Source organism: Rhizobium sp. WW_1, assembly GCF_003610155.1.
In the GTDB taxonomy this organism is placed as follows: Bacteria; Pseudomonadota; Alphaproteobacteria; order Rhizobiales; family Rhizobiaceae; genus Rhizobium; species Rhizobium tropici_A.
In genome coordinates this window covers 1-56,457 of record NZ_RAIN01000001.1, presented here as the reverse complement: position 1 = coordinate 56,457, position 56,457 = coordinate 1, and the positions used below count along the sequence as shown (strand labels likewise).

The following is a 56,457-nucleotide window of genomic DNA, read 5'->3' as shown; positions in this document are numbered from 1 at the left end:
AAGGAAGACTTGCCGAAAGGCGTCGCCTTGCCGTGCTCACCAGAGTGCGAGCCTGTTTTGTTATGGCCGAATACAGAATCGCCGAGGCGGAGCGGTCAAACTCTGCTTCGGCGATGGCTGAAATCTAGGCCCTTGAGGGATCAGCGGATGCTGGAGGCTACCCAGTTGTGCCAGTCCTGTTCGCTGCCATGGAAGGCATTGAGATCGATCCTGCCGTCGACGCCATGGGAGACGCCGGAGCCGGAATACTGCCAGAATAGCCACTTGCGGCCGGGATAGACCTTGGACGGATGCGCGGCGACGGAGCGCAGCCAGAAGGGATAGTTGAGCAATTCGCCGCTCAGATTGTCGCGGTAGAAATCCGGCGCGGTGTAGATGATCGGACGCTGGCCGTAGTGCTTTTCCAGCTTGTCCATGAACACCTGCATCTTGGCGAGCACCTGCTCGCGCGAGGGGCGCCGCTTGCAGCTCGATTCGCCGTTCCATTCGACGTCGATGACGGGCGGCAGCGCTCCTGCTTCCCTCGGCACGTTGCGGATGAACCAGTCGGCCTGCTCTCCGGCGGTCCGGCACCAATAGAAGAAATGATAGGCGCCGTGCTTCAGGCCGGCCTGCTGCGCAGCTCGCCAGTTCTTCTTGAACATGGGGTCGAGATGATCGCCGCCATCCGTCGCCTTGATATACACGAAGTTCGCACCCTGGGTGCGCAGCGTGTCCCAGTCGATCTCGCCCTGCCAGCGCGAGACGTCGACGCCATGGACGGCAAGCTTCCGCGGCGAGGTGGACGTGCCGAAGTTGATCGGCTTTGCGTCGCGGAAACGATGGCTATAGATCTGCATCGGCTGCTGTCGCAGGGAGCGAGGCACCGGGTTTGACGGCGCGAGCATGGCGAGCGGCCGCTGAAGCGGGACGGGCGTGTCACCGTCACTCTGGTCGGAGGGCATGAGCCCTTCCGGACGGAGGTTCGTCGGCATCGCCACCGCCAGAGCCTGTTGCCGCTCGACGCGCGAAACCGTTTCGCCGATTTCGACCGACGGCATGGGCCTGCTGGTCTTGGCGATGGAACTGGTCAGTTCTTTCGAAGGCGGAGCGGCTTGCGCGGCTTCGCGCTCGCCTCGGGCAGCGCAGCCTGAGATCGTCAGACACGCAAGAAAAATGGTCGATACAGCCGATAGACGCATAGGAACCCGTACGCAAAACACAATCGACGACGAATTCACGCCGCCCGGAAGTTACAGAATCCAAGTCCTAATGGAAATTTACCAAAAAAGTTTGAATCCGAGCTTTCTCGCGCGAAAGAATCGCGCGCAGGACGCGGTTATCCGCGGCGCACCCGGAAGTCACCTGTCGATGACATATTTATAAGCTGTTGTTATTTATTGCGTTTATCGCCGAATGTGTAACCGGTCTCGACTGTTTTGGTGCCGAATTTTTCTCGCAGCTTGTCCATGGCCGCTTCGGCGGCGGCACGCCGCGTCGCCTGCACGTCGATCAGATCGGGCGGATCGGCACGCCCGGCATCGCCAAGATCGGTGACGCCGATGCCGATGAGCCGAAACTTCGTGCCATCCGTTTCAGGTTCGAGCAACCGCAGACCGGTACGGAAGATCCGATCCGCGAGCTGGGTCGGGTCCTCCAGACGGCGGTTGCGCGTGCGGATCTTGAAGTCCGAGGTTTTCAGCTTCAGCACCACGGTCTGGCCGGCAATGCCGCTGCGCTTCAGGCGCCGGGAAACCTTCTCGGAGAGATCGCGCAGGATCGGCACGAGATCCTCATGGCGCCAGATATCTTCGAAGAAGGTCGTTTCTGAAGACACGCTCTTTGCCGCATCATTCAGATGCACGGTCCGGTCATCGATGCCGCGCGAGAGGCGGAAAAGCCGCTGTCCGATGATGCCATAGCGGCGCATGAGATCGCCTTCCTCCATGGTCTGCAGCTGGCCGATGGTGCGGATGCCATCGCTTTCGAGTGTTGCGGCAAAGGCCTTGCCGACCCCCCAGATGGTCGTGACCGATCGTGGCTCGAGGAAGGAGAGAGCCTCTTGGCGGCCGATCACGGAGAAGCCGCGCGGCTTCTGCAGATCCGAGGCCACTTTGGCGAGGAATTTGCAGTAGGAAAGGCCGACCGAGATGGTGATGCCTATTTCCTGCTCCACCCGCTTGGCAAACTTGGCGAGGATTCGGGCCGGCGGATCGTGATGGAGCCGCTGCGTGCCGTCGAGCTCGAGAAAGGCTTCGTCGATCGAAAGCGGCTGCACCAGCGGCGTCAGCTCCTGCATCATGGCGCGGACCTCGCGGCCGACGCGGACGTATTTCTCCATGTTCGGATGAATGACGACCGCCTGCGGACAGGCTTCCAGCGCCTTGAACATCGGCATGGCGGATCGCACGCCATGGATGCGGGCGATGTAGCAGGCGGTGGAGACCACACCGCGCTTGCCACCGCCGACGATGAGCGGCTTGTCGGCGAGTTCCGGGTTGTCACGTTTCTCGATCGAGGCATAGAAGGCGTCGCAATCGATATGCGCCAAGGTCAGCGCGTAAAGCTCCCGGTGGTAGACGAGGCGGGGGCTGCCGCAACTCCGGCAACGCGTTCGCGTCGCCGATTGCTCGCTCAAGCAATCGCGACAGAAGCCGGAGATCTTGTCGGGCGCATGGGTCATCGAATGAGAACAAAAATTGAACATCGTCACTTTATGTTCTAAGCTCGCGAGTCTCAAGCCAGAAACTGTCGGGGAGGCGGGAGTGCAGAATTTAAGTGTGCAGCCATTGACGCCGGATCGATGGGGCGATTTCGAAACGCTGTTCGGGCCGAGCGGCGCCTGTTATGGTTGCTGGTGCACCTACTTCCGTGTCCCGACCTCAACGCGCAAGACGATGGGTGCGGCGGCTAAGAAGAAATTCATCAAAGAACGCATTGCTGCCGGGCCGCCGCCCGGCCTTCTGGGTTACATGGATGGCCAGCCGGTCGCCTGGGTGCAAGTTGGCCCGCGCACCGAACTGCCGCAGTGGAATTCGCCGAAAACCGTATCGCGCCCGCTCGATCCGGCCGATGCGGAAGACAGTTCTGTTTGGGCGGTCAGCTGTTTCTTCATGAATTCCAGGGATCGCGGCAAGGGGTACAGCCACCGCATGCTGTCGGAGGCCGTGAATTTCGCCCGCGCCTCGGGTGCCCGGCTTTTGGAGGGCTGTCCGATCGAGCGGACGAAGCAATCGAAATCCGTTGGCCTCTATGTTGGCTCGCAGCGCATATTCGAGGCGGCCGGATTTTCGGAAGTGGCGAGGCGCAAGGATGGCAGGCCTTTGATGCGCCTCGTCCTTTGAAGGCGGGCTGGGCGACGTCAGCGCCCGATATGGGCCTGGATCAACGGCGCTGCCTGGCTCCATTCATTGGCCTCGGGGATACCCGCGGTCGCTGCCGGCGCCATGCGGTGAACGATGGAATCAGGCTTCAGATTGATGAGGAGGCATTCCGGAACATGCTCGCTGACCGAATGCAGATTATGGGCCATGTCGTCGACGAAGGCGACCGGCATCGCGCGCTGCCTGTGGAGCGAACGAACGATCGGCCCCTTCGGCTGCAGCGACGCCAGCAGCGGGTAGGCAAGCTCGAGCCTATCGAGAAGCCGCCGTCTCTGTTCCCAGAATTGCGGCGGCATGGCCGTCAGGAAGACGATATCGGCATCTTTCGAGAATTCGCCGAGTGTATCGACGACGCGATCGAGAGGCGTCTGCCACTGCTCCTGCGCCTCGAAGAAGGCCTCGATCAGCCGGTGGACATCCTTTTCTTCCAGCGCCGATCCGTTGGCCTTGGAGACGATGTTACCCGTCAGCCGGAAGGAGCGCGGCAGGAATTCATGGCCTTCTGCGTCGATGAAAGTCAGGAAAGGCGCAAAGAAATGCAAGACGACGTCGTCGACATCGCAGACGATCAGCGGCCGCTCCTGCAGCCGGATATGCGAGACGTCGAATTCGAGCGGGGCATCCATGGTCAATATTCTCCAGAGGCGAGGCCGGGCGGCGAGAAATGCGCCGATGCGGCGGCGACAGTCTCCGGCGGAATGTTGCTGGCCGCGCAAAAGGCCAGCAATGTCGGTTCGTGGGCCATCAGGAAATCGAGCATGCCTGCGAGAAAGGCGGGATCGTTGATGGCGTTGCGCACCTGCGCGGGTTCGACGCCAGTCAGCGCCAAGAAGCGGCCGAACATATCCGGTTCGTTGGCCAGCCAGCCGAGTACGGCAATGGCTGTCTCTTGCGGGTCGGCCGCACTCTTCTTCGGGTTCTTGAAGTTACTTTGCATTTTGAAGGGTGAGTTACCTATTTTTCAACCAAATGCCGGTAGTTTGCGATTCAAGTATTTCTGGAATCGGTTCCTCGCGACCCTATATTTCGAGAGAATGGATGCAATACCGGATGCAGGGACAGCTTTCCATGCCTAAGCAGGTAATGATTGTAGAAGACAACGAGCTGAATATGAAGCTCTTTCGCGATCTGATCGAGGCTTCCGGCTATACGACGATCCAGACCCGCAACGGCATGGAGGCGCTCGATCTCGCGCGCAAGCATCGCCCGGATCTGATCCTCATGGATATCCAGCTTCCGGAGGTTTCCGGCCTGGAGGTCACCAAATGGCTGAAGGAAGACGACGATCTGCATGTCATCCCGGTGATCGCGGTCACGGCATTCGCCATGAAGGGTGACGAGGAGCGCATTCGCCAGGGCGGTTGCGAAGCCTACGTCTCCAAGCCGATCTCGGTGCCGAAATTCATTGAGACCATCAAGACCTATCTGGGCGACGCCTGATGATGGGGAAGAGCTTATGACCGCACGCATTCTGGTAGTCGACGATATTCCGGCCAACGTGAAGCTTCTCGAAGCGCGGCTGCTGGCCGAGTATTTCGAAGTGCTGACGGCCGAGGACGGACTGAAGGCGCTCGCCATCTGTGCGAATACGCAGGTCGATCTCATCCTTCTCGATATTATGATGCCCGGCATGGACGGTTTTGAGGTGTGCGAGCGCCTGAAATCCGATCCTCGCACCACGCATATCCCTGTGGTCATGGTGACGGCGCTCGACCAGCCGGCCGACCGCGTGCGCGGCCTGAAGGCTGGCGCCGACGATTTCCTGACCAAGCCGGTCAATGATCTGCAGCTCATCTCGCGCGTCAAGAGCCTGCTCCGCCTGAAGACCCTGAGCGACGAACTGCATATGCGCAACGAGACTGCGCGCACTTTCGGTATCGACGATCTGATGCGGGCGGGTGAGGGGCGTGCCGATGAAACCGGCCAGGTGCTCTTGGTCGATGGGCGTGCCAATTCGCAGGAACGCATCATCCGCACACTGAAGCCGATTGCTCAGGTCATCGCGATGTCCGATCCGCAGGCGGCCCTGTTCGAGGCGGCCGAGCGACCGTTCGAACTCGTCATCGTCAATTCGAACTTCGATGATTACGATCCGTTGCGGCTTTGCTCGCAGCTTCGCTCGCTGGAGCGTACGCGCTTCCTGCCGGTGCTGCTGATAACGGAGCAGGGTGCCGACGACATGATCGTCCGGGCGCTGGATCTCGGCGTCAACGACTATATCATTAGACCGATCGATCCGAACGAACTCGTGGCACGTTGCCTCACGCAAATACGCCGCAAACGCTATAACGACCGTCTGCGCGCCAGCGTGCAGCAGACGATCGAGCTTGCCGTCACCGATGCGCTGACGGGCTTGCATAACAGGCGCTACCTCGACAATCACCTCAAGGTGCTGTTCGACCGCTCTCTGGCGCGGGGCCGGCCGCTTTCGGTATTGATCACCGACATAGATCGCTTCAAGACTGTCAACGACACTTATGGCCATGATGCCGGCGACGAAGTGCTGAAGGAGTTTGCCGCGAGAATCCGCTCGACGGTGCGCGGAGCCGACCTCGCCTGCCGTTATGGAGGCGAGGAGTTCGTTGTGGTCATGCCTGATACGCCCGCCGATATCGCTGCTGCCGTCGCGGAACGCCTGCGCGCTGCGGTAGAAAATATGCCGGTGAAATTGCGTGATGGCGGTACCTCGCTTAACATCACCGCATCCTTCGGGATTTCGTGCCGTTTGGAGACAATCGACACGCCGGAGCAGTTGATGAAACAGGCCGATCTTGCGCTTTACGAAGCCAAAAGGGCGGGCCGCAACAGGGTTGTGGCTTCAGCGGCATAAGGGTGAATGGCTGGAAAAATTCACTACCCGTCAATATTCAGGGTATTTTTCAGGTTTTGAACAACGAATAAAATTTTTTTGTTCTTTATCTTGCCGGCATCGCCTTTCTGATTTCGTCTAAAGAAACAGTGCGTAATTATACTTTTGATTTCTAAAAATACCTCAGACTTTGGGCGGACTTCGAAATATTCCTGTTGTTTTATTATATAGTTTTGTTTTGTTTGCGGTTTGTTGACGAGGCGCAGGTTGGAGGATGGGAGATTAACTGAAAGTAATTTGTATATTCAAATGTTCTTTAATATATGTATTATAATTTTTCTACCAAAGCTGGAGTTATCACTTTAATCTTGATGATTTCTTGACTTTGTTTCGTTAAGACTATCGGTCATTCCCTTCAGCCAAAGTCATGAATTTTAACCATTCGAGCAGACAAGTATTTTTTATCATTAAGAATTTGTTGATTTCCTTCCGATTTCGCGCGAATTTAGTCCCGTACACAGACAACCCGTCAGGGTTCCAGGATACCCCATGATGCTCAGGTCCGCCGCATCTCCTGGGTCGTGGGGTCGGTCGGCTGGCAGGCAGAAAGATAACGGTTCCTCGTGCCGTTTTGCAGGCTAGCCGGCCCCCAATTTAAAACGCCGCTCTTCGTTCGTCGAAGGCGGCGTTTTTTCTTTTCCGCGAGGTGAGGGCATCGTCTGAAGCCGCGTTGCAAAATCGGACGCCAAACAAGAAAACGCCTGCAAAAACAAAAAAAGGCGCGAACCCGTGGGTTGCGCCTTTTTGTAACCTGAAGTTTAGGAAACTTACTTGATCTTCGTTTCCTTGAACTCGACGTGCTTCTTAGCAACCGGGTCGTACTTCGTCTTCGTCATCTTGTCCGTCATCGTACGGCTGTTCTTCGTCGTGACATAGAAGAAACCGGTGTCGGCCGTCGACAGCAGCTTGATCTTGATGGTGGTAGCCTTAGCCATGGTCGTTCTGCCTTTAATAAAAATGAACGCCGTGGACGGCCAGTGCGGAGGTCCACGGCGAATTCTGGCGCGAAAATACAAATCGCGCCCGAAAAGTCAACCTCTGTTGCCCATGAAAAGCAGCCGTATCCCCGAAAGCAAGACATAAAGGCCGAAGAAAAACGCTACAGCCCAGGCAAAGCCGCTGGGATTGACCAAATCCATGGCCGTGCCGATCGTCGGCGGCCCGAGGACCATGCCGATGGCATAACAGAAAACGAAGGCCGCATTGGCCGCCACCAGATCAACGCCGGTGAGCCGCGTGCCGAGATGGCTGAGACCGACTGTGTACATGCCTGATACGCAGCCTCCCCAGAAGAGCAGGATGGTGGCGAGAATGATCCAGTTCGAGGCCAGCAACGGCAACAGCAGCGCGCCGACAAGGCCGATGGTGGCCATGATTGAGAGCAGGGGCCGTTTGTCGCGCATCCGGTCGGCGAGCAGCCCGAGCGGGATCTGGAAGACGAAATTGCCGACGCCCATGACGGTCAGCAGCAGCGCTGCCTGTGATTCGTTGAAGCCGAGGCGCGTCGCATAGCTGGTGAAGAGCGATCCACCACCGACGGTCACCGCGCCGAAGACGAAAACCGCAGCCGTCGCGGTCGGCACCAGGAAGATGTAGCGCACGAAATGCAGCTCCGGCTTCTCGTCGACGATCGGGCTTTCATTGCGAGCGATGAAGATGGGAATGGCTGCCGCCAGGATGATGCAGGCGCCGATGAGGAAGGGCATCAGGCCCTCGCTGCCGACGACGGAAAAGAGCAGGGGGCCTGCCGCAAAGCCGAGCGAGAAGACCGTGGAATAGAGGCCGAGCACGAAACCGCGTTTGGAAGGCGGCGAGGCGGCATTGATCCAGAATTCCGACAGGATGAACAGGGTGGTCGTCGACCCGTGAAACAAGATGCGCAACGGGAACCACAGAAGCAGGTTTTCGGCATAATAGAAGCCAAGGGAGCTCACTGCCGAAAGGAAGACCGCCCAGATCATCGTCTGTATCACGCCAAAGCGATGCGCAAGCTTGGTGGTGACGACCGCCGCCAGCATCGAGGCGATGCCCATCATCGCGGTATTGAGCCCGATGAGGCTTGAAGGAATGCCGCGTTTTTCGAGGATGATGCTCAGAAGCGGCAGACCAAGCCCGATGGCAATACCGACGGCGGATACGGAAGCAATGGCTGCGACGAGCGAAGGCCAGTGAATTTCTTCGACATGGCCGGCCTTGTCGTTCGTCGGTTCAAGCATAAACAAATCCCTGGGGCATGAGGCGGGCGAATCGATCCGGACGCGGAACACAGGAAGGCACGGCTCGGCCAAATTTAGGTGACGGGTCGGCTTTCATGTGATCGGTCACACCCTCCGGAATAGTCCCTATGACGCGCGGCATGTTCAGACAAGAAATGTTGCCGCTGTCAAGCGGTTGCCGGTGGAGCAACCGGCTTGAACCAAGAATAAGCAACAAATCGTCGGCAGTTCCCGATATAAGGGAGCAATACGCGGAAACAATCTCTGCCATCGATAGAGATTGGCGGCGTGAACCGGACAGCATGTTCACGACTGGCCGTTTCCTTGATCCCATTCCTCCGGGCTGTCGTCATGCCCGCCGAAGCCGTGCATGCGAAGCGCCCACTGTAGGCCGATGACGCCGCCCTTGATCGGCTGGATGATGGCAAGTGCCGCGATGATGGTGATGGGCGTCCAGATGGAGAGGTGTGCCCAGAGCGGCAGCTTGAAGGTCATGTCGGTCAGCATGTAGCCACCGACGATAAGGTGGCCGAGAACCAGGATCACCAGATAGGGCGGCAGGTCGTCGGCGCGCTGATGGGACATGTCCTCCCCGCAGACGGCGCAATGGTCCACGGGCTTCAGGAAGGCACGAAACAGCTTGCCGGTGCCGCAGCGCGGGCAGCGGTTCAACATGCCGCGGCTGATCGACCGCCCGAGTGGTCGCTCGCTCTCGTCCGAGCCACCGAAGCGGATGGGGGAATCGGTTGGGCTGCCCGTCATGAATGCGCTTCCTCCGTGCCGGCAGCCGCTTTTTATCTGCGGCCGCGCGGCGGTCTCGTGCCCGGTGCCTTGCGGGCCTGGTTCTTGTTGCGGCGGGTCGTCTTGTGGAAGGAACGCACCGCCGTCGGCATAGGCTTACCGTCGCTCAGCATTTCGAAGCGCAGCGCTCCGGCAAGCGGCACGGCTTCCGCCAGCCTCACCGTCACATCGTCGCCGAGCCGGTAGCCGAGCCCCGTCCTTTCACCCGTCAGCGCCTGATGCGCTTCATCGTAGATGAAGTAATCGGTGCCGAGCGTAGATATGGGGATGAAACCATCGGCGCCATAGTCCGGCAGGGTAACGAAAAGTCCCGACTTTGTGACACCGCCGACGCGTGCCTCGAATTCCGCGCCGACCTTGCCTGCCAGGTGATGGGCGATCAGCCGGTCCACCGTCTCGCGTTCGGCCGCCATGGCGCGGCGCTCGAAGGTCGAGATTTCGGCGGCGATATCGTCAAGCGAGGCTTCCTCGTCCGGCGTGATCCCGCCTTCGCCGAGGCCGAGCGAGCTCACAAGCGCGCGATGCACGATCAGGTCTGCGTAGCGGCGGATCGGCGAGGTGAAGTGGGCGTACTTCATCAGATTGAGGCCGAAATGCCCAATATTGTCGGGGCTGTAGATCGCCTGGCTTTGCGAGCGCAGCACCATCTCATTGACCATGGTCTGATGTGCGGTGCCCTCGGCTTTCGCGAGAATGCCGTTGAAGCTGTTGGCGCGTACATTGCCGCCCTTGGCGAGCGATATGCCGAGGGTCGCCAGGAATTCGCGCAGGATCTCCTGCTTTGCGAGCGTCGGTCCGTCATGGATGCGGTAGATCAGCACCTGCTTACGCTTTTCCAGCGTCTCGGCAGCGGCGACGTTCGCCTGGATCATCATCTCTTCGATGAGCTTGTGCGCATCAAGCCGTGGCGGCACGAAGACGCGGTCGACCGTACCATCAGGCTTCAGCAGGATCTTGCGCTCGGGCATGTCGAGCTCGAGCGGCTGGCGCCGGTCGCGACCTTTCTTCAAGATCTCGTATGCGTGCCAGAGCGGCTTGAGGATCGGCTCCAGCATTGGCCCGGTCTTGTCGTCGGGCTGGCCGTCGATCGCCGCCTGCGCCTGCTGGTATGAAAGCTTGGCCGCGCTCTTCATCATGATGCGATGGAAGGTGTGACCGGCCTTGCGGCCTTCCTTGGAGAAGATCATCCGCACAGCAAGGGCAGGCCGGTCGACGCCTTCCTTTAGCGAGCAGAGATCGTTGGAGATGCGCTCGGGCAGCATCGGCACGACGCGGTCGGGGAAGTAGACCGAATTGCCGCGCTTCAGCGCTTCGCGGTCGAGCGACGAGTTCGGCCGCACATACCAGGAAACGTCGGCAATCGCGACGGTGACGATCACGCCATCCGGATTGTCGGGCGAAGGGTCCATCTCGGCATAGACGGCGTCGTCATGGTCCTTGGCGTCGGCCGGGTCGATCGTGATCAGCGGCAGGCTGCGCCAATCCTCGCGATGCGACATCGTCGCCGGCTTTGCGGCATCGGCTTCCGCGATCACGGGAGCGGGGAAAACATGCGGAATGCCGTGCGCATGAATGGCGATCATCGAGATCGCCTTTTCCGAGGCGACGGAGCCGACGACCGACAGAACCTTGGCGCGCTGCAGGCCGAAACGACCGAGACGCGCCACTTCGACCTCGACCAAGTCACCGTCCTTGGCACCGCCGGTATAATCCGGGTCAATGACCATTTCCTCGCCGCGCCGCTCGATCGGCATGAGACGGCCACCACCGCCAGGCGTTTCGCGGAAGACGCCCATGGAGGCGCCCTGCCGCTTGTCGAGCACTTTGATGATGCGGGCCGTATAGGCCGGACCGCCTCGATCAGTGGCCGCGAAGATCTTCGCAAGAATGCGGTCGCCCATGCCGGCGACAGGCGCCTTGCCCTTGCCGTTGCGACCGGCGGGCGAGGAGGACTGCTTGATCATGACAGCCGGAGCAACGCCGTTTTCGTCAGCCCATTCGGCGGGGCGGCCGATCAGCATGCCATCCTTGTCGCGGGTGGTGATATCCAGAACGGCGATCGGCGGCAGTGCACCGGGGCGGATGAGCGACTTGCGGCTCTTCTGCACCATGCCTTCTTCTTCAAGCTCGCGCAGCAGTTCCTTCAGCGCGACGCGGCTCTCGCCCTTCAGACCGAAGGCTTTCGCCAGCTCGCGCTTGGAGGCCTGCTGCGGATGATCGGCGATGAAGCGCAGGAGGACCTCGCGCGGCGGCAACTCGCCATGGATGATCGCCACCATCGGCTCGGCATCACCGCTTGCCTTACCGGCGCGGCCGGGTTTGCCGGAACGCCGTTCCGACGATGGATTCCTGCCGCGCGGTTCTCTGCTCACTCTGCACTCTTCTTTTTCGCTGCCGTTTTGGCCGCCGGCTTCTTTGCAGCAGCCTTCGGTTTGGCGGTCGTTTTCGTCGCTTTGGCGCCGGCAGCAGCGGTCTTTGCCTTGGCAGGCGCCTTCTTGGTGGTGCCGCCGCTCTTGCCGGCCTTGGCGGCGATCAGGGCGAGTGCTTCCTCGACTGTGATCGCCTGCGGGTCCGTGCCCTTCGGCAGCGTCGCGTTGACCTTGCCCCAGTTGACATAGGGGCCGTACTTGCCGTCGCGAACGGTGATCGCGCCGCCGCCATCCGGATGCTCGCCGAGCTCCTTCAGCGCCGCTGCCGCACCGCGCGCCTTGCCACCGGCGGCCTTGCTCTGCTTTTCGGCAATCAATGTCACGGCGCGGTTGAGACCGACCGTGAAGACGTCTTCCACGCTTTCGAGGTTGGCGTAGCCGCCGTCATGCAGCAGGAAGGGACCGTAGCGGCCGATGCCGGAAGAAATCATCTTGCCGGTTTCCGGATGCTTGCCGATATCGCGTGGCAGCGAGATCAGCGCCATCGCCTTCTCGTAATCGATATCTTCCGGTTTCCAGCCACGCGGCAGCGATGCGCGCTTCGCATCCTTGCCGTCGCCGCGCTGGATATAGGGTCCGAAGCGGCCCGAACGCAGGGTCAGCTCCTCGCCGGTCACCGGATCAGCGCCCAGCGCCTTCGGCTCGTTCAATCCGTTGGATTCGGCCTCCGCGCCGCCTTCGGAGGACAGCTGGCGGGTATAGTTGCATTCCGGATAGTTCGAGCAGCCGACGAAGGCACCGTATTTGCCGAGTTTCAGTGATAGGTTGCCTGTGCCGCAAACCTGGCAGATACGCGGATCGCTGCCGTCTTCGCGCTTCGGGAAGACGAGCGGCGCCAATGCGTCGTTCAGCGCGTCCAGTACGTTGGTGACGCGCAGTTCCTTGGTGTCTTCGATCTGGGCGAAGAAATCGCGCCAGAAGTCACGCAACACGTCCTTCCAATTTAGCTCGCCGGCCGAAATGCGGTCGAGCTTCTCTTCTAGGTCGGCCGTGAAATCATATTCGACGTACTTGGTGAAGAAGCTTTCGAGGAAGGCCGTGACCAACCGGCCCTTGGCCTGCGGCAAGAGCTTGCGCTTGTCGATGGTCACGTAGTCGCGGTCGCGCAGGGTCGCGAGCGTCGCGGCATAGGTGGAGGGACGGCCGATGCCGAGCTCTTCCATCTTCTTGATTAGCGAGGCTTCCGAATAGCGCGGCGGCGGCTCGGTGAAATGCTGGGTGGAGTTGATCTTCTGCTTGGCGAGGTTTTCCCGCGCATTGATCTCCGGCAGGCGACCGCCTTCTTCGCTGTCGTCGCTCTGCTCGCCGTCTTCCTTCTGGTCGGTATAGGCGGCGATGAAGCCATCGAAGCGAATGACGGAGCCGACGGCGCGTAGCCCGGCCTTCTTGCCGGCGTTGTCGGCAAGGATTTCCACGGTCGTGCGCTCGATTTCGGCCGAGGCCATCTGGCTGGCGATGCCGCGCTTCCAGATCAGGTCGTAAAGCTTGAGCTGATCGTCATCGAGGAACTTGCGGATGCGGTCCGGCACGCGGTCGAAGTCGGTGGGGCGGATCGCTTCGTGCGCTTCCTGGGCGTTCTTCGCCTTGGTGGAATAGAAACGGGCCTTTTCCGGCAGGTAACGGTTGCCGAACTGGTTGGCGATGGCTTGGCGGGCCGCATCGATCGCTTCCGGGGCCATCTGGACGCCGTCGGTACGCATATAGGTGATGAGACCGACGGTCTCGCCGCCGATATCGACGCCTTCATAAAGCTTTTGCGCCACCTGCATGGTGCGCGAAGCCGAGAAGCCGAGCTTCGAGGAGGCGGCCTGCTGCAGCGTCGAGGTGGTGAAGGGAGGGCTCGGATTGCGTTTGACCGGCTTTGCCTCGACGGTGTCGACGACGTAGGAAGCACCTTCCAGCAACGCCTTCAGCTTGCCGGCTTCCTCGCCGTTGCCGATGGCGCGTGGAGCCAGGCGCTTGCCGTCGGCAGACACCAGGCGCGCTTCGAATTCATCGCCGCGCGGCGTCTTCAGGATCGCCGATAGGTTCCAGTATTCTTCCGAGATGAAGCGCTCGATTTCCGACTCGCGGTCGCAGACGAGGCGAAGCGCCACGGACTGCACACGGCCGGCCGAGCGGGCGCCCGGCAGCTTGCGCCACAGCACCGGCGAAAGGTTGAAGCCGACGAGATAGTCAAGGGCGCGGCGGGCGAGATAGGCATCCACCAGCGGCACGTCGATATCGCGCGGATCTGCCATTGCGTCGAGCACGGCTTTCTTGGTGATGGCGTTGAAGACGACGCGCTTCACCGGCTTGCCGTTGATGACGCGCTTCTTGTTCAGCACATCGAGCACATGCCAGGAAATGGCTTCACCCTCGCGATCCGGGTCGGTCGCGAGAATGAGACCGTCGGAGGATTTCATCGCATCGGCGATGTCCTTGATGCGCTTTTGCGAGGCACCATCGACTTCCCACAGCATTTCGAAATCCTGGTCCGGCAGCACCGAACCGTCTTTGGCGGGCAGGTCACGCACATGGCCGAAGGATGCAAGAACCTTATATCCGGGTCCCAGATATTTGTTGATTGTCTTGGCCTTGGCAGGCGATTCCACCACTACAACGTTCATCATCAAGTCTCTGAATACGAGGTCGCGCCGGTATAAGGCGCGGGAGATACCGGGTTTTTCCGTCTTCCCGGCCTTCCGACATGGACAGGGAAATCGTCGCGGTCAAGAGGCGAAGGCGATTTTTGCGCTTGGCGCGACGATGCGATGCTTAGAATTGGTACGGGTGTCACAATTTTCAATCCAGCATGGAGATTGACACTAGCCCGCCCGGATGGCGATGCAGCCGGCCGGCCATGTCCAATTCGAGCAGGACCGAGTGAACGGCCGATATCGGCAGACCAGTGTGACGGACGATGTCGTCGATCTCGACCGGAGTCGGCCCGAGCGCCTCGATGATATGATCGCGCTCGGCATCGTCGGGCGGTGTGGAGCGCGCTCTGCTTCTCTCAACGGGCGGTGCGGCGGGGCGCGGGTGAAAGAGGTCGGGTTCGGCGAGCGGCCGCAACGCTTCGACGACATCGTCCGGCGTGGTGACTATCATCGCGCCATCTTTCAGCAATCCGTTCGTCCCTTCGCAGCGTGGATCGAGCGGCGAGCCGGGAACGGCGAAGACGAGCCTGCCGAATTCTCCGGCAAGACGCGCCGTGATCAGCGAGCCGGAGCGCGTTGCCGCTTCGACGACAACGACGCCGAGCGAAATGCCGGCGATAAGGCGATTGCGGCGCGGAAAGTCGCGCGCTCGCGGCTCCCAGCCGAAGGGCATTTCACTGACGGCAAGCCCGTTGCCGTCCCATATGTCGTTGAGCAAGCCAATATTTTCTGGCGGATAGGGCTGGTCGAGACCGCCAGCCATTGCGGCGATCGTACCCGTTACGAGGCTGACGCGATGCGCTGCCGTGTCGATGCCGCGCGCAAGGCCGGAGACGACGGCATAGCCGGCCTCGCCGCAGGTGCGCGCGATCATGGCGGTGAATTTCGCGCCGCTGATCGAGGCGTTGCGCGAGCCCACCATCCCGATGGCCGGTTGTGTCGCTGTCGGCATGTTGCCCTTGACGGCAAGCAGCGGCGGTGCGCCGTCAATCTCGCGGAGGGCAGGGGGATAATCCGGTTCGCCGATGCCAACGAAGCGCGCGCCGAAGCGATGCGCCGCTTCCAGCTCCCGCAATGCGTCGCGTTCGTCGGCGATACGGATGGCGCGCGTCGAACCGCCGCGCTGGGAAAGTTCTGGCAGCGCGGCCAGAGCCGCTTCGGCCGAACCATAGTGATGGATGAGATCGCGAAAGGTGGACGGGCCGACATTGTCGGAGCGGATGAGCCTGAGCCAGGCGATCCTCTGTTTTTCGGTCAGCGCAACTCCGATCCGTCTTGCGCTGCCTGTGTCCATTATCCCTTTGCTCCGATCTTGCCTTCCGTTCCCGCGGTCAGCCTGATGATATTGGCCCTGTGCTTGTACCAGGAGATGACGGTCATCAGCGCCATGACGGCGGCGATCTTATCGACGCCCAATATCCACAATACAACCGGGATGACAAGAGTTGCAACCAGTGCGGAAAGCGAGGAGTAGCGGGTGGTGAAGGCGATCGCCAGCCAGACGATGGCGAAAATCAGCGCCATCAGCGGCGCCAGCCCAAGCAGGATGCCGAGATAGGTCGCCACACCCTTGCCGCCCTTGAAGCCGATCCAAACCGGGAAGATGTGGCCGATGAAGGCGGCAAAACCGGCGAGCACGCCCGCATCCTGGCCAAAGAAATGGGCTGCTATCAGGACGGCCGCCGTGCCCTTGAAGGCGTCAAGCAGCAGGGTTGCGGCCGCAAGCCCCTTATGGCCGGTGCGCAGCACATTGGTCGCGCCGATATTGCCCGAGCCGATGTTGCGCACATCGCCGAGCCCGGCCATGCGGGTCAGCAGCAGGCCGAAGGGAATGGAGCCGAGCAGGTAGCCGATGACGAGGGCGGCCAGCGCGGTCTGCAGAGTGAGCTGCCAAGTCCAGAAATCCGCCATCACGTCTTATTCTCCGTAAACCCTTTAGGCCGCCCTAGAGACTGTGGACCAGCTTGCCGGCGACATAGGTTGCCACCGCCCGGCCGCTCATTCTCGCATCTTCGAAAGGCGTGTTCTTCGAGCGCGACAGAAGCATGTCTTTTGCGACAAGCCAAGGCTCATCGAGATCGACAAGCGCGATATCGGCCTTGGCGCCGGGCTTCAGCGTGCCGGCGGGCAGCCCGAAGATCTGCGCCGGCCGCGTCGAGAGCGCATCGATAAGCCGCATCAGGCTGACCTGGCCGCTATGATAGAGCCGGAGTGCGGCCGGAAGCAGCGTTTCCAGACCGACGGCGCCATCCTCAGCCTCTCCAAACGGCAGGCGTTTCGTATCGACGTCCTGCGGATCATGCGAGGAGACGATGATGTCGATCGTGCCGTCTTCCAGCGCCTCGATCATGCCCATGCGATCATCCTCGGAGCGCAGCGGCGGATAGAGCTTGAAGAAGGTCCGGTACTCGCCGATGTCGTTCTCGTTGAGCGCGAGATTGTTGATCGAGATGCCGCAGGTGACCTTGGCGCCGCGCGAGCGGGCGAGGCGGATCGCCTCGGCCGATTCCGGCACCGAAATCATCGCCGCATGATAATGACTGCGCGTCAGCGTGGCGATGCGGAGGTCGCGCTCCAGCGGGATCAGTTCGGCTTCCTTCGGAATGCCCGAGAGGCCGAGCCAGCTTGCAAGCAATCCCTCATGCATGACGCCGTTCGCGCCGAGATATTTGTCGCGGGTCTCGCAGGAAATCACCGCGCCAAATTCGCGGGCATAGGTCATCAAACGGCGCAGAACTTGGCTGTCGTGGACGCTGGAATGCGCGTCGGTGAATACGACGGCACCGGCCTCGCGCAGCAAGCCGATTTCCGTCATCTCCTCGCCGGCAAGCCCCTTGGTGAGAGCCGCTGCCGGATAGACGTTGACGACGGCCGTGTCGCGCGCCGTCTTCCGGACAAACTCGACCAAGGCGATATCGTCGATGACCGGGTCGGTATCCGGCATCATGATGAAGGAGGTGACGCCGCCAGCCGCGGCCGCACGGCTGGCCGAGGCGATGGTTTCGCGATGTTCGCCGCCGGGTTCGCCGACATGCACGCGCGCGTCGACGAGGCCCGGAATGGCGACGAGGCCGCTGCAGTCGCGAACGGTCGCGCCCTTCGGGGTTGCTTGGCTCTTCGCATCCTTGCCCGACGCAACGATCACGCCGTCTTCGACGACGATCGTGCCGACCTCATCGAGGTCGCGGGAGGGGTCGACGATGCGGACGTTCTGGAGGACGATCGAGTTGCTCATGCGCCCACTCCCTCGCTGCGGGGCCCTTGGTTCTGCGAAACGAGCAGGGTCTCCATCACGGCCATGCGCACGGCGACGCCCATTTCAACCTGTTCGGCGATGACGCTTTGCGGGCCGTCGGCCACTTCGGAGGCGATTTCCACCCCGCGGTTCATCGGACCCGGGTGCATGACGAGCGCATCCTCCTTGGCGACCTTCAGCGTCTCGGCGTCGAGCCCGTAGAAGTGATAGTATTCTCGCACCGAGGGCACGAAGGCGCCGGACATGCGCTCGCGCTGCAGCCGCAGCATCATCACGACATCGGCGTCCTTCAGTCCTTCCTTCATCGAATGGAAGACCTCGACGCCCATGTCGGCGATGCCGGCCGGCAGCAGCGTGGCGGGTGCGACGACCCGGACGCGGGCGCCCATGGCGCCGAGAAGCAGAATGTTGGAGCGGGCAACCCGCGAATGCAGCACGTCGCCGCAGATCGCGACGATGATGCGCGAGAGCTTGCCCTTGGCGCGGCGGATCGTCAGCGCGTCGAGCAGGGCTTGCGTCGGATGCTCATGCTGACCGTCGCCGGCATTCACGACCGAGCAGGAGACCTTTTGCGCCAGGAGTGCCGCAGCGCCCGCGCTCGAATGGCGGATGACAAGCACGTCCGGCCGCATGGCGTTCAGCGTCATTGCCGTATCGATCAGCGTCTCGCCCTTTTTGACCGAGGAGTTGCCGACCGACATGTTCATCACATCGGCGCCAAGCCGTTTGCCAGCAAGCTCAAAGGAAGATTGCGTTCGCGTCGATGCTTCGAAGAAGAGATTGATCTGTGTGAGACCGCGAAGCGTCGACGTCTTTTTCTCGCGCTGGCGGCTGATCTTGACCGCCTCGTCAGCCTTGTCGAGAAGATAGGTGATATCCTGCTCGGTGAGGCCCTTGATGCCAATGAGGTGGCGGTGGGGAAAGAAGACCATGAACCTGCCTCCGGATTTCGTCAGGCGGTCTATAAAGAGGGAGCGCCGATGGGGCAAGCGGCGGTATGCGCCGAGCCCGTTTGTTCCCCATGCAATTTCGCCCGAATCCCGCTACAGGAGCTATGCCGGTGGGAGACTTAACTTCCAGTTTCCCTTTGCAACCTACTTGCTCTACAAGCGATTCATGACCCAACCGACCCGGACTGACGACCCCTTTGCCGACCTGAACCAGCCGAGCCTTTGGACCGGCATCAATGCCTATCGTTCCGATCCGCTGATCGTCGATCTCACCTCCGGCCTGCCGCGTTCGATCCGGGAAGAACTGGAGCAGCACGGTCGTTTCGTCACCTCGCACGAGGCGCAGGAACTGGCGCGCATGGCGAACCAGGGCACGCCGCAGCTGCGCACCCACGGCCCGCGCGGCGAGCGTCTGGATGTCGTCGAATTCCATCCGGCCTGGCATGCGCTGATGCGCCGCTCCATGGCGATGGGCCTGCATTCCTCGATCTGGGACGCGCAGGCCGATCCCGAGGCGAAAGGGCAGTCGCACAAGGTCCGCGCCGCGCGCTTCTATCTGACGGCACAGCTCGAATGCGGTCATCTCTGCCCGCTGACGATGACCAGCGCCTCCGTGGCTGCGATGATGGCCTCACCGGCCGTGCAGAAGGACTGGGCGCCGAAGATCCTCTCGCGCAAGTACGATTCGTCCAACAAGCCCGCCATGCAGAAGAGTGCCGTCACCATCGGCATGGGTATGACGGAAAAGCAGGGCGGCACTGATGTGCGCGCCAACCGGACGAGCGCCGACAAGGTCAGCGAAGGCATCTACAGGCTTTCGGGCCACAAGTGGTTCATGTCGGCGCCGATGAGCGACGCCTTCATCATGCTCGCCCAGACCAAGGACGGCATGGGCTGCTTCCTGGTGCCGCGTCTTTTGGAAGACGGTTCCGCCAACGGCTTGCACTTTCAGAGACTCAAGGACAAGCTCGGCAACCGCTCGAACGCCTCCTCCGAAGTCGAGTTCACCGATACGTTCGGCTTCCTGCTCGGCGCGCCGGATGCCGGCATTCGCACGATCCTCGATATGGTGACGCTGACGCGGCTCGACTGCGCGCTGGCCTCCACCGGCATTATGCGGGCGTCGCTTGCCGAGGCCGTGCATCATACGCGCGGCCGCAGCGTCTTCGGCAAGATGCTGGTCAACCAGCCGATCATGACTCGCGTGCTCGCCGATATGGCGCTCGATGTTGCGGCTGCAACCGCGCTCGCCTTCCGCCTGGCCGAGGCTTTCGACAAGGCAAGCGGCAGCACGGAAGATGCGGCCTATGCCCGCGTCATGACGCCGGTCGCGAAATACTGGTGCTGCAAGATCGCACCGGCGCTGATCTACGAAGCCATGGAGTGCATTGGCGGCAGCGGCTACATCGAAGAGCGTCCGATCGCCCGCCATTACCGCGAAGCCCCCGTCAACGCGATCTGGGAAGGCTCCGGCAACGTCATGGCGCTCGACGTGCTGCGCGTGCTGAATCGGGGCAGGGACCTGTTCGAGACCGTCTTTGCCGGTCTTGCCCGCGATCTCGGCCCGGCCGGAAAGAAGACCATCGACGTCCTGCGGGCAGCCATGGCGCTTTGCGAACAGGATGAGGGCGCCGCCCGCCTGCTGGTCGAGCAGATGGCGCTTGCGGCCGGTGCGGCCGAGCTTTATCGCCTGGGGGCCGGCAAGATCGCCGATGCCTTCATCGAAACCCGTCTGGCCGGCGGTTGGCGGGCGACCTACGGCATGCTCGATTCGCGCTTCGATGCCAGCTACATCGTCGATCTGCTTTATCCGCCGGCGACGTAAGCAATGGTTTCCATTCGAACCGTTCGGCCAGAGGATATCGATCAGCTCTACGCGATCTCGCTCCTGACTGGCGATGCCGGCAAGGATGCTACCCCGCTTCATCGCGACGGCCGGCTGATCGGGCATATCTATTCCGCGCCTTACGCCACGCTTCATCCCGAACTGGTCTTCGTCGCCGAAGATAACGAAGGCGTCTTCGGCTACATATCCGGTGCTTTCGATACCGTCGCCTTCGAGGAGCGTCTGGAGCGCGAATGGTGGCCAGACCTACGGCGACGCTATGCCGACCCGGCAGGCGACCCGGCGCTATGGGATGCCGATCAGAAGCGGATAGCGGCGATCCACCATCCCAAGCGCGCGCCTGCTGTTCTAATCGAACGCTTCCCTGCCCATATTCATATGAATCTGCTTCCGAGAGCGCAGGGAAAGGGCATCGGCACGGCATTGCTGGATCGTTGGATCGAGAATGCGCGCGCCAACGGCGTCAAGGGTATTCATCTCGGCGCCAATATCGGCAACCATGGCGGCATCCGATTCTGGTCGTCGCGCGGCTTCGTGCCCGTCGAGTTGCCGCCCGGTCTCGCGTCGGAAACCACGGTCTGGTTCGGCCAGTCACTCTAATCTGTGGATTTGTGGGTTTGAGCGATGCTGGCACCAGCAGCTCGGTTGTTCCCGTCGATGCGGCTTGCTATTCACCGGTCGGTGACAGATTGGAGTCGAGTCGATGGCCGTCGCAAACGCTGCCGTTAAAATCCCCGTGGAAGTGCCCGTCGTCGAAAAGCGCGTGCGCAATCGCGCCGCGACCCAACAGGCGATCCTCGATGCCGCCAAGCGGCTTCTGGCCGAGGAGGGATTTCAGAACTTTGGTATCAATGCCGTAGCGCGTGGCGCCGGCTGCGACAAGCAGCTGATTTACCGTTATTACGGCGGCCTCAATGGCTTGGTGGAAGCCATCGGCACCGATCTCGGCGGCTGGGTGGCGGATCGCATTCCCGACGATACCGGCGGCATGTTCCTTTTGACCTATGGCGACCTGATGGAACGGCTGTCGATGCTGTTCCTCGACGCCCTGCGGGCCGACCCGCTGATGCGCCGCATCGTCGCCTGGGAAGTCTCGGAAAACAGCGAGCAGGTCCGCAGGCTGTCGGAAGCCCGCTCCAAGGCGCTGGCCGGCTGGATCGAGCGCATGCGCGGCTCGCTGGTGCCGCCGAAGGGCGTCGACACGCAGGCGGTCAACGCCATGATCTTTGCGGCCATCCAGCATATCGTTCTTGCCGCCGCCATCAGCGATCAATGCGCCGGTCTTGCCTTGAAAAACGGTAAGGATTGGGAGAAGGCGGCAACCGCCTTGAAGCGGATCGTGCGCGGCGTCTACGGCTGATATCGGCCTCGGGGCAGGGATATCCACAAGCTCGCCCAACCGTTAACCTTAACAAATGGTTTACGTTGCGCCGCGCCGGTTAACTCGTCACTGTGAAGAGACGATTAGTTAACCATCAAGCGTGCAGCCATGGGGTTGAGACCCGCAAAATTAGTGTTTCTCGTGACGGCGGTGATGTTCTTCGCCGTGCTCGCACTAGATATTACGCTGCCCGCGATGGTGTTGAGCGCCATGGCATTGTCGAACTGGCTCGTCCTTTCGGCTGGCACGACGCAATTTCAGCGTCGAAGAGGTACCGCATGAAGTGGTTGTTGATTTGCTGGGCCGCCCCGGTCTCGTTTCTCGGGGTATGGTATTACCTGTCGTACTACGACATGAGCTTCGGCATCTTCATGCTGACGCGACAGATGCACGATCTGGTCTTCGACATCTACGGCAAGATTCTCGGCATTCCGCCCGAAACCATCCCGCCGCTCGTTGCCCGCGCTATCGCCTTCGATAGTCTGCTGGTGTTTGCGATCTTCGGCTTTCGCCGCCGTGCCGCTATCATCGCATGGTGGAAGCGCCGTCAGGAGGCATCGGGATCGAGCAAGGTCGCTCTGCCAAGCGCCGACAGCCTGTCCAAGGCTCCCTGAAGAATGAAGCTTGCCGCCGCCGAGTCGATGCGCTCGGCGCGCTTGGCTCGCGAGACGTCCATTTCCAGAAGCGCCCGCTCGGCCGCTACCGTCGAAAGCCGCTCGTCCCAGAAGACGAAGGGTAGGGCGGTCTTTTCCGACATGCTGCGCACGAAGGCGCGGGTTGCCTGCACGCGCGGCCCGGCCGAGCCATCCATGTTCATCGGGAGCCCGATGACGAAGGCCGCGACCCTTTCCTTCTCGGCGAAGGCAACCAAGGTTTCGGCATCCTGCGTGAACTTGACCCGCTTGATGACCGGGCGCGGCGTGGCGAAGCGCCGCCCAAGATCGGACATGGCAAGGCCGATCGTCTTGGTGCCGAGATCGAGCCCGGCAACGGCCTGACCGGGCAGGAGCATCACGGCTAGGTCTTCGATGGTCAGCGTCGTCATCGGGGTCTCGCTCTCGTCAAAACAAATTGAAGTCAAAACCGCTTTTCTTTGGCACGGTTTGGGATATCTCCTAGAGCATTTCCAGCAAAAGCGCACAGCGGTTTTGCGTCCGGAGATGCGGAAGAACGAATAGACGGAGCGTTTCCACCGAAAATGCTCCGGACATCAGACTTCCATTTCAAATCAAATCCTAAGGAGCAATCCAATGAAGATCACCTGGCTCGGCCATGCCGCTTTTCGTATCGAAACGGCCAAGGCAAAAATACTGATCGATCCTTTTCTGTCTTACAATTCTTCCTTCGCCGCTGCCGGCCTCAACATCAAGGATGTTGCCGAAGGTGTGACCCACATCCTGCTGACGCACGGCCATGCCGACCATGTCGGCGACACGGTGCAGATTGCCAAGGATACCGGCGCGGTCGTTCTCGCCAATGCCGATCTCGCCTCCTGGCTTAACACCAAAGGCGTCGAAAAGCTCGAAATGGGCAATACCGGCGGCACCGTCGGTCTCGGCAGCTTCTCGGCCACCTTCACCAATGCGCTGCATTCTTCCGCCCAGATTACCGAGGATGGCGTTTCCCACGCGCTTGGCAACCCGAACGGCCTGATGCTGCATTTCGACGACGAAGCATCGCTCTTCCACATGGGCGATACCGACATCTTCTCGGATATGGCCCTGATTAACGAGTTGCATCAGCCCGATATCGGCATCCTGCCGGTCGGCGACCGCTTCACCATGGGTGGCGCCGTCGCCGCGCTCGCCTGCCAGCGCTTCTTCAACTTCAAGACCGCCATTCCCTGCCATTACGGCACGTTCCCGATCATCGATCAGACCCCGGAAAAGTTCATCGCCGGCATGGAAGGTTCGAAGACCGCGGTTGCCGCGCCGAAGGTTGGCGAGAGCGTTTCTGCCTGACGATACCCGTTGCGTATGGCGGACATGGCCTTTATAGCGAGTGTGAAAAATTCTATCCGGAGAATGCCATGTCCGTCGACCTCGCCACTGTCAAACGCGTCGCCCATCTTGCCCGCATCGCCGTCAATGAAGACGAAGCGCAGCGGATGATGGGTGAGCTGAACGGCATTCTGGGCTTCGTCGAGCAGCTCTCCGAAGTGAATGTCGATGGCGTCGAGGCCATGACCTCGGTAACGCCGATGGCAATGAAGAAGCGCACCGATGAAGTGACCGACGGCAACAAGGCCGCCGACATCGTCGCCAATGCGCCGAATACCGATCAGAATTTCTTCCTGGTGCCCAAAGTCGTCGAATAACGGTTCTTTTGAACCTTTTCCGACCGTTGCCCAATTCCAGATCTGAAGCGAACCAAAATGAGCGAACTCACCAGCCTGACCATTGCCGAAGCCCGCGACAAGCTGCGCGCCAAGCAGATCACCGCCACCGAACTGACCGAGGCCTATATCTCGGCGATCGACGCGGCCAACGGTCAGATCAATGCCTATATCGCCGTGACGCCCGAAAAGGCGCGCGAGATGGCGAAGGCCTCGGATGCGCGCCTCGCCGCCGGCAATGCCGGTGCGCTCGAAGGCATTCCACTTGGGATCAAGGACCTGTTCGGCACCGAAGGCATCCACACCCAGGCCTGCAGCCACATTCTCGACGGCTTCAAGCCGCGCTATGAATCCACAGTCACGCAGAACCTGTGGAACGATGGCGCCGTCATGCTGGGCAAGCTCAACATGGACGAGTTCGCCATGGGCTCTTCCAACGAGAGCTCCTATTTCGGCCCGGTCATCAACCCCTGGCGTGCCGAAGGCTCCAACCAGCAGCTCGTTCCCGGCGGCTCGTCGGGTGGCTCGGCCGCTGCCGTTGCGGCGCATCTCTGCGCCGGCGCGACTGCTACCGATACCGGCGGCTCCATCCGCCAGCCGGCTGCCTTCACCGGCACTGTCGGCATCAAGCCGACATACGGCCGCTGCTCGCGCTGGGGCATCGTCGCCTTCGCCTCGTCGCTCGACCAGGCCGGCCCGATCGCCCGCGACGTGCGCGATGCCGCCATCCTGCTGAAGTCGATGGCAAGCGTCGACGCCAAGGACACGACCTCGGTCGACCTGCCGGTGCCGGATTACGAAGCCTCGCTCGGCCAGTCGCTGAAGGGCATGAAGATCGGTATTCCCAACGAATACCGCGTCGACGGCATGCCGGAAGAGATCGAAACGCTCTGGCAGCAGGGCATCGCCTGGTTGAAGGATGCCGGCGCCGAGATCGTCAACATCTCCCTGCCGCACACCAAATATGCGCTGCCGGCCTATTACATCGTCGCTCCCGCCGAAGCCTCCTCGAACCTTGCCCGCTACGACGGCGTTCGCTACGGCCTGCGCGTCGACGGCAAGGACATCGTCGACATGTACGAGAAGACGCGCGCTGCCGGCTTCGGCCAGGAAGTGAAGCGCCGCATCATGATCGGCACCTATGTTCTGTCGGCCGGCTATTACGATGCCTACTACCTGCGCGCCCAGAAGGTTCGCACGCTGATCAAGCGCGACTTCGAGCTAGCCTTCAACGCCGGCGTCGACGCGATCCTGACGCCCGCCACGCCGTCTTCGGCCTTCGGCATCGCCGACGAGGACCTCGCTTCCGATCCGGTGAAGATGTACCTGAACGACATCTTCACGGTGACGGTGAACATGGCCGGCCTGCCCGGCATCGCCGTCCCCGCGGGCCTCGACCCGAAGGGCCTGCCGCTCGGCCTGCAGCTCATTGGTAAGCCATTCGAAGAAGAAACCCTCTTCAAAACAGCCCACGTCATCGAACAGGCTGCCGGCAAATTCACACCGGCGAAGTGGTGGTAAACACTATCCTTCTAAGACCTATGGCCGCCGCCGATCACGACATGGTCGGCGCGGTTGGCTTCGCCGCCTGGTTGAGCGGCGGTGCCTTGGATGCCAGATTTCAGAGCGGAGCCGTCATCGAAGCCGCTCGCCGTGCCTTCGTTGCTTATCCTGCTAACGCGAAGAGCGAAGTCATCGTTGCCGAAATTGATGGTGTCGTCGTTGGCTGGATCGCCCGCGAGGAGCGTCCCGATAATATTTCCGATCTGTGGGTGAACCCTGCATTTCATGCCAGGGGCGTCGGTTCCAGGCTTCTGCAGCACCTCATTGCCAGCATGGAGCTGGAAGGCGTCGCGACACAGAAGATCGACACTCTCGCCAGCAACGTCCCAGCAATCGGCCTCTACCAGAAACACGGCTTCAAAATCGTATGGCAAGGCGAAGAGTTTGATGCTGCGCTTTCGATCAATTTGACGAAAGTGCATCTGGAGCGTGTTTGTCGCTGATATAAGGGCTTCGCGGAGCGGCTTGCATATCATGAATGGATAGAACAATCGGGCGGCCAACGACCGCCCGATTGGAAATCATCGCGAATAGCCGGCGGCGTCTCCTTCATGCAGAGCGGTGTAAACCCGGTCGTAAATCTGGTTGCCTGCTTCCCGGCCAATGTCTCCATCGATCGAGCGCAAGATAATCCTAAGGAGCAGATTTTCCTGATCCAATCGTAGACCGAGCCGTTGCCTTGCCGTCTGCGGCAATGATGTCGCTGGATGGCGGCCGAGGAGAGAAACATCCTCGATCAATTCGGCCTCATCTCCAAGGGCGAGCCGAAGGCGGTCACCGATCTCCTCAAGCTCCGCCCCAGTGTGAATGGCAATCGAAAGATCGCGTGTCGTGGCTTGGTATTTGGAAACCGGCTGCCATCGATCGAGATTATCCATTTGGCGAACAACCTGCGTGTTGGTCGAGCGCAACAAACGGATATCATCGAGGCCCTTGATCAACATGACCATGCGATCGAGCCCGATTCCCATTGCCAGGCCACTCCATAAGTCTGGCTCCAGCCCTGCATCGACAAGCAGCCGCGGATGGATCAGGCCGCATTCAAGGATCTCCAGCCACCGCCCATCAATCTCAACCTCCACTTCCAGTCCGCCGGTGGTGTAGTGATGGTCAGCGGCTTGAATTCGCCAACGTCTGCCGGGCAACAGCGCCTCGGCAATACAAGCGATCATATCGCTTAGATCGCCGTCATTGAGGCGGGCGCCATCGGTAATGCGCCAGATATCAAGCTGATGCGGTTCTCCGACGTGATTTCGGTCGACGCAATCGCGGCGATAAACCATACCGGGGCATAGCAGTACCCGGTCGACTTCTTCGCCCCGAATCTGAGAAAGGAGTTCCGGAATGCTCGATGTCATCTGGGTGCGAAGCATCAGATCGTGACCCAGATAGCGAGCATATCGCTCGGATCGAGCCGGAGCATCGCCAGGATAGTAGAGCCGATCATAGTTCTCTGCGACGGTCACGATGGGCAAACGCCGGTGGACTTCGGGTGAGATTGACCAAGCTTTTCTAAGCGCCTGGTTTATTTGATCGACGACAATATTGACGGCATGAATTCCCTCTTCCGGATCGGAGAGGTCGCGTTTTGCAAGCGCGGTCGAGAGCTGAGCGCTGGTTAAATTATGGCTCCCCATGAGATGGGCTCCTTTAGCATTGGGCTGGAGGATGGGCGCACGAGTGCGTACCTGTCACGACCATGCAGGAGGCTGGAACCTAGGCGGAGAAAATGCGCGCTAGATTGAGCGCATCAGAAACCGCGTGCCAAGCCGTCCGGCTGGCCGCAAGTAAATCGGCGCGCAAGAGACACCGCATCACAATGCGGGGCTGCAGAATTAAGGGCGCGGTTCTTTCTCATAAGCGATGAAGTAACGGGATTGCGAATGGTCGTCAAGAATAGCGAAACGCGTGCATGAGGACCGGCCCCAGGTGGTTGTCAATATTCCGCCCAGTCGCCATCACATTTTGGACCGAAACACGATCATAAATTGCAGCCGGCCGCTTGGTCTCCTCCTTTGCAACCGAATCAAAAGGTCTCTTCATGCTCAAGCAAGTTACGGCGATCCTGCTCCTTAGCGTGTCATGTCCGGCGATCTCGCTGGCGGCCGACAATGGGGCCATTCGATCCATTACCCTGTCCTCTGGCGGCTTGGCCGAGGTTTCCCGATCGGCCGATGTCAATAGCGACGGCGTGATCCGGATCGAGGTTCCCCTCGATCAGGTGAATGACATCCTGAAGAGCCTTGTGGTCAACGGGTCCGCGGGCTCGGTGGCGGGCATGTCGCTTGCCGGGCCGAAGCCGTTGCAGGAAACCTTCAAGGGCTTGCCGTTCACGCGGGAGGCGCTCTCATCCGTGCCGTCGCTTCTGACGTCGATGCAGGGGGCTATGGTGTCGGCAAGCAGCGGCGGAAAGACCGTCGAGGGAAGCATTCTCGGGATCGAGGTCAGGAAGGCCGGAGAGAATGCGCCGGTTCACCTGCTGAGCATTCTCGACAAGGATGGCGCCGTCGAGACGCTGGCGCTCGGCGCGGATGCATCCGTCCGGTTCGAGGATGCCGATCTCAGGGCAAAGATCGCCAAGGCGGCTGCCGCGATCGCCCGAGGCAAAAACGACCGCACCCGCGCCATCGATATCAAGGTGAACGGCGTGAAGGACAATGGCGATATCGGCCTGACCTATGTCGTCCCGTCTCCGATCTGGAAGACCGCCTACAAGGTTGTGATCGATGAAAAGAACAAGGCACGTCTGCAGGCATGGACCGTGCTGGAAAATGCCAGCGGCGAGGATTGGAAGGGCGTGAAGCTCACATTGACTTCGGCCGAGCCGGTGACGCTGAGGCAGAGCCTGCACCAGCTCTACTGGAGAGAGCGGCAAGAGGTGCCGATCAACACGGCGTCGAATAATGTCCCCGATCCCGACAGCGGAGACCTTTCCAACCGGCAGCATCTGTCGGCAAATTACGAAGAGCGCATGGCGCCGGCGCCTGCCAGGGCAATGATCGGCGGTGCCAGCAGAAAGGTGTTGGCGGATGCGGCCGACGAGTCGGAAACGCCGGCGGCGCCCATGCAGATGGCCGCAGCCAATCCGACATCGGCGACGGAGAGCGATATCTCGGCCACGTTCGAGCTCCCTGGCACTTACGATCTCGCCAATGGCGACACGCTGTCGATGCCGATCATGGATGCGGAAGTGGATGCCGATATGGTGGACATGTATCGGGCCGGCAGCGCCTCCCGCAACCCGATTGCCGCCGTGATGCTCAAGAACACCACCGGCATCAGCATGCCGCCGGGTATTCTCACGCTCTATGACAGCAAGATCGGCTATGTCGGCGATTCTCAGCTATCGGCCCTGCCCAAGGAGGATACGCGCCTGGCAAGTTTCGCGACCGATCGAAAGGTATCGATCAGCGAACAGCAGACGCCGACCGAGGAGATTGCCTCCCTGAAGGTTTCGGATGGCGTGATGAATGCCGTCGTTAGATATCGCCAGACAACGACATACACGGTTTCGGGCGCGCTCGACGGCGAGCGGACAGTCATCATCGAGCATCCGATCAGGGACGGCTGGTCGTTTTCGTCGGCTGACAGCTTCGGCAAGACGGCAACGCATCAACGGCTCAAGGCGGTCGTGCCGGCCGGCGCCGAGAAGACGCTGACGGCGGTTGACGAGCAGCTTCAGAGCAACGGCTACGCCCTGGTCGACACCGATCCCGACATGCTGCTTGAGTGGTCGGCTTCGACCCATGACAAGGCGCTGACGGACAAGCTCGCGGATCTTGCCGATGCCCGTAAGAGACAGGTTGCCATCCAGAACGAACTGGCGAGCCTCGACAGCGAAATCGAGAAAACCGTCAATGAGCAGGAGCGGATAAGACGCAATCTCGGCGCCGTGCCTGACAATAGCGATTTGAAGAAACGCTATTTGAAGGCTCTTTCGGATAGCGAGGATCAGATCGCGGCCATGAACGAAAGGCGCGCCACAGTGCAGGCGGAAAGCGACCGTCGCGGAGATCATGTGACGGAGATCATCAGGACGTTCTGATCGTCATGAGCGTCTTTGCCTCAGTGCTACAAGCAGATGAGAGCCGCCCATCGGGCGGCTCTCATGCTTTCTCTATCTGTTATCCAGCTGCGATCGCACCAGCTTCAGTCCCTTTTCCGAGATTCGGTAGGGTTGGCCGTCGGTGGATCGGATAGCCTTCAGACGTCTGAGCCTGCGAAAGAGCTCGATGTTGAAATCGGGATAGAGCCAGCCGTCACGGGTGTAACAACTGGCGGTCTCGATCTTCTTTTTTTCAGTGCGTTCGAGTTCGATGCGGCCGCCCTGGGCGAGCAGGTGCAGAATGCGCTGTTCCGCGCGTGAAATATCCATTGGGAGTCAGAATCCGTAAAGCGCCATAGGGCGCAACAAAACGATCCGAAGCTTCCCTCAAGGGAAGTCGGGGCTTCGTTTTTAGGCCCGGCACGCAAGGGAACTTGCGAGCGAGGCCTTTACCGGGACTGACAAAAGGTGGACATAAAAACTCCGTTGATGCCTCTCTCTAAGGCAGGTTGCGGCTCACAGTCAAGCTCAACCCGCTTGATCTCCTTATTACGACATGCGCGCCTGTGAATCTCGCCGCTGGCAAAAGCCTTTGGCCGGTGCTTTACTGCCTTCAAATGGCGGGGGCTCGATGATCCATATTCGCAATGCCCATGAAGGCGAAACGGCGGTGTTGGCGAGCATCGGCCTGCGCTCCTGGCAGAGGGCCATGGGCGCCATCGGTGGCACGGGTGAACTTCTGGAAGGCGCAAACGAGGCTTTTACGAATTTCACGCGCAATCTCTGGCTGACGATCACGGTGATCGAGCTGAACGGGGAGGCTGTGGGATGGGCGGCGCGCGAAGGACTTGACGAGGCGATCTCCGATTTCTGGATCGATCCGGATTTCGTCCGGCGCGGCCTCGGCTCCGCGCTGCTGGCGCGGATCGAGCAGGATGTGCGCGAGCAGGGGCTGGAAAATGTTTCCCTGCAGAGCCATGCGGGAAATACCGACGCCATCGCCTTCTTCAAGGCGCGCGGCTACGAGATCCACTGGCTGTCGATCGTCTATTCGCCGAAGCTCGACAGCGACGTGCCGACCGTCGGGCTTTCGAAATCGCTGGTCGAAGACAGCGAGGGTGTCTATGGCCCGGGCATATAGCACGCCGGCGATGCCGAAAGCCTTGCGCCGCCTCGCCAATTGCTCTACCTCACAAAGTTCAGAAGAACAGCATTTCAAGAGCTTCCCATGACCCTTGTCGACGTCCGTACGCCAGATCCGAAACGCTTCATTCCCGGTGCCACCGGCGATTGGGAAATCGTTATCGGCATGGAAGTCCATGCCCAGGTGTTGAGCAATTCCAAGCTCTTCTCCGGAGCCTCGACCGAGTTCGGCAAGCCGCAGAATTCCAACGTTTCGCTCGTCGATGCCGCCATGCCCGGCATGCTGCCCGTCATCAACGAGGAATGCGTCAAGCAGGCCGTGCGCACCGGTCTCGGCCTCAAGGCGCAGATCAACAATCGCTCGATCTTCGACCGCAAGAACTATTTCTATCCCGACCTGCCGCAGGGCTATCAGATCTCGCAGTTCAAGGACCCGATCGTCGGCGAGGGCAAGATCGTCATCTCCCTTGGCCCGGACCGTCAGGGCCAGTTCGAGGATATCGAAATCGGTATCGAGCGCCTGCATCTGGAACAGGATGCCGGCAAGTCGCTGCACGACCAGCACGCCACCATGTCCTATGTTGACCTGAACCGGTCCGGCGTCGCGCTGATGGAAATCGTCTCCAAGCCGGATATCCGTTCGTCCGACGAGGCGAAGGCCTATATGACCAAGCTGCGCTCGATCGTGCGCTACCTCGGCACCTGCGACGGCAACATGGACGAAGGCTCCATGCGCGCCGACGTCAACGTTTCGGTCCGTCGCCCGGGCGGCGAATTCGGCACACGCTGTGAAATCAAGAACGTCAACTCCATCCGCTTCATCGGTCAGGCGATCGAATACGAAGCGCGCCGTCAGATCGGCATTCTGGAAGACGGTGGCACGATCGACCAGGAAACCCGCCTGTTCGATCCGAACAAGGGCGAGACGCGGTCGCTGCGCACCAAGGAAGATGCGCATGATTACCGCTACTTCCCCGATCCGGATCTCTTGCCGCTGGAATTCGACGATGCCTTCGTCAACGAGCTCGCAAAGCACCTGCCGGAGCTGCCCGACGACAAGAAGGAGCGCTTCGTCCGCGAACTGGGCCTTTCGATCTACGACGCATCCGTGCTCGTTTCGGAAAAGGCGATCGCCGATTATTTCGAAGCCGTTGCCGCTGGTCGCGATGGCAAGATGGCGGCCAACTGGGTCATCAACGACCTTTTGGGCGCTCTGAACAAAATCGGCAAGGACATTGAAGAGACTCCGGTTTCGCCCGCCCAGCTCGGCGCGATCATCGATCTCATCAAGGCCGAAACCATCTCCGGCAAGATCGCCAAGGATCTGTTCGAAATCGTGCTCACCGAAGGCGGCGATCCCGCCGAGATCGTTGAGGCGCGCGGCATGAAACAGGTCACCGATACCGGTGCGATCGAAAAGGCCGTCGACGAGATCATCGCCGCCAACCCGGATCAGGTCGCCAAGGTCAAGGCCAAGCCGACGCTTGCCGGCTGGTTCGTCGGCCAGGTGATGAAGTCGACCGGCGGCAAGGCCAACCCGCAAGCCGTTCAGGCGCTGGTCAAGGCCAAGCTCGGCATCGAAGAGGAATAAGCGGTGTTCTTCGTGCGCACCGCCGGCGAGCAGGACCTGGAAAAGGTCCGTGCTCTGCTCGGCGAGACTTGGCATGCGACCTACGACCGGATCTACGGCCCGGACAAGGTGAGCGAGCTGCACGCCTCCTGGCATTCGCCGGCCTCGCTGAAAGCGCGGCTGGCAAACAAGAATTCCGAATTCCTGGTCGCCGATGACGGCCGGACGATCGGTGGCATGGGCTATGCCGCCATGTCCAAGGAGATGACCAAGACCGTCATGCTCCACATGCTCTATGTCAGCCCAAAGCATCAGCGGGAAGGCATTGGCCGCGATATCTTCGCGGAGCTGGAAACCTGCTTCCCGGATGCGGAGATCATGCGTCTCGAGGTCGACCCTCAGAATGAACCCGCCATCGCCTTCTACAAGGCACACGGTTTCGTCGAGGTCGGCCACTCGGACAATAGCGGGCAGGGGCAGTCGGGTTTGCCGACGCTGATATTCGAGAAGCCGCTGACGGGCCACTGAAAGAATAGACGAGACCGCTCATGGAAGACGCCCGCCTGGTAATTCGCGAAGCGAAAGAATCCGACCTTCCTTCTTTGATCGGCCTTTTCGCCGCTGACACCATGGGCGGTCATGGCGATACCACCGACCCCTCCGCCTATGACGATTATCTGCGCGCCTTTCGCACCATCACAACGTCTTCGGATCAGACACTGTATGCAGCCGAACTAGGCGGCGAGATCGTCGGCACCTTCCAGACGATCGTCGTCACTTCGCTGCACGGTCGCGGATCATCCGCGATGATCATTGAATCCGTCCAGACGCGTGGCGATATGCGCGGGCAGGGGATCGGGGCGGCGATGATCAATTTCTGCATCGGCGAGGCAAAAAGCCGCGGTATGCGTATGGTGCAGCTGACGTCGAATGCGGCCCGAAAGGATGCGCATCGCTTCTATGAACGGCTGGGTTTCAAGCCGACGCATCTGGGCTTCAAGATGGCATTGAAATGAGGCTGTTTGCCTGCTGGAATCACTGGACAAGCCGGTTCGGTGGCGGCATAAGCAAACTATCGAATTCTGGTATCGCTCGCCCCTCAGCGGGTATCGAGGAAAAGACATGTGGAATTTCATCGTACAAACCTTCACCTGGTGGAATGGTCAGACCATGGGCACGCGGTTCGCGACCTGGCGGTTTGGCAAGCGCGTCGGTGAGGATGAGTTCGGCAACGTCTATTACGAAGGCGGCATGTCCTCCTACGGCCTTCCGAAGCGCTGGGTGATCTACAAGGGCTATGCCGAAGCTTCGGCCATTCCTCCGGGCTGGCACGGCTGGATGCATCACCGCACCGACGTTCCGCCGACCAAGGAAAACTACGTTACCAAAGAATGGCAGAAGGAACATCGCGCCAACCAGACCGGTACGCCGCAGGCTTATCGTCCACCGGGCTCTCTCGCCGTCGCCGGCGAGCGTCCGCGCGTGACCGGCGACTACGACGCCTGGACCCCGGGCAACTGAGGCAAGGACGGCTCGTCCTTTGGCCACAATTGGGCCTTAGGCGCGACATATGCCGGCTCTTGCTCGGCGCCTTGACCGAGACCAAGCGGAGATTGGCGGATATGACGTTTTTCACGCGGAGCGCTTCTTTGCGTGCGATGGCTGGAGCAGGCGTTGCTCTTTTCGCCGGCATCATGACAGCTCCCACTGCCGAGGCTGCCCGAATCTCCAATCCGGTTGCCGTCTTTTCCGGCCTCGACAAGATCACCGGCCGCATCACGACTTTCGATGTCTACATCAACGAAACCGTGCAGTTCGGTGCGCTGCAGGTGACGCCGCGCGCCTGCTATTCGCGAGATGATACCGAGCAGCAGAAGGTGGATGGTTTCGTCGAAGTGGATGAGATTACCCTCGATCGCCGTATCCGCCGCATTTTCACCGGCTGGATGTTTGCCGACAGCCCCGGTCTCAACGCCGTCGAGCACCCGATCTATGACGTCTGGCTGAAAGAGTGCAAGCAGAAGTCCGACGTCCCGCCGCCCGATACCGCCGGGGCTGGCGCAAAGTAATCGCCTTCAGGAATTTGCTGTGAACCTCATTGCCCGCAGAAGCTTCGCTCCTGCGGGCAAAGTTTTAGCTGCGCTCGGAATCGGCAGCTGCTTCACCTATCGCCTGACGATCGGTGGCATCCGACAGGTCGAGAACGATCCTCGCGCCATCCTTGGCTCTGCGGCGCAGAAAAGCGCTGTGATCCGGATAGGCTTTCAATTTGCCGCCATCGCCAAGCGCCTGGAGACGCGAGCGAGAAATGGCCAGCTCCGAGGCGAGCAGCCGATCAAGGCGGAGGTTGGGAGCAAATACGACCGCTATTCCGATTTCGAGCATCGTCCAGTCGATGGGTGCCTGCAGCGCCTCCTTCCGGATGACGACGTCGGGCGGTTCGTCGATGCGCTTGGCTTTCCGTTTCAGCCCATCGAGGTCGAATTCCCGTGCTCGCACCCAATCCGGATCGCTGCGCTGCAGTGCCTCGAGGGTGGAGGGGGCGAGATCGTGAGTAGCCTTACGCTCGAAGAGTGTTCGGTTCCACGTCTTGTCGCAATCGATGCATTTATAGATAAGCCACGCATCGAGCCGCTTGCCATTGGCATTGAGCCTGATCTTGCCGCTCGATCGAAACGGCCTTGGAGATCCGCAGCCGCTGCAGGCAATCCATGGCTGAGGCGAAGTCTTCGGCGAAATGGTCCAACGGACCTGAAGAATATTGCACATACCGTCTTGGTCTTCCGTCTGGAAGTCCAACAGGCTGGCGATGAGACAAGCCCGTCAGGGGCACGGTATGGCGATGTTGCGAGAAGGCTGAAGAGCTGAGACAGCGGTTGCTGTGTTAGGCGCGTTTTGACAATGCCAAACCGGTCTCAGACCATCACCCGATGGACATGAATATGCATCGGACGGCGTCACGCCGCCCCGATGCATGGGGTGATTTGGATGAGACCGGTATTTACGACGGCAAAGTGGAACCTCTATGCACCAACGCTCTTCGCGAGGAGGGATAGCAGATTACAATCTGCGTTTGAAGCCACAAAAAACTTCATGCATGGATTGCCTCAGGCGTCGGTATTCCCTTTGCGGCGAAACAGGCCCAGGATCTTGCGACCGGCCGCGACAATGCCCGCTAGCACGACGATGAGGCCCTTCTTCAATGCCAGAAGCGCCACACCGAAGCTCTTGAAGAAGCCGAGAACGACGGCCAGAAGCCCGAGCTTCGCCGCAACTTTCACGCCCGCGCCGGCAGCGATCATGCCCGCCATGCTGTAGGCCGCGATCTTGTCGCCGTTGGCAAAGTCGGCATAGCGCTTGCCGCTGTCATACTGCACCGTATTGATGACGTTGGGGATGGCTGCATTGATTTCCTGCAGCTGCTCCAGCCCGGCAACGAAATCGAGCTCGGTAACGCCCTCGCGCCCCAATACGCGCACAGAATAATTCAAGGTGTGGCCGGCGTTCGGGTCCTTGCCGAAAACTAGATCGCGCGCCCAGTGCAGGGCATGCGTCGCCTTGTCGTAGTGCGGGGGCTCTGCCCAGCCGACCAGCGTGATCGGATCGAAGCCCTGCTGTTCGCGCTCGGGATTTGCTTCATTGATCGCAGCCTGGATTTTCTTCAGCAGATCGTCGTAGTCCGTCGATGCCGCATCCTCGTCGGAGACGTAGCCGCTGCCATCATAGTCGATGACTGAGCCCCAGGAATGCGGATCGGTCGGCGGATATTTGGCCGGGAAGATCATGCCAAGCGGATTGCCGACAGAATTTTCCGGATTGCCCCAGAGCTCAACCAGTACCTTCTTCGAATCCTGCGGATTGAGGTAGTAGAACTGGTTCGAAACATTCAGCGTGGCATTGGCGCCGGGAAGCTTGATTGCTCCCTGCTGAAAATCCAGCGTTTTCAGCACGGCGCCTTCGTCGCCCGCAGGCGGTTCCGCTCCGAACATGTCGTGGAAGGATTTGGCGTTGGCCTGCGTTGTGAGCGCCAACGCGGCGAAAAACGTAATTGTAATAAGGTTCTTCACTATTCTACCCTCGGCTGTTGTGCCGAACTTAGGGCAGTCGTAATCGGAATCAATTCATCTCCGGCAGATTTCCACTGTTGGAGAAGCTGATATTGGGCGATTCCATCGCCTTCTCCAGCATCTTGGCGTAGGCATCCTTCGGCACGTCCACAGCGCCGAATGTCTTCAGATGCTCGGTAGTGAATTGTGTGTCGAGCAGGGTGAAGCCGCGCTCGCGCAGCCGCTGGACGAGATGGACGAGACAGATCTTGGAAGCATCTGTGCGCCGGGAAAACATGCTTTCACCAAAGAAGGCCGATCCCAGCGAAACGCCATAGAGACCGCCAACCAGCATGTCTCCCTCCCAGGCTTCCACGGAATGAGCGTGGCCTATGTGGTGCAGGGTGCCGTAGAGGGTGCGGATCGTATCGTTGATCCAGGTGCTTGGGCGGTCGTTGGTCTCTTCGGCGCAGGCAGCGATGACGGCTTCGAAATCGGTGTCGAAGCGAATGTCGAAGGGATTTTGGCGGATCTTCTTCGCGAGGCTCTTGGAGACGTGAAAGCCGTCGAGAGGGATAATGCCTCGAAGTTCCGGCTCGACCCAGAAGATTTCCGGGTCGTCCGCCGATTCGGCCATCGGGAAAAGTCCGATGGAATAGGCGCGCAACAAAATCTCCGGGGTAATGCCGGGACGTTTGCCGCGCGCTCCGGGCACAGGCTAGGCCGGTGTTTTCGCCAGGTAGTTTTCCAGCCAATGGATATCGTAATCGCCATTGGCGATATCCTGATTGGAAACCAGATCCTGGAAGAGCGGTAGAGTGGTCTTGATGCCGTCCACCACGAATTCGTCGAGCGCGCGACGCAGGCGCATCATGCACTCGACGCGGGTGCGCCCATGCACGATCAGCTTGCCGATCAGGCTGTCGTAGTAGGGTGGAATCTTGTAGCCCTGATAGGCACCGGAATCGATGCGGACGCCGAGACCACCGGGCGCATGGAAATGCGTGATCGTGCCGGGCGAGGGGACGAAGGTGCGGGCGTCTTCGGCATTGATGCGGCATTCGATGGCGTGGCCATGGAAATGCACCTCATCCTGCGTCACCGAGAGACCACCGCCGGAAGCGACGCGGATCTGCTCATGCACGAGATCGATGCCGGTGATAGCTTCGGTCACCGGATGCTCCACCTGCAGACGGGTGTTCATTTCGATGAAATAGAACTCGCCGTTCTCGTAGAGGAACTCGATGGTGCCGGCGCCGCGATACTTCAGCTTCTTCATCGCGTCGGCGCAGATCTTGCCGATCTTCATGCGCTGCTCGACGTTGAGCGCCGGGGAGTTGGCTTCTTCCCAGACCTTCTGGTGACGGCGCTGCAACGAGCAGTCGCGTTCGCCGAGATGGATAGCGTTGCCTTCGCCATCGCCGAACACCTGGATTTCGATGTGGCGGGGCTTGCCGAGGTACTTTTCCATGTAGACGGATTCGTTGCCGAAGGCGGCTGCGGCCTCCGTGCGTGCCGTCGACCAAGCCTCGATCAGGTCCTCTTCGGTGCGGGCGACCTTCATGCCGCGGCCGCCGCCGCCGGCGGTCGCCTTGATGAGCACGGGATAGCCGATCTCGCGCGCCGTCTTCAGCGCCTCCTCCTCGGTCTTCACTTCGCCGTCGGAGCCGGGAACGACCGGAATGCCGAGCTGCTGTGCCGTGGTCTTGGCGGTGATCTTGTCGCCCATGATGCGGATATGCTCCGCCGTCGGGCCGATGAAGGTGATGCCGTGCGCATCGAGAATATCGGCGAACTTGGCATTTTCCGAAAGGAAGCCATAGCCTGGGTGCACGGCGTCGGCGCCGGTGATTTCACAAGCGGCAACAATCTGGTGGATGTTGAGATAGCTGTCGCGCGATGGCGGTGGCCCGATGCAAACGCTTTCATCCGCGAGGCGCACATGCATCGCGTCGCCGTCGGCGGTCGAATGCACCGCAACGGTCGCAATGCCAAGCTCCTTGCAGGCGCGCAGCACGCGAAGCGCGATCTCTCCGCGATTGGCTATGAGAATCTTCGAAATAATGGGCATGGGCCGGCCTTACTCGATGACGACCAGGGCTTCACCGTACTCGACCGGACGGCCGTCCTGAACGAGGATTTCCGTTACGGTGCCGGACTTGGGCGCAGGGATCTGGTTCATCGTCTTCATGGCTTCGATGATGAGCAGCGTCTGACCTTCCTTGACGGTCGCGCCGACCTGGATGAAGGCAGCAGAGCCCGGGGCGGGCGCCAGATAGGCGGTGCCGACCATCGGTGCGCTGACGACGTTGTCAGGATTGCGGGTCTTGCCGGCGGGAGCGGCAGCTGCAGCCGGCGCTGCTGCGATGGCAGCAGGAGCAGCGTAAGCGGCCGGGGCGGCGATCGGCGCCTGGACATATTGCATCGTGCCAGCGCGCGACACGCGGATGCGCAGATCTTCCTGCTCGACTTCGATCTCGGTCAGATCCGTGTCGTTGAGGATGTTGGCGAGATCGCGAATCAGCGCCTGGTCGATACCCGATTTCTTTTCAGCCATTGGATTTCTTGCCCTGTATTTTTGTTATTGGGTGATGGATTTCAGCGCTTGCAGCGCCAGGATGTAGCTATGAGGTCCGAAACCGCAGATCATGCCCTTTGCTGCGGGCGCGATCATCGATTTGTGTCGGAATTCTTCGCGTGCGTGGATGTTGGAGATATGCACCTCCACGACGGGAATGGAGATGGCGCGGATCGCGTCATGCAATGCGATTGACGTATGACCATAGGCGCCGGGATTGATCGCGACGCCGACGGCCTTGTCGCCAGCTTCGTGCATCCAGTCGACCAGCACGCCTTCGTGGTTGCTCTGTCGGAAATCGACGACGAAGCCCAGGCTTTCACCTGCAGACTTGCAGTCGGCTTCGATATCCTTGAGCGTCTTGCCGCCATAGATGCCCGGCTCGCGCTTGCCCAAGGCATTCAAATTGGGTCCGTTAAGGACAAAAATTGTTTGCGCCATCAGAGGTTCCGTCAAAGTGCAGCGCAACCTATAGACTCCCGAGGCCTTATAGGAAAGCCCCGGAGCGAAGGTTGCAGGTCTCCAAATGTGGAAACGCCGCGATTTTGGCATTTTTGCGCCGCGCAATGACGCGACGCCGTTTCAAAGCCCGGCAAAATATCGGTGGGCTACTTGGCTCTCCGCTTTTGAGAGCCGGCTTTGCGCCCTTCAGCAGCTCGTCTTGCCGCAGCTGCGGACGTTGGCGATCTTCTCCTTGATGGCATCGAGCCCGATCGCGCCGGAAATCATCTCATTACCGATGACATAGGCGGGCGTGCCGTTGACGCCGAGATCGGTAGCAAGCTGGTATGTCGCCTTGATCATGTCGGTGTTCGGCGCCTTTGCCATCTCGGCGCGGATGGCTGCTTCGCTGACGCCAAGCGAGGTGGCGACATCGATTGCGGTGTCTTCGGAAGCGCGGCCGTCGCTACCCAGCAGCTTGTGATGGAATTCGGCGTATTTTTCCGGCGCAAGCAGGCGGAATGCGCCGGAAACCCGGGAAGCGGCAACCGAATCCTGACCGAGGATCGGGAATTCCTTCAGGACGAAGCGAACATTCTTGTCCTGCTGCAGGAGCTTGTCCATGTCGCCAAGCGCATGCCGGCAATAGGTGCAGTTGTAGTCGAAGAACTCGACGACGGTAATATCGCCCTTCGGATTGCCGATGGCCACATCGTCCTTGGAGTTGAAGATCGCGTCCTTGTTCTGAGTGATCACCTGGGCCGACTGCGCAATGCGGGCGTCGTCCTGCTTCTTTTCGAGTGCAGCCTGCGCATCAAGCAGCACTTCCGGATGCTCGACGAGATATTCCTTGATGAAATCCCCGATTTCCTTCTTCTGCTGGGCATCCAGCGCGGCGGCCGGCTGAATTGTGGCGAAGGATGCTGTCAGGGCAATCGCCGAAACCGTCAGCAGGCTTTTGAGAGAAAAGGTCATTGGGTCCTCGTTTGGATCTGAGCGGAGACGTCATTCTCGGATGCGCCATAGCATCGTCGGGTTAACATCCGCAAATATGCGTCGACAATTTACGGTGCGTCCTTATTTCCAGAAACAGGAATTTTCACGACAAAGCCGTAATCGCAGGATTGTGAACAAGCAGATATTGCGGCAAATGTCGCTTGCCAATCCGATCCGAAAGAGAATTGACCTTGTTTTCCCTATCCAAGCGCAGTGATGTCGAACCTTTCCATGCCATGGACGTGCTGGCGGAAGCGACGCGGCGACGCCAGGCCGGACACGCGGTCATTTCCATGGCCGTGGGGCAACCGTCCCATCCTGCGCCCCAGGCGGCGTTGGAGGCGGCGCGCGTAGCCCTCGGCCACGGGCGCATCGGTTATACGGATGCGCTCGGCACTCTGGCTCTGCGGCAGGCACTCTCCGCCCATTATCAGGCACGCCATGGTCTGAGCATCGATCCCAAGCGCATCGCCATTACGACGGGATCGTCCGCCGGCTTCAATCTTGCCTTCCTGACCTTGTTCGATGCCGGCGACAGTGTCGCCATCGCCCGGCCGGGCTATCCGGCCTATCGCAATATCCTTGCAGCTCTCGGGCTCGATGTCGTCGAGGTCCCTGTCACCGAGGAAACGCAGTTTACGCTGACGCCCGAGAGCCTCGAGGCGGCGCAGGCCGCAAGCGGCAAGCGGCTGAAGGGCGTGCTGCTCGCGAGCCCCGCCAATCCAACCGGGACGGTAACGGGCAGGGCGGCCTTGAAGGCGCTGGCTGATTATTGTGCCGATCGCTCTATCGCCTTCATCTCCGATGAGATCTATCACGGGCTGACCTTCGTCGGCGAGGAGACGAGCGCGCTGGAGCTGACCGACGAGGCGATCGTCATCAATTCCTTCTCTAAATATTATTGCATGACGGGCTGGCGCATCGGCTGGATGGTCTTGCCGGAGCGGCTGGTGCGCCCCATCGAGCGTGTGGCCCAGAGCCTTTATATCTCCGCGCCGGAACTGTCGCAGATTGCCGCCGAGGCAGCTCTCGGCGCTGGTACCGAGCTCGACGTCTATCGCGAGAGCTACGGCCGCAACCGCGATTTCCTGATGCAACGGCTGCCGGAAATCGGCTTCCGCATCGCCTCGCCGATGGATGGCGCCTTCTACGCCTATGTCGATGTCAGCCGTTTTACCAATGACAGTATGGCCTTTGCCCGGAAGATGCTGGCGGAAATCAATGTCGCCGCCACGCCCGGCCTCGATTTCGATCCGCTGGAAGGACATCGCGCGATGCGCATCTCCTACGCCGGCTCGAATGCCGAGATCGAGGAAGCCACCGAACGCATGGCGGCCTGGCTGAAATAAGAATCCACAATCAATGACTTGTGCGGGCTTGCGGAAGCGCCTTCGCAAGTCGAGCAGTCGTACGCGTCAAGCGCTCTTCTCGCCTTGGGTCTCGGTCTACCGCCTGTAGTCATCGCAAGGCCGTGACGCGGTATGAGCAGATGCAGCAATCAAACGTGTCGACTGGCTGCGGAAACGAAAATCCGGCCGCGTCGCCACGGCCGGATTTTTCTTAAATCACTCGCTGCTGAGCTTCTTAGAAGAAGCCGCGGCGCTGCCACCAGCCAGCCTTCTTCGGCTTGGTCGGCTCCCCGTCGCCATCGCCGCCTTCGTTAGCGCGGGTGGATTTCACCACCGGTGCGGACGAGGACACGTTGGATTCGCGGTTGGCGCGGGCCGGCTTGGCTGTATCCTCGGTCGTTTCCGCTGTCGCCGCTTCTGCCGGACTGTCGAGAACTTCGGCGATCTCGGCAATTGCTTCGGCTTCGACATCTACCGCAGGCGTTGCTTCGATAGAAGGCGTTTCGACCGGCGAGGCCTCTGTGGCCTTTGCCTTGCGGCGACCACGGCCCTTGGCGGGCTTGACGTCCTCGGTGACGATGGCCGCCGTTTCGACTGCCGCCATGGCCGGTTGCGCTTCGACGGCGGCTTCGCCTTCGGCAACGACGATCTCGGCCACCGTTACGGTTGCTTCGCCACTTTCTTCCGCGTCGGCTTCGTCAGTATCGGTTTCGTCGCTTGCGGACTGTTCGTTGCCCTCGTTTTCACGATTGCGTCGGCCACCGCGCTTGCCGCGACGGCGGCGCTTGCGCTTCTGCTGGGCGTCGTCGTCACCGCCGGCGGATGCGGCATTGTCTGCGCCTGCATCGCCGTCATCATCATCGTCGCCTTCTTCTCCGTCTGCATCTTCTGCAACATTCGTCGCAGAACCGTCTTCGGAGGTCGAGGCGGACTGAGCATCGTTGCCGCGGCCACGACGCCGGCGGCGGCGCTTGCGCTTCCGGTTGCCGTCATTGCCCTCGGAACGAGCCGCAGGCTGCTGTTCGCTGCTCGCAGCCTTTTCTTCCAGCTCTTCGTCTTCATCCTCATCGGCTTCGACGACGATATCGTCGTCATCGTCGTCCGGGATGGCGGCGAAGTTGAACAGGCTTTCGATCTTCACCGGGTTGGCGACGGGCTCGCCGCGGTCGATCGCGAAATGCTGCGTGCCGACGGCATTGTCGGCATCGATGACGATCGCAACGCCGAAGCGCGCTTCGTAATCGATGATCGTCTGGCGCTTGTGATTGAGGAGATAGAGCGCGATATCCGGCGTCGTCCGAACGGTGATGTCGTGCGTCGTGTTCTTGAGCAGGTATTCCTCTATGCCGCGCAGGACATGCAGGGCAACGGAGGACTGCGAGCGAACGTGGCCGGTGCCGCCGCAATGCGAGCAGATCTGCGTGGTGCTTTCGAGAACCGAAGCGCGGATGCGCTGGCGCGACATTTCCAGAAGGCCGAAATGCGAGATGCGGCCGACCTGGATACGGGCGCGGTCGTTCTTCAGGCATTCCTTCAGCTTCTTCTCGACGGCGCGGTTGTTGCGCTTCTCTTCCATGTCGATGAAGTCGATGACGATCAGGCCGGCAAGGTCGCGCAGGCGCAGCTGACGGGCGATTTCCTCTGCCGCTTCCAGGTTCGTCTGGAGTGCTGTGTCCTCGATCGAATGTTCGCGGGTCGAACGGCCGGAGTTGACGTCGATCGAAACCAGCGCTTCCGTCTGGTTCATGATCAGATAGCCGCCGGAACGTAGCGTCACCTGCGGCTGCAGCATGCGGTCGAGCTGCGCTTCGATGCCGGAGCGCGAGAAGATCGGGTGAATGTCGCGATAAGGCTGAACCACCTTTGCGTGGCTCGGCATCAGCATCTTCATGAAGTCTTTCGCTTCACGATAGCCTTCTTCGCCGGCAACGATGATCTCGCCGATATCCTTGTTGTAAAGGTCGCGGATCGAGCGCTTGATCAGGCTGCCTTCTTCATAGACGAGGCAAGGCGCGGTCGAAGCGAGCGTCAGCGTGCGGACGTTTTCCCACAGACGCATCAGATATTCGAAATCGCGCTTCACTTCGACCTTGGTGCGGTTGGCACCGGCGGTACGCAGGATGACGCCCATGCCCTGCGGCACCTCGAGCATCTTGGCGATTTCCTTCAGGCGCTTGCGGTCCTGCGGATTGGTGATCTTGCGGGAAATGCCGCCGCCGCGTGCCGTGTTCGGCATCAGAACCGAGTAGCGGCCTGCGAGCGAGAGATAGGTCGTCAGCGCCGCACCCTTGTTGCCGCGCTCTTCCTTGGCCACCTGCACCAGCAGGATCTGCCGGCGCTTGATGACTTCCTGAATTCGGTACTGCTTACGTGGCTTGCGCTGGACGCGATCGGGGACTTCTTCCATCGCATCTTCGGCACCGACGGATTCAATCACTTCCTCTTCGTGGTCATGATCGTCATCATCGTCGTCGTCGTCATGGCGGCGCTTGGAGGTCGTGACATCCTCGGAGATCGAATCGGTTTCGACCATCGCAGCCATCTCGCCGGACGGACCTTCCTCCTCTTCGCTCGGCGCATCGACTGCGGCCGTTGCTTCGGGAGCGGATGTTTCTTCGGCGGGAGCCTCGGCTACCACCTTCTTTCGGCTACGGCGCGGCTTGGCCTTCTTGGCCGGTGCGGCTTCTTCGGCGGGCGCGGCTGCCTCTGTGGCAGGTGCCTCTTCCGCGATCGCGGCGGGCACCTCGGCTCCTTCGCTCTCTTTCGCAACGATGCCGATATCGGGCTGTTCCTGCTGCGAAAGATCGAGCGCCGTTTCCACATGCTCGACATCGTCGTCGCGGCGATGCTCTTCGGCTTCGGCCTTCAGCAGCGCCTGACGATCGGCGAGGGGGATCTGGTAATAATCGGGATGAATTTCGGCAAAGGCCAGAAAGCCATGCCGGTTGCCGCCGTAGTCGACGAAGGCCGCCTGCAGCGAGGGCTCGACCCTCGTTACTTTTGCGAGATAGATGTTGCCGCGTATCTGCTTCTTGTGCTGAGACTCGAAGTCAAACTCTTCTATGCGGTTCCCGCGAACGACAACGACGCGCGTCTCTTCCTCGTGAGACGCATCGATAAGCATTTTGTCTGCCATGAAAGCTGTGCTCCTCGGCGCAGACAACCGGATGGGGGCCTGCCTGTCGCTGGGACAGGCCGGATATGATCCGCAATTGTTGCACCGGATAATGAAAGTCGCGATGGCTTATTCGGAGATGACAGCATCCAGACGGCGGCCGGGGCATTGCTTCCCTGGGGTCTGTTGACTTTCTGAAAAAGCTGCTGCGGTAACATCCGTAACCAAGCGAGATCGACTATGCCTAAGACCCAAATGGGCCCGATGAATGTGCTCTCTAAAGAGCGTTTGGTGGCTCTCCACCGATGAATTCCCCGTGTGAAACCGGAAATTCAGATATCCACTGTTCAAAGCAGAAGCACTGCAGACGTCGGATGAATGCCGCTTATGGCGCCTGGTACTCGAGGCGGCTGCCGTTGCGACGACTCTATCCCGTCAACACTTCTACCCTAATGTGCGTTGTATGTTTTATCTGTCACAATAGCAAGGGAAAAGCCAAGTATGCCATAATATTGATGGATTCGTCGGATGATGAGAACGCGGGGAGGGGTATCGTCGATTCGCCTCCCGGCGCGTCATCGGATGCGGCCATCACGTCAGACCTGGTTCCCACTATTGGGACTTCAAAAACAACGTCGAAACCAATATGGGGCGCGTTGGGCACTTGGTAAAGGGATTGCGGCATGTGGCGGAGATTGGCGTGAGGGCTTTGCGATTTGTGACGGCGGCCTTCGCCCTGGCGATTCTGATGTCGGTTTCGGCCTTCGCCCCGGTTGCGACAGCGGCCGATTCAGTGCTTGCCTATGGCGCGCGCATCGCAGGCGACGAAGCCCGCACGCGCATCGTCATCAACATGGATCGGCCTCCAACCTTCACGGTTCATTATCTCGACAATCCCGTCCGCGTCGTCGTCGATCTTCCGGCGACGGCCTTCGGCTTCCCGTCCGGCGATCTCAAGCCGACCGGCCTCTTCAAGGATATCCGCTACGGCACGATGGATGCCGACAGCGCCCGTATCGTGCTGACGGCAAAGAAGCCGGTAAAGCTAGTGATGGCAAAGGTCATGGCCGATGAAAACGGTAAGGGGCAGCGCCTCGTGCTGGATGCCGAGATGCTGCCGGCCGAACAATTTGCCGATCTGGTAAAGAAGCAGAGTTGGACGAGCGCCGATACGGCCAAGGATGTCGGCCCCGTCGACCCCACGCAGAAGACCGATCCGGGCACGTTCCTGGTTGCGGTCGATGCCGGCCATGGCGGTATCGATGCGGGCGCGACCGGCACAGATGGCGTCACGCAGGAAAAGGACATCACGCTTGCCTTTGCGAAGATGCTTGCCGACAAGCTGAATGCGCAGCCCGGCATCAAGGCCTTCCTGACGCGTGACAAGGATCAGTATCTCTCCCTGTCCGAGCGCGTGACGATCGCCCGCCAGAATCGCGCCTCGCTCTTCATCTCGCTGCATGCCGACACGCTGAAGCAGAAGGATATTCGCGGCGCGACCGTCTATACCATTTCCGACAAGGCGTCGGACCGGCTTGCCGGTGAAGTGGCCGAGCGTGAAAACAAGTCCGATCAGATCGCGGGGACCGAGACTCAGACGCCGCCCGCCGCGGTCAACGATATTTTGATGGATTTGACGCGCCGCGAGACGCAGGCCTTCTCCATTTCGCTGGCGCAGGATGTGCTGTCCTCGTTCAACGGCCAGATCGCCACGATCAACAACCCTCATCGCCACGCCGGTTTCCAGGTCCTGACGGCGCCGGATGTGCCTTCGATCCTGCTCGAACTCGGCTTTCTCTCCAACAAGGATGACGAGAAGCTGCTGCTCGATCCCGATTGGCGGCAAAAGGTCGTCGATCGGCTGACGGAGGCGGTGAAGCAGTATCGCGTGTCAATCATCGCCAATGGTGGTTGACGACGCAGCGAGGAGCGCCGGCAGTGGCTTCCATGTAACAGCGGCGCACTTTAGAGTTGGATGAAATTGGAATACCGGCGAGGAGCCCTATTTTGCTCACATTCCCGCCGTTACAGCGAAGTATCATTTGCTCGCGTCTGAAGCATGGCTTTGTCCCATTGCCGTCTTGCATTCACGCCGCGAGCGTGCAAAACGCCCGTGATTATGCGATGATCTCGCGCACGTGCCGCATGAAGAACAAGCACCGGTAGTATCATATGATCAGACTGATTGGATATTTCTTTGGGCTGGGCTGCCTCCTGTTTCTGGGCGCAGCGGCTGCGGCTGCCATCTATCTGAGCGTGGTCTCGAAGGAATTGCCCGATTACGAGGTGCTTGCCAAATATGCGCCGCCGGTGACGACGCGCATTCATGCCGGCAACGGCGCGCTGATGAAGGAATATTCGCGTGAGAACCGGCTTTTCGTGCCGATCCAGGCCATTCCTGACCGTGTCAAGGCGGCTTTCCTTTCGGCTGAAGACAAGAACTTCTACAATCACCCGGGCGTCGATATCGGCGGTCTCCTTCGCGCCGTCGCAGTGAACCTGCAGAATATCGGCTCCGGCCGTCGATTCGTTGGCGCTTCCACCATCACGCAACAGGTCGCCAAGAACTTCCTGCTCTCGGCCGACCAGACGTTCGACCGCAAGATCAAGGAAGCGATTCTGTCCTTCCGCATCGAGCAGGCCTACAGCAAGGACAAGATCCTCGAGCTGTACCTTAACGAGATCTATTTCGGCCTCAATTCCTACGGTATCGCCGGCGCGGCGCTGACTTATTTCGACAAGTCCGTCAACGAGCTGACCATCGCCGAATCGGCGTATCTGGCGTCGCTCCCGAAGGGGCCTGCGAACTACAATCCCTTCCGTCGCGCTGAAGCAGCGCTGACACGCCGCAACTGGGTGATCGATCGCATGGTCGAGAACGGCTATGTCAGCCAGAGCGACGGCGAAGAAGCAAAGAAGCAGCCGCTCGGCGTCGTGCCGCCGAAGAGCGGGCCATCGCTCTTTGCCTCCGACTATTTCGCCGAGGAAGTTCGGCGCCAGCTGATCGACCAGTATGGTGAGAAGACCCTCTATGAGGGTGGCCTTTCGGTTAGGACGTCGCTCGATCCGCAGATGCAGCTTGAAGCCAGAAAAGCCTTGCAGGACGGTCTTGTCGATTATGACCAGCGTCGCGGCTATCGCGGCCCGATCAAGCAGATCGCCACGTCTCAGGATTGGGGTGCCGAGCTTGCCAAGGTTCCGGGACTGAGCGACGTGCCGGAATGGCAGGTGGCCGTTGTCCTCTCCGTATCCGATCAGGAGGTCGATATCGGTCTGCAGCCGCGCATCGACGCTGGAGGCAAAGTCTCGACGGAGCGCACGCGCGGCACGATTGCGGCTGCCGACATGCGCTGGGCTTTCCGGGCGGCCAGCGGTGGCAAGGTCGCCAAGTCGCCGAGCGGCGTGCTGAGCGCCGGTGACGTTATCTTCGCGCAGAAGACGGGCAATGCCGATTCGAGCAGCTATCGCCTGCGTCAGCCGCCGAAAGTGCAGGGCGGCTTGGTTGTGATGGACCCGCACACCGGCCGCGTTCTGGCCATGGTTGGCGGCTTCTCCTATGCGCAATCCGAATTCAACCGCGCAACGCAGGCCAAGCGTCAGCCGGGTTCGTCGTTCAAGCCGTTCGTCTACGCAGCGGCCATGGATAACGGCTATACGCCGGCATCGGTCATTCTCGATGATCCCTTGCAGATCACGCTCAGCAACGGCGATGTCTGGAAGCCGACCAACTACGAGGGCGAGGGTGGTGGCGTTCACACGCTGCGTTTCGCCATCGAGCACTCCAGAAACCTGATGACGGTCCGTCTCGCGTCCGACATGGGCATGCCGCTGGTCGCCGAATATGCCGAGCGTTTCGGGATCTACGACCATATGAACCCGGTTCTCGCCATGTCGCTCGGCGCCGGCGAAACGACGGTGCTGCGCATGGTCTCGGCCTATTCGGTCATTGCCAATGGCGGCAAGCAGATCAAGCCGACGCTGATCGACCGCATCCAGGACCGTTACGGCAAGACCATCTTCAAGCATGAGGAGCGCGTCTGCGATAGCTGCAACGTAAGTTCCTGGCAGAATCAGGACGAGCCCGTTATCGCCGATAACCGCGAGCAGGTCCTCGATCCGATGACGGCTTACCAGGTCACATCGATGATGCAGGGCGTCATCATCCGCGGTACGGCTGCAGGCAAGATCAAGCTCAACACCGATGTCGCCGGCAAGACCGGCACGACCAACGACGAGAAGGACGCCTGGTTCGTCGGCTTCACGCCTAGCCTCGTCGCCGGTCTTTATGTCGGTTATGATTCGCCGGTTACTCTGGGTCGCGGCGGTACGGGTAGCGGGCTTGCAGCCCCGGTCTTCAACGAATTCATGCAGGCTGCCACGAAGGATCAGCCGCCGGAGAAATTCCAGGTTCCGGCCGGCATGACCATGATGGCCGTCAACCGTGCGACCGGCATGGCGGCGCAGCCGGGCGATCCGAGCGCGATCATGGAAGCCTTCAAGCCGGGCACCGGCCCGGCCACGAGCCTCCAGGTCATCGGTGGGGGCGAGGCTGCGCAAGTGCCTCCGGAGGAAATTCTGCGAACGTCGCCCCAGGCCAACCAGGCGGTCACCTCCGGATCGGGCGGTCTCTTCTGATCCTGTCCAATTTGTCCGATCCCCATGCCGCAGGGCTTTACAGCTGCGGCATGTATATCTATTTCACCAGCACTCTTTGAAACGGATGACCGCTCATGTTGGGCGGCGCAATGAAGAAGCAGGATCATGAGAGCCGAAATCGAGAAAATAGTCGACGAAACCAAGCAGGCTATCACCCTGCTGAGGAGGCATCTTTGACTGGGACCAGGCCGTAAGACGACTGGACTGGTTGAATAACAAGGCGGAAGATCCGACCTTGTGGAACGACGCTTCGGAAGCGCAGAAGCTGATGCGCGAGCGTCAGCAGCTCGATGACGGCATCAATGGCGTCCGTGCGCTCGAGCAGCAGCTCGCCGACAATATCGAGCTGATCGAGCTTGGCGAGGAAGAGGGCGACGCCGACGTCGTGCGCGACGCCGAGGATGCCCTGAAGGCCCTGAAGGCAGAGGCAGCGCGTCGCCAGGTGGAAGCCATGCTGTCGGGCGAAGCGGACTCCAACGATACCTACCTCGAAGTCCACTCCGGTGCCGGCGGCACAGAAAGCCAGGACTGGGCGAACATGCTGCTGCGCATGTATACCCGCTGGGCCGAACGCCAGCGCTTCAAGGTGGAACTGCTCGAAGTCCATGACGGCGAAGAAGCCGGCATCAAGTCGGCGACGCTGCTCGTCAAGGGGCACAATGCCTATGGCTGGCTGAAGACCGAATCGGGCGTGCATCGCCTGGTGCGCATCTCGCCCTATGACAGCAATGCGCGCCGTCACACCTCGTTCTCGTCGATCTGGGTCTACCCTGTTGTCGACGACTCGATCCAGATCGAGATCAACGAAAGCGATTGCCGCATCGATACCTACCGTTCGTCCGGCGCCGGTGGTCAGCACGTCAACACCACCGATTCGGCCGTGCGCATCACGCATATCCCGACCGGCATCGTCGTGCAGTGCCAGCAGGAGCGCTCGCAGCACAAGAACCGCGCCAAGGCGTGGGACATGCTGCGCGCCCGCATGTACGAGGCGGAATTGATGAAGCGGGAAGAGGCCGCCAACGCCGAAGCCGCGTCCAAGACGGATATCGGCTGGGGTCACCAGATCCGCTCCTACGTCCTGCAGCCCTACCAGCTGGTCAAGGATCTGCGCACCGGCGTTGCCAGCACGGCGCCGAGCGACGTTCTGGACGGCGATCTCAACGAGTTCATGGAAGCGGCCCTTGCGCACCGCATCAGCGGCGCGGCGGATGCCGTCATCGACGACGTCGAGTAGCTGTGGATCAATGGAATAGAAAAGAGCCCCGGAAACGGGGCTTTTTTATTGGCACATCATGTTCGGAGGAGCGTGCAGGCGCTTGCGGCCGAAAGATCAGGAACGCAGCGCTCGCCGGCCACGGGAAATAGCATTCAATCCGAAAACTGCTCCGCCAGGATTCTGTCCGACCATGATCCGTCCGGATCGGACAGGATACGGGCCGTCGTATCCTCGCTCTGCATGATCCGGACGCCGACCACCGATTTCACTTCGGTATTGTCGGCGGCCGCATTGACCGGTCGCTTTTCTGCCTCGAGCACGGTGATATCGACCGTTACCTTATTCGGCAGCAATGCGCCGCGCCAGCGGCGAGGGCGGAAGGCGCTGACCGGCGTCATGGCGAGCAGTGGCGCTTCCAGCGGCAGGATCGGCCCGTGCGCGGAAAGATTATAGGCGGTGGAGCCGGCAGGGGTCGTCACCATCAGCCCGTCGCAAATGAGCTCCGGCAGGCGAACGCGGCCATCGATCTCGACCTTGAGCTTTGCCGTCTGGTAAGACTGACGGAACAGCGACACTTCATTGATGGCGAGCGCGACGCAGGTGCTGCCATCGGCATTGCGCGCAGTCATCTGCAGCGGATGAAAAGCATTCTCGACGGCAGCTTCGATGCGTTCCGGCAAGCCATCCGTGTGGTAGTCGTTCATCAGGAAGCCGATGGAGCCGCGATTCATTCCATAGACGCGCTTGCCGGTATTCATTGTCTTGTGCAGCGTCTGGAGCATGAAGCCGTCGCCGCCGAGCGCAACGATGATGTCAGCCTCTTCCTGCGGCGTCTGGCCGTAGAGGCGAATCAGTTCCGCCTGTGCCTCCTGCGCTTCCGGAGTAGGCGAGGCGAGAAAACAGACCGGTTGAAAATGACGCGACATGCAATGCCCTTTTTAGTGTCGTACTAGGAGGTAATGATATTCCCCCTGTGCGACAAGACGTTTTGCAAAGACTGGTGAATCCGGTTTGGCTTTCGAACGGGGATACTGAAGGCGGCAGTGGATTTTCTCTTTACAGAAGATCAAAATCTGTTACTTGGCATGCCGATAAGCCCTTGTAGCTCAGTTGGTAGAGCACCTGATTTGTAATCAGGGGGTCGCGGGTTCGAACCCTGCCGGGGGCACCACATTTTTCCTGGAAATTGTTGATCGTTTCGTCCGTGGTATGGAAAACCGCTGGCGGCGACATAATATGTGGTTGCTAACGAGTTCCGCATACTCGTTGGAGTCCTCAATGTTATAGAGTGTGCCCGGAACCATATGCCCAGCAAGCCCAAGAAGCCTAAACTCGAACACTCCGAGCTTTCGGGTGAGTTCACCGATGACGGTGTGACCGTTCTGGTCGATATCTTTCGCCCGGCCGGCACCAATGCCGACTGGCGGATGGAGGTCATTACGCCGGAAGAGGATCTCATCGAATGGGAAGAGCCCTTCGCGACCGACCGCGAGGCTTTCGACGAATTCCTGGCAACGATCGCGCGCGATGGCATCAGGTCCTTCTTCGACGAGGCTGATCCTGCGGTCCATTGACGCTCGGTCCGCCTATTGGCAGCGATAGGCGCGCTCGGAGAGCGCGCCCATGCCTGAACGGGTCATGAGCTCGTAAAGCAGCCGCCGGCTGAAGGGATTGTGCAGGCGTATGGCGTCGCATCCGAGGAAATGCGTGTCGGCCAGCTCGAATGCGCCGAGATGCGGTGCCTGCTCTATGGCGGCGCGATAGAAGTCGTGAAATTCGCGCCGGCAGACATAGGTCTTGTACTTCGTCATACAGAATGTCGAAAAAGCATCGTCATTGTCGCGGATGAAATCCGCCATGCCGACGGTCACTTCCGGCCACGCCGGATTGAACGTGTCGTCGAAGACGATGATGCCGTGATCTGCGACCGTGTCCCTGGCAAGATGACTGTCGGAGACGAGATTGGGCAGGCTGTGGCCGCCATCGACGCTGAAGAAGCGCACCGCGCCGATCTTGTCGGTAATCTCTTCGGCGGAGAAGGTCCTGCTGTCGCCGACGAGCAGCATATCCTTGTCGACCGGCAGGCCGAGGCGCTCTCCATGTTCGAGAAATAGGCGATACTGGTCCGACATGCCGTCCGAGACATTGCCGATATCGAAGAGATCGATGCCGAGAACATTTTCATCCGGGGCGGCGATCTTCTTCAGGAGAAAATAGGACCGGCCGAAGTAGATGCCGATTTCGGCGAGGCCTCCATCTAGGCAATGCTGTCTCTGATGTTCGAGCAGCGAAAGAAAAACCAGGGCGTCCGGTGGATCGATATATCCCTCCACGCTTCGAAGCTCGTGGAAAATGAATTTTCGGATATTCGATGGCATCATGCGCGCCGCACCTGTCCGGTTATGTGACACTCTCGACCAGCTTCATGCCGGTTTCAGAAAACATAGTCACATTTCCGATACGTCAAGCCGCGGGGCGCTTCGATATGCTCAGCCGGCCTTATTTGCGGACCAGCAGCAGCGGTTCGCCTTCCTCTTCTTCGGATTTCTGGAAGCTGCCGTCCGGCTTCATATCGAAGGAGAGCGAGGAGCCGTCATTGCCGAGCATGACAAGCCCGAACCCTTCCGACGCCCAGAGCGAGAGCTTGAGATCGCCGACTTCGCTGGCGCAGTCACTGGCCGGCGACATCTTGGCGGTGCCGTCCTGATCCTTTTCCGTCGTAAGTGTCACATCGCAGACTGGCTTGCCGTCCGGCGTCTGGATGCGCCACGCGCCGGCAAGGCTTGCGGTGGTCGGCACGTGGTCGACGTCTCCGAGGGCAGGCAGCAGCCAGGTCGGGTCGCCGCCTTCGCTTTCCCAGGGCGAGCCTTCCTCTTGCTGGAAGCGCATGAGCGCCTTGCCCCCGGCATCGGCGATGACGAGCGAACCGTCATCGGTGAAGTTCCAGGTCTTGGCCGTTACGAGGGCGGGCAGGGGCGTTGCGCAGGTATCGGCGCCCGTGACTTCATAGCCACCGGAAACCGTGTTCGTACCGAAGGTGAGACGGCAGCCCTTGGCGCCGCTTTCCGGCGCAACCAGCCATATGCCGGCCTGTGCCTGGACCATTTCGTCATCGGCGGAATGCGCCGGCTGGACCATTGTCAAAGCAAGAGCGGCGGCAACCGCCGCTGGACCGAGAAGACGGATCAAGGCAAATTCTCCCAAGGTGCTGCGGCAGCGTCGGGCGCCGCTATGATTTGAGATAGGACCGCGTCGCATATAGCGCGATCGCGGCTGCATTCGAGACATTGAGCGATTTGATGGCACCCGGCATGTCGAGCCGGGCGAGCGCACTCACGGTTTCTCGGGTCTTCTGGCGCAGGCCCTTGCCCTCGGAGCCGAGCACGAGGGCGATCTTGTCACCGCTGAAGGTGCCTTCGAGTGGCGCCGGACCTTCCGAATCAAGCCCGATCGTCGTGAAACCGAGCCGGTGCAGCTCGCCGAGCGCATCGGCGAGATTGGTGATCTGTATATAAGGTATTAGTTCGAGCGCGCCCGAGGCCGATTTTGCCATCACACCTGATTCGGTCGGGCTATGGCGCTGCGTCGTGATGACGGCACCGGCATCGAACGCGACGGCCGAGCGCATGATGGCGCCGACATTGTGCGGGTCGGTCACCTGATCGAGAACAAGCAGCAGCGGGCTGTCCTTCAACGCCTCGAGGCGGCGCACGGGCAGGGGACGCGTTTCCAGCATCACGCCCTGATGGATAGCCTCCGGGCCAAGCACCTTGTCGATATCCTGCGGCGAGACGATCTCGACCGGGATGCCTAGTTGATCTGCCGGGCCGAGTTCCAGCCGCACCAGCGCGTTCTGCGTCGTGGACAGCTTGATGTTCTTGCGCTGTGGGTTGCTCAGCGCCGCACGAACCGTATGCAGGCCATAGAGGAAGACCTGATCGGGCGCGAGTTCCGGCGGCTTCCAGTCATCGGCGCCAGCCTTCTTCCGCTTCTGTGGCGCCGGCGTCGGGATCTCGCCGCGCTCGCGCTTGGCATCGCGATGCGCGCGCCGCAGCGTTGCATAATGAGTGTCCTTGGCCGAGCGGTCGTCGGCGGTGCTGTCTTGGCCGTGACGGCCGGATGATTTGTCTTTGCTCATGCGGCTTTATAACCAGCGCCTTCCTGAGCGCATAGTCCTCTTTCAGCGCCGGGCTTTTCCCACAGGCTGAAATTTTTTCGTCATTTTTGGCAATTCATTGTGTTGACAGACGGAAATCGTCCGGTCATATACGCGGCGCAGATGACGGCGGCGACGCCAACATCTAGCAAGCTTGGTCGCAAGATCCAGTCGGAATACTGGAGGGATGCCCGAGTGGTTAAAGGGGACGGACTGTAAATCCGTTGGCTCAGCCTACGTTGGTTCAAATCCAACTCCCTCCACCATTCCGCACCGGATCTTGACCATCCCGCGGGTATAGCTCAATGGTAGAGCAGCAGCCTTCCAAGCTGAATACGCGGGTTCGATTCCCGCTACCCGCTCCAAGATTTTCAATTTATTAGCGTTTCGATCGTTCTTCGCTATAGCGAAAAGAGTGTCGTGCTGAATGGCTGTTGGCTTTGGTAGCCCTCCAGCCAAAGCGCGATCCCTTCGGCGCGCGTATTAGATCCCACCTTTGCATAATTGACACGAAGGGTTGCTTATATCCGGGCGAGCGGTAGATAATGCTCAAGCAACCGAAACGGGAGAGCGCAAATGGGTATCTTCGACAAGATCAAGGGTGCAATCTGGGGACAGGCAAAGGCTGCCGAGGCTGCTCCTGCACCGACGACCACCGCCGCAACCGCCAATCCGGCGCCTGCGCCGACGCCGGCTCCTTCGGCAACCACTGCAGCGACCTCGCCAGCGACGAGCGCGCCATCCGCGCCGGTGGATATCGCTGCGATCCTCGATGCCGCCGTCAAGAACAGCGGCCAGAAGCTCGATTGGAAACATTCGATCGTCGATCTCATGAAGGCGCTCGGCATGGATGCGAGCCTTTCGGAGCGCAAGGAGCTGGCACAGGAACTCGGCTATACCGGCGATGCCGGAGATTCCGCCAAGATGAATATGTTCCTGCACAAGGCGCTTCTGAAGAAGCTTTCGGACAATGGCGGCAAGGTGCCGGCCGATCTTCTCGATTGACGAGTGCGAAGTTTCGGTGCGTCTGATCGTGCCGGATAATGTATCGTGACAGATGGCGATTCATCGTCGCCTCACTATTTCGCGCCCTTTCCCGTCGGGAGAGGGCGCTTTGCGTTGATAACGGGTGGATGCTTCACACTGCATCGGGCACTGGAAGTTTCGTCTGTGCTTCCCTATCTAAGCGCCTGAACCGGCAAATGCTTTTTTGCCTTTCCGGATCGGCCGGCGAACCTTGCGCGGCGAAGGAATGTTGAAGGCTTGAGATCATCCGCCATCAACGAGGCTTCGCGCGGAATAGGCCCCGCAATTAAGTCTTGCGCAAATGCGACGAAAGCCTTAAACGGCGGCACTAAACCGGTTCGCCGGGGTCACTCATTACGTTCATAGGAAGCATTCAAATGGCAAAGAGTAAGTTTGAGCGCAATAAGCCGCACGTTAACATTGGGACGATCGGGCACGTTGACCACGGCAAGACGTCCTTGACGGCAGCG

The 56,457-nt window shown here is 60.3% G+C and carries 54 protein-coding genes and 3 tRNA genes; 28 read left to right on the top strand and 29 right to left on the bottom strand.

The genetic code is table 11. The annotated features are described in order from the left end of the window. Window positions 1-140: 140 nt before the first annotated feature. Together BJ928_RS00285 and BJ928_RS00280 are read right to left on the bottom strand one after the other, a co-directional pair. On the bottom strand, window positions 141-1,181 hold the full coding sequence (locus BJ928_RS00285) for a GH25 family lysozyme (RefSeq protein WP_047627037.1): 1,041 nt from the start codon (window positions 1,179-1,181) through the stop codon (window positions 141-143). A gap of 191 nt (window positions 1,182-1,372) precedes the next feature. Continuing rightward, on the bottom strand, window positions 1,373-2,662 hold the full coding sequence (locus tag BJ928_RS00280; RefSeq protein WP_047628693.1) for a DNA polymerase IV: 1,290 nt from the start codon (window positions 2,660-2,662) through the stop codon (window positions 1,373-1,375). An 82-nt stretch (window positions 2,663-2,744) separates the two neighbouring features. On the opposite strand from BJ928_RS00280, the gene BJ928_RS00275 reads away from it, so the two are divergent. After that, entirely contained in the window at window positions 2,745-3,323 is a 579-nt protein-coding gene (locus BJ928_RS00275; RefSeq protein WP_047627036.1) for a hypothetical protein, read from the top strand. Window positions 3,324-3,340: 17 nt separating this feature from the next. Here the strand turns inward: BJ928_RS00275 and BJ928_RS00270 are convergent, their stop codons facing one another. Both BJ928_RS00270 and BJ928_RS00265 read right to left on the bottom strand, forming a co-directional pair. Beyond that, complete coding sequence (locus BJ928_RS00270; protein WP_047627035.1) at window positions 3,341-3,988, bottom strand: hypothetical protein; 648 nt, start codon at window positions 3,986-3,988, stop codon at window positions 3,341-3,343. Between the two features lie 2 nt (window positions 3,989-3,990). Next, window positions 3,991-4,299, bottom strand: a complete 309-nt coding sequence (locus BJ928_RS00265) for a DUF3572 domain-containing protein (RefSeq protein ID WP_047627034.1) — start codon at window positions 4,297-4,299, stop codon at window positions 3,991-3,993. Window positions 4,300-4,430: 131 nt separating this feature from the next. On the opposite strand from BJ928_RS00265, the gene BJ928_RS00260 reads away from it, so the two are divergent. Together BJ928_RS00260 and BJ928_RS00255 are read left to right on the top strand one after the other, a co-directional pair. Beyond that, window positions 4,431-4,802 (top strand): response regulator, encoded by a 372-nt coding sequence (locus BJ928_RS00260; RefSeq protein ID WP_028754034.1) that lies wholly within the window; start codon window positions 4,431-4,433, stop codon window positions 4,800-4,802. Window positions 4,803-4,818: 16 nt separating this feature from the next. Next, complete coding sequence (locus BJ928_RS00255) at window positions 4,819-6,192, top strand: PleD family two-component system response regulator (RefSeq protein WP_047627033.1); 1,374 nt, start codon at window positions 4,819-4,821, stop codon at window positions 6,190-6,192. A gap of 806 nt (window positions 6,193-6,998) precedes the next feature. On the opposite strand, the gene rpmG is transcribed toward BJ928_RS00255, so the two are convergent. The 10 genes from rpmG to BJ928_RS00210 form a co-directional block, all read right to left on the bottom strand. Then, window positions 6,999-7,166, bottom strand: coding sequence for a 50S ribosomal protein L33 (rpmG, locus tag BJ928_RS00250; RefSeq protein ID WP_003547442.1), 168 nt, complete (start codon window positions 7,164-7,166; stop codon window positions 6,999-7,001). Window positions 7,167-7,262: 96 nt separating this feature from the next. Then, a complete protein-coding gene (locus tag BJ928_RS00245) occupies window positions 7,263-8,447 on the bottom strand; it encodes an MFS transporter (protein WP_047627032.1) in 1,185 nt (394 codons plus the stop codon). Then, entirely contained in the window at window positions 8,440-8,757 is a 318-nt protein-coding gene (locus tag BJ928_RS38495) for a hypothetical protein (RefSeq protein WP_147413876.1), read from the bottom strand. The genes BJ928_RS00245 and BJ928_RS38495 overlap by 8 nt, the downstream gene beginning before the upstream one ends. Continuing rightward, window positions 8,754-9,209, bottom strand: a complete 456-nt coding sequence (locus BJ928_RS00240) for a DUF983 domain-containing protein (protein WP_047627031.1) — start codon at window positions 9,207-9,209, stop codon at window positions 8,754-8,756. The genes BJ928_RS38495 and BJ928_RS00240 overlap by 4 nt, the downstream gene beginning before the upstream one ends. Window positions 9,210-9,241: 32 nt before the next feature. Further along, window positions 9,242-11,620 (bottom strand): ribonuclease R, encoded by a 2,379-nt coding sequence (gene rnr, locus BJ928_RS00235; RefSeq protein ID WP_047627030.1) that lies wholly within the window; start codon window positions 11,618-11,620, stop codon window positions 9,242-9,244. Beyond that, complete coding sequence (gene topA / locus BJ928_RS00230; RefSeq protein WP_047628692.1) at window positions 11,617-14,286, bottom strand: type I DNA topoisomerase; 2,670 nt, start codon at window positions 14,284-14,286, stop codon at window positions 11,617-11,619. The genes rnr and topA overlap by 4 nt, the downstream gene beginning before the upstream one ends. Before the next feature lie 175 nt (window positions 14,287-14,461). Next, entirely contained in the window at window positions 14,462-15,610 is a 1,149-nt protein-coding gene (gene dprA / locus BJ928_RS00225) for a DNA-processing protein DprA (protein ID WP_047627029.1), read from the bottom strand. Then, window positions 15,610-16,230: a glycerol-3-phosphate 1-O-acyltransferase PlsY gene (plsY, locus tag BJ928_RS00220; protein ID WP_047627028.1), complete on the bottom strand. Its 621-nt coding sequence runs from the start codon at window positions 16,228-16,230 to the stop codon at window positions 15,610-15,612. Before plsY ends, dprA begins: the two co-directional genes overlap by 1 nt. Before the next feature lie 31 nt (window positions 16,231-16,261). After that, the gene (locus tag BJ928_RS00215; RefSeq protein ID WP_047627027.1) at window positions 16,262-17,551 is read right to left on the bottom strand and encodes a dihydroorotase; all 1,290 of its coding nucleotides are present in this window, start codon (window positions 17,549-17,551) and stop codon (window positions 16,262-16,264) included. After that, window positions 17,548-18,504, bottom strand: coding sequence for an aspartate carbamoyltransferase catalytic subunit (locus BJ928_RS00210; protein WP_047627026.1), 957 nt, complete (start codon window positions 18,502-18,504; stop codon window positions 17,548-17,550). Before BJ928_RS00210 ends, BJ928_RS00215 begins: the two co-directional genes overlap by 4 nt. 184 nt (window positions 18,505-18,688) lie before the next feature. On the opposite strand from BJ928_RS00210, the gene BJ928_RS00205 reads away from it, so the two are divergent. The 4 genes from BJ928_RS00205 (at window position 18,689) to BJ928_RS00190 (ending at window position 22,363) form a co-directional block, all read left to right on the top strand. Further along, the gene (locus BJ928_RS00205; RefSeq protein WP_047628691.1) at window positions 18,689-20,347 is read left to right on the top strand and encodes an acyl-CoA dehydrogenase family protein; all 1,659 of its coding nucleotides are present in this window, start codon (window positions 18,689-18,691) and stop codon (window positions 20,345-20,347) included. A gap of 3 nt (window positions 20,348-20,350) precedes the next feature. Next, window positions 20,351-20,968 (top strand): GNAT family N-acetyltransferase, encoded by a 618-nt coding sequence (locus tag BJ928_RS00200; RefSeq protein ID WP_047627025.1) that lies wholly within the window; start codon window positions 20,351-20,353, stop codon window positions 20,966-20,968. A 103-nt stretch (window positions 20,969-21,071) separates the two neighbouring features. Next, on the top strand, window positions 21,072-21,728 hold the full coding sequence (locus BJ928_RS00195) for a TetR/AcrR family transcriptional regulator (RefSeq protein ID WP_052227443.1): 657 nt from the start codon (window positions 21,072-21,074) through the stop codon (window positions 21,726-21,728). A 299-nt stretch (window positions 21,729-22,027) separates the two neighbouring features. Then, a complete protein-coding gene (locus tag BJ928_RS00190; protein ID WP_047627024.1) occupies window positions 22,028-22,363 on the top strand; it encodes a DUF6105 family protein in 336 nt (111 codons plus the stop codon). On the opposite strand, the gene ruvX is transcribed toward BJ928_RS00190, so the two are convergent. Next, the gene (ruvX, locus tag BJ928_RS00185; RefSeq protein WP_047627023.1) at window positions 22,297-22,794 is read right to left on the bottom strand and encodes a Holliday junction resolvase RuvX; all 498 of its coding nucleotides are present in this window, start codon (window positions 22,792-22,794) and stop codon (window positions 22,297-22,299) included. The genes BJ928_RS00190 and ruvX overlap by 67 nt on opposite strands. A gap of 205 nt (window positions 22,795-22,999) precedes the next feature. Here ruvX and BJ928_RS00180 point away from each other — a divergent pair, with 205 nt between their 5' ends. The 4 genes from BJ928_RS00180 to BJ928_RS00165 all read left to right on the top strand — a co-directional run bounded on the left by BJ928_RS00180 (window position 23,000) and on the right by BJ928_RS00165 (window position 26,090). Next, a complete protein-coding gene (locus BJ928_RS00180) occupies window positions 23,000-23,710 on the top strand; it encodes a metal-dependent hydrolase (protein ID WP_047627022.1) in 711 nt (236 codons plus the stop codon). Window positions 23,711-23,778: 68 nt separating this feature from the next. Continuing rightward, window positions 23,779-24,066 (top strand): Asp-tRNA(Asn)/Glu-tRNA(Gln) amidotransferase subunit GatC, encoded by a 288-nt coding sequence (gatC, locus tag BJ928_RS00175; RefSeq protein WP_015339557.1) that lies wholly within the window; start codon window positions 23,779-23,781, stop codon window positions 24,064-24,066. 57 nt (window positions 24,067-24,123) lie between these two features. Further along, window positions 24,124-25,605, top strand: coding sequence for an Asp-tRNA(Asn)/Glu-tRNA(Gln) amidotransferase subunit GatA (gene gatA, locus BJ928_RS00170; RefSeq protein WP_047627021.1), 1,482 nt, complete (start codon window positions 24,124-24,126; stop codon window positions 25,603-25,605). Then, complete coding sequence (locus BJ928_RS00165) at window positions 25,599-26,090, top strand: GNAT family N-acetyltransferase (protein WP_245432206.1); 492 nt, start codon at window positions 25,599-25,601, stop codon at window positions 26,088-26,090. Before gatA ends, BJ928_RS00165 begins: the two co-directional genes overlap by 7 nt. Window positions 26,091-26,168: 78 nt before the next feature. On the opposite strand, the gene BJ928_RS00160 is transcribed toward BJ928_RS00165, so the two are convergent. Beyond that, window positions 26,169-27,284 carry a hypothetical protein gene (locus BJ928_RS00160; RefSeq protein WP_047627019.1) on the bottom strand — a complete coding sequence of 372 codons (1,116 nt, stop codon included), beginning with the start codon at window positions 27,282-27,284 and terminating at the stop codon, window positions 26,169-26,171. A 404-nt stretch (window positions 27,285-27,688) separates the two neighbouring features. Here BJ928_RS00160 and BJ928_RS00155 point away from each other — a divergent pair, with 404 nt between their 5' ends. Continuing rightward, window positions 27,689-29,692 carry a DUF4139 domain-containing protein gene (locus BJ928_RS00155; protein ID WP_047627018.1) on the top strand — a complete coding sequence of 668 codons (2,004 nt, stop codon included), beginning with the start codon at window positions 27,689-27,691 and terminating at the stop codon, window positions 29,690-29,692. A gap of 72 nt (window positions 29,693-29,764) precedes the next feature. Here BJ928_RS00155 and BJ928_RS00150 read toward each other — a convergent pair whose 3' ends face one another. After that, window positions 29,765-30,022: a YjhX family toxin gene (locus tag BJ928_RS00150; protein WP_047627017.1), complete on the bottom strand. Its 258-nt coding sequence runs from the start codon at window positions 30,020-30,022 to the stop codon at window positions 29,765-29,767. Window positions 30,023-30,323: 301 nt separating this feature from the next. On the opposite strand from BJ928_RS00150, the gene BJ928_RS00145 reads away from it, so the two are divergent. The 6 genes from BJ928_RS00145 (at window position 30,324) to BJ928_RS00120 (ending at window position 34,474) form a co-directional block, all read left to right on the top strand. Beyond that, on the top strand, window positions 30,324-30,833 hold the full coding sequence (locus BJ928_RS00145; protein WP_047627016.1) for a GNAT family N-acetyltransferase: 510 nt from the start codon (window positions 30,324-30,326) through the stop codon (window positions 30,831-30,833). 87 nt (window positions 30,834-30,920) lie between these two features. Continuing rightward, entirely contained in the window at window positions 30,921-32,426 is a 1,506-nt protein-coding gene (gatB, locus tag BJ928_RS00140; RefSeq protein WP_047627015.1) for an Asp-tRNA(Asn)/Glu-tRNA(Gln) amidotransferase subunit GatB, read from the top strand. A 3-nt stretch (window positions 32,427-32,429) separates the two neighbouring features. Continuing rightward, the gene (locus BJ928_RS00135; protein WP_047627014.1) at window positions 32,430-32,933 is read left to right on the top strand and encodes a GNAT family N-acetyltransferase; all 504 of its coding nucleotides are present in this window, start codon (window positions 32,430-32,432) and stop codon (window positions 32,931-32,933) included. 20 nt (window positions 32,934-32,953) lie between these two features. Further along, entirely contained in the window at window positions 32,954-33,421 is a 468-nt protein-coding gene (locus tag BJ928_RS00130) for a GNAT family N-acetyltransferase (protein WP_047627013.1), read from the top strand. A gap of 106 nt (window positions 33,422-33,527) precedes the next feature. Continuing rightward, window positions 33,528-33,926, top strand: coding sequence for an NADH:ubiquinone oxidoreductase subunit NDUFA12 (locus tag BJ928_RS00125; RefSeq protein WP_047627012.1), 399 nt, complete (start codon window positions 33,528-33,530; stop codon window positions 33,924-33,926). 101 nt (window positions 33,927-34,027) lie between these two features. Continuing rightward, window positions 34,028-34,474 (top strand): DUF2155 domain-containing protein, encoded by a 447-nt coding sequence (locus BJ928_RS00120; RefSeq protein ID WP_047627011.1) that lies wholly within the window; start codon window positions 34,028-34,030, stop codon window positions 34,472-34,474. A gap of 64 nt (window positions 34,475-34,538) precedes the next feature. Here the strand turns inward: BJ928_RS00120 and BJ928_RS00115 are convergent, their stop codons facing one another. The 7 genes from BJ928_RS00115 to BJ928_RS00085 form a co-directional block, all read right to left on the bottom strand. After that, on the bottom strand, window positions 34,539-35,174 hold the full coding sequence (locus BJ928_RS00115; protein WP_047627010.1) for a DUF1062 domain-containing protein: 636 nt from the start codon (window positions 35,172-35,174) through the stop codon (window positions 34,539-34,541). Between the two features lie 338 nt (window positions 35,175-35,512). Next, complete coding sequence (locus tag BJ928_RS00110; protein ID WP_082011768.1) at window positions 35,513-36,394, bottom strand: DUF2167 domain-containing protein; 882 nt, start codon at window positions 36,392-36,394, stop codon at window positions 35,513-35,515. Window positions 36,395-36,521: 127 nt separating this feature from the next. After that, a complete protein-coding gene (aat, locus tag BJ928_RS00105) occupies window positions 36,522-37,166 on the bottom strand; it encodes a leucyl/phenylalanyl-tRNA--protein transferase (protein ID WP_047627009.1) in 645 nt (214 codons plus the stop codon). Window positions 37,167-37,169: 3 nt separating this feature from the next. Next, window positions 37,170-38,522 carry an acetyl-CoA carboxylase biotin carboxylase subunit gene (accC, locus tag BJ928_RS00100; RefSeq protein ID WP_082011740.1) on the bottom strand — a complete coding sequence of 451 codons (1,353 nt, stop codon included), beginning with the start codon at window positions 38,520-38,522 and terminating at the stop codon, window positions 37,170-37,172. Window positions 38,523-38,531: 9 nt separating this feature from the next. Further along, window positions 38,532-39,008: an acetyl-CoA carboxylase biotin carboxyl carrier protein gene (gene accB, locus BJ928_RS00095; protein ID WP_047627008.1), complete on the bottom strand. Its 477-nt coding sequence runs from the start codon at window positions 39,006-39,008 to the stop codon at window positions 38,532-38,534. Window positions 39,009-39,032: 24 nt separating this feature from the next. Then, complete coding sequence (aroQ, locus tag BJ928_RS00090) at window positions 39,033-39,470, bottom strand: type II 3-dehydroquinate dehydratase (protein WP_047627007.1); 438 nt, start codon at window positions 39,468-39,470, stop codon at window positions 39,033-39,035. Between the two features lie 207 nt (window positions 39,471-39,677). Further along, entirely contained in the window at window positions 39,678-40,445 is a 768-nt protein-coding gene (locus BJ928_RS00085) for a DsbA family protein (protein ID WP_047627006.1), read from the bottom strand. A 212-nt stretch (window positions 40,446-40,657) separates the two neighbouring features. Between BJ928_RS00085 and BJ928_RS00080 the strand changes: the two genes are divergently transcribed. Beyond that, a complete protein-coding gene (locus BJ928_RS00080; protein WP_047628687.1) occupies window positions 40,658-41,815 on the top strand; it encodes an aminotransferase class I/II-fold pyridoxal phosphate-dependent enzyme in 1,158 nt (385 codons plus the stop codon). 235 nt (window positions 41,816-42,050) lie between these two features. On the opposite strand, the gene BJ928_RS00075 is transcribed toward BJ928_RS00080, so the two are convergent. Next, window positions 42,051-44,951, bottom strand: a complete 2,901-nt coding sequence (locus BJ928_RS00075) for a ribonuclease E/G (RefSeq protein WP_047627005.1) — start codon at window positions 44,949-44,951, stop codon at window positions 42,051-42,053. A gap of 727 nt (window positions 44,952-45,678) precedes the next feature. Here BJ928_RS00075 and BJ928_RS00065 point away from each other — a divergent pair. From BJ928_RS00065 to prfB, 3 genes are all read left to right on the top strand, one after another. Then, entirely contained in the window at window positions 45,679-46,845 is a 1,167-nt protein-coding gene (locus BJ928_RS00065; protein WP_183079370.1) for an N-acetylmuramoyl-L-alanine amidase, read from the top strand. A 257-nt stretch (window positions 46,846-47,102) separates the two neighbouring features. Beyond that, complete coding sequence (locus BJ928_RS00060) at window positions 47,103-49,565, top strand: penicillin-binding protein 1A (protein WP_047627003.1); 2,463 nt, start codon at window positions 47,103-47,105, stop codon at window positions 49,563-49,565. Between the two features lie 126 nt (window positions 49,566-49,691). Next, window positions 49,692-50,823, top strand: a protein-coding gene (gene prfB, locus BJ928_RS00055; RefSeq protein ID WP_120296411.1) for a peptide chain release factor 2 whose coding sequence is annotated in 2 segments (ribosomal slippage) — window positions 49,692-49,760 and window positions 49,762-50,823 — 1,131 coding nt in all. Because the reading frame shifts where the segments join, the coding sequence is not laid out codon by codon here. Window positions 50,824-50,957: 134 nt separating this feature from the next. Here prfB and BJ928_RS00050 read toward each other — a convergent pair. Continuing rightward, window positions 50,958-51,731 (bottom strand): NAD kinase, encoded by a 774-nt coding sequence (locus tag BJ928_RS00050; protein WP_047627001.1) that lies wholly within the window; start codon window positions 51,729-51,731, stop codon window positions 50,958-50,960. Between the two features lie 169 nt (window positions 51,732-51,900). Between BJ928_RS00050 and BJ928_RS00045 the strand changes: the two genes are divergently transcribed. Continuing rightward, window positions 51,901-51,976, top strand: a tRNA-Thr gene (locus BJ928_RS00045). A gap of 133 nt (window positions 51,977-52,109) precedes the next feature. Further along, entirely contained in the window at window positions 52,110-52,379 is a 270-nt protein-coding gene (locus BJ928_RS00040; RefSeq protein ID WP_047627000.1) for a hypothetical protein, read from the top strand. A 12-nt stretch (window positions 52,380-52,391) separates the two neighbouring features. Here BJ928_RS00040 and BJ928_RS00035 read toward each other — a convergent pair whose 3' ends face one another. The 3 genes from BJ928_RS00035 to rlmB all read right to left on the bottom strand — a co-directional run bounded on the left by BJ928_RS00035 (window position 52,392) and on the right by rlmB (window position 54,943). Next, window positions 52,392-53,183: a class I SAM-dependent methyltransferase gene (locus BJ928_RS00035; protein WP_047628686.1), complete on the bottom strand. Its 792-nt coding sequence runs from the start codon at window positions 53,181-53,183 to the stop codon at window positions 52,392-52,394. A gap of 121 nt (window positions 53,184-53,304) precedes the next feature. Beyond that, a complete protein-coding gene (locus BJ928_RS00030) occupies window positions 53,305-53,994 on the bottom strand; it encodes an AprI/Inh family metalloprotease inhibitor (protein WP_047626999.1) in 690 nt (229 codons plus the stop codon). A 40-nt stretch (window positions 53,995-54,034) separates the two neighbouring features. After that, complete coding sequence (gene rlmB / locus BJ928_RS00025; protein ID WP_047626998.1) at window positions 54,035-54,943, bottom strand: 23S rRNA (guanosine(2251)-2'-O)-methyltransferase RlmB; 909 nt, start codon at window positions 54,941-54,943, stop codon at window positions 54,035-54,037. A gap of 199 nt (window positions 54,944-55,142) precedes the next feature. Here rlmB and BJ928_RS00020 point away from each other — a divergent pair. The 4 genes from BJ928_RS00020 to BJ928_RS00005 all read left to right on the top strand — a co-directional run. Beyond that, window positions 55,143-55,227, top strand: a tRNA-Tyr gene (locus BJ928_RS00020). 25 nt (window positions 55,228-55,252) lie between these two features. Continuing rightward, window positions 55,253-55,326 (top strand) — tRNA-Gly (locus BJ928_RS00015). A gap of 211 nt (window positions 55,327-55,537) precedes the next feature. Continuing rightward, complete coding sequence (locus BJ928_RS00010; RefSeq protein ID WP_047626997.1) at window positions 55,538-55,966, top strand: DUF3597 domain-containing protein; 429 nt, start codon at window positions 55,538-55,540, stop codon at window positions 55,964-55,966. A 398-nt stretch (window positions 55,967-56,364) separates the two neighbouring features. After that, on the top strand, window positions 56,365-56,457 hold a 93-nt coding region (locus BJ928_RS00005), incomplete at its 3' end, for a GTP-binding protein (protein WP_018010120.1).

Excerpts from the sequence above, each read along its gene's own strand:
- accB (WP_047627008.1), bottom strand. The coding sequence starts at position 39,008 with ATGGCTGAAAAGAAATCGGGTATCGACCAGGCGCTGATTCGCGATCTC.
- BJ928_RS00010 (WP_047626997.1), top strand. The coding sequence starts at position 55,538 with ATGGGTATCTTCGACAAGATCAAGGGTGCAATCTGGGGACAGGCAAAG.
- aroQ (WP_047627007.1), bottom strand. The coding sequence starts at position 39,470 with ATGGCGCAAACAATTTTTGTCCTTAACGGACCCAATTTGAATGCCTTG.
- BJ928_RS00115 (WP_047627010.1), bottom strand. The coding sequence starts at position 35,174 with ATGTGCAATATTCTTCAGGTCCGTTGGACCATTTCGCCGAAGACTTCG.
- dprA (WP_047627029.1), bottom strand. The coding sequence starts at position 15,610 with ATGGACACAGGCAGCGCAAGACGGATCGGAGTTGCGCTGACCGAAAAA.
- BJ928_RS00215 (WP_047627027.1), bottom strand. The coding sequence starts at position 17,551 with ATGAGCAACTCGATCGTCCTCCAGAACGTCCGCATCGTCGACCCCTCC.
- BJ928_RS00190 (WP_047627024.1), top strand. The coding sequence starts at position 22,028 with ATGAAGTGGTTGTTGATTTGCTGGGCCGCCCCGGTCTCGTTTCTCGGG.
- gatB (WP_047627015.1), top strand. The coding sequence starts at position 30,921 with ATGACCCTTGTCGACGTCCGTACGCCAGATCCGAAACGCTTCATTCCC.
- BJ928_RS00195 (WP_052227443.1), top strand. The coding sequence starts at position 21,072 with ATGGCCGTCGCAAACGCTGCCGTTAAAATCCCCGTGGAAGTGCCCGTC.
- accC (WP_082011740.1), bottom strand. The coding sequence starts at position 38,522 with ATGCCCATTATTTCGAAGATTCTCATAGCCAATCGCGGAGAGATCGCG.
- BJ928_RS00110 (WP_082011768.1), bottom strand. The coding sequence starts at position 36,394 with ATGTTCGGAGCGGAACCGCCTGCGGGCGACGAAGGCGCCGTGCTGAAA.
- BJ928_RS00060 (WP_047627003.1), top strand. The coding sequence starts at position 47,103 with ATGATCAGACTGATTGGATATTTCTTTGGGCTGGGCTGCCTCCTGTTT.
- BJ928_RS00160 (WP_047627019.1), bottom strand. The coding sequence starts at position 27,284 with ATGGGGAGCCATAATTTAACCAGCGCTCAGCTCTCGACCGCGCTTGCA.
- BJ928_RS00145 (WP_047627016.1), top strand. The coding sequence starts at position 30,324 with ATGATCCATATTCGCAATGCCCATGAAGGCGAAACGGCGGTGTTGGCG.
- BJ928_RS00270 (WP_047627035.1), bottom strand. The coding sequence starts at position 3,988 with ATGGATGCCCCGCTCGAATTCGACGTCTCGCATATCCGGCTGCAGGAG.
- BJ928_RS00040 (WP_047627000.1), top strand. The coding sequence starts at position 52,110 with ATGCCCAGCAAGCCCAAGAAGCCTAAACTCGAACACTCCGAGCTTTCG.
- BJ928_RS00125 (WP_047627012.1), top strand. The coding sequence starts at position 33,528 with ATGTGGAATTTCATCGTACAAACCTTCACCTGGTGGAATGGTCAGACC.
- BJ928_RS00075 (WP_047627005.1), bottom strand. The coding sequence starts at position 44,951 with ATGGCAGACAAAATGCTTATCGATGCGTCTCACGAGGAAGAGACGCGC.
- BJ928_RS00180 (WP_047627022.1), top strand. The coding sequence starts at position 23,000 with ATGAAGATCACCTGGCTCGGCCATGCCGCTTTTCGTATCGAAACGGCC.
- BJ928_RS00065 (WP_183079370.1), top strand. The coding sequence starts at position 45,679 with ATGTCGGTTTCGGCCTTCGCCCCGGTTGCGACAGCGGCCGATTCAGTG.
- rpmG (WP_003547442.1), bottom strand. The coding sequence starts at position 7,166 with ATGGCTAAGGCTACCACCATCAAGATCAAGCTGCTGTCGACGGCCGAC.
- BJ928_RS00265 (WP_047627034.1), bottom strand. The coding sequence starts at position 4,299 with ATGCAAAGTAACTTCAAGAACCCGAAGAAGAGTGCGGCCGACCCGCAA.
- BJ928_RS00200 (WP_047627025.1), top strand. The coding sequence starts at position 20,351 with ATGGTTTCCATTCGAACCGTTCGGCCAGAGGATATCGATCAGCTCTAC.
- BJ928_RS00255 (WP_047627033.1), top strand. The coding sequence starts at position 4,819 with ATGACCGCACGCATTCTGGTAGTCGACGATATTCCGGCCAACGTGAAG.
- BJ928_RS00280 (WP_047628693.1), bottom strand. The coding sequence starts at position 2,662 with ATGACCCATGCGCCCGACAAGATCTCCGGCTTCTGTCGCGATTGCTTG.
- BJ928_RS00245 (WP_047627032.1), bottom strand. The coding sequence starts at position 8,447 with ATGCTTGAACCGACGAACGACAAGGCCGGCCATGTCGAAGAAATTCAC.
- BJ928_RS00130 (WP_047627013.1), top strand. The coding sequence starts at position 32,954 with ATGGAAGACGCCCGCCTGGTAATTCGCGAAGCGAAAGAATCCGACCTT.
- BJ928_RS00205 (WP_047628691.1), top strand. The coding sequence starts at position 18,689 with ATGACCCAACCGACCCGGACTGACGACCCCTTTGCCGACCTGAACCAG.
- BJ928_RS00240 (WP_047627031.1), bottom strand. The coding sequence starts at position 9,209 with ATGACGGGCAGCCCAACCGATTCCCCCATCCGCTTCGGTGGCTCGGAC.
- BJ928_RS00050 (WP_047627001.1), bottom strand. The coding sequence starts at position 51,731 with ATGTCGCGTCATTTTCAACCGGTCTGTTTTCTCGCCTCGCCTACTCCG.
- BJ928_RS00120 (WP_047627011.1), top strand. The coding sequence starts at position 34,028 with ATGACGTTTTTCACGCGGAGCGCTTCTTTGCGTGCGATGGCTGGAGCA.
- gatA (WP_047627021.1), top strand. The coding sequence starts at position 24,124 with ATGAGCGAACTCACCAGCCTGACCATTGCCGAAGCCCGCGACAAGCTG.
- BJ928_RS00285 (WP_047627037.1), bottom strand. The coding sequence starts at position 1,181 with ATGCGTCTATCGGCTGTATCGACCATTTTTCTTGCGTGTCTGACGATC.
- ruvX (WP_047627023.1), bottom strand. The coding sequence starts at position 22,794 with ATGACGACGCTGACCATCGAAGACCTAGCCGTGATGCTCCTGCCCGGT.
- BJ928_RS00155 (WP_047627018.1), top strand. The coding sequence starts at position 27,689 with ATGCTCAAGCAAGTTACGGCGATCCTGCTCCTTAGCGTGTCATGTCCG.
- BJ928_RS00210 (WP_047627026.1), bottom strand. The coding sequence starts at position 18,504 with ATGGTCTTCTTTCCCCACCGCCACCTCATTGGCATCAAGGGCCTCACC.
- BJ928_RS00085 (WP_047627006.1), bottom strand. The coding sequence starts at position 40,445 with ATGACCTTTTCTCTCAAAAGCCTGCTGACGGTTTCGGCGATTGCCCTG.
- gatC (WP_015339557.1), top strand. The coding sequence starts at position 23,779 with ATGTCCGTCGACCTCGCCACTGTCAAACGCGTCGCCCATCTTGCCCGC.
- BJ928_RS00035 (WP_047628686.1), bottom strand. The coding sequence starts at position 53,183 with ATGCCATCGAATATCCGAAAATTCATTTTCCACGAGCTTCGAAGCGTG.
- BJ928_RS00150 (WP_047627017.1), bottom strand. The coding sequence starts at position 30,022 with ATGGATATTTCACGCGCGGAACAGCGCATTCTGCACCTGCTCGCCCAG.
- topA (WP_047628692.1), bottom strand. The coding sequence starts at position 14,286 with ATGAACGTTGTAGTGGTGGAATCGCCTGCCAAGGCCAAGACAATCAAC.
- BJ928_RS00260 (WP_028754034.1), top strand. The coding sequence starts at position 4,431 with ATGCCTAAGCAGGTAATGATTGTAGAAGACAACGAGCTGAATATGAAG.
- rlmB (WP_047626998.1), bottom strand. The coding sequence starts at position 54,943 with ATGAGCAAAGACAAATCATCCGGCCGTCACGGCCAAGACAGCACCGCC.